The following is a 57,671-nucleotide window of genomic DNA, read 5'->3' as shown; positions in this document are numbered from 1 at the left end:
GATTTAGTTTTAGAGCAACTGCCAGAGGTAACTCAAAAGCAGGTGGTTTTAGAACCTGCAATGCGTAATACAGCACCTTGTATTTTATATGCTTCATTAAAAATTCAAAAAGAAAATCCAGATGCTGTGATGATTGTAGCACCCAGTGACCACTGGATTGAGGATGAAGCCACATTTTCTAAAAACGTGCAGTCTGCCTTTGAATTTTGCGAAGAAAATGATGCGTTAATGACCTTAGGTATACAACCAACATTTCCAAATACTGGTTATGGTTATATAGAATTTGATAAATCTTCTACAGATATCGTAAAGCCAGTAAACCAGTTTAGGGAAAAACCAGATTATGAAACGGCCAAGGAATTTATAGCTCAAGGTAATTTTCTATGGAATGCAGGCATTTTTATGTGGAGTGTAAAAAGTGCCATAAGTGCTTTTAAGAATAACCAACCAGACTTATATACATTATTTGAAAGTGGTATTGAAGTTTATAATACAACAGCAGAAAGCGACTTTATAAAAGAGAATTATCCCAAAGCTGAAAATATTTCGGTGGATTATGCTATTATGGAAAAATCAAATAATGTGTATGTAATTGCTGCAGAATTTGATTGGAACGATTTAGGAACTTGGGGAAGTTTATACGATAAATTAGATAAAAACGAATCTGGCAATGCTGTAGTAAATGCAAGAACATTAATAGAAGATGCCTCTGGAAATATGATACGTACAGCAAATAATAAAATAGTTGTAATAGATAGTTTAAACGATTTTATTATTGTAGATAAGGAAGAAGTTCTACTTATTTATCCTAAGGCAAAAGAGCAGGATATCAAGATAACACTTCAAAAAGTAAAAGATAAGTTTGGGGAAAATTACGGTTAAAGCTTAAACACATTGTATCCTAAATTATACTATATTCGTAAGTATGATGCAATTTAGTAACAATGGAAGAAAGTAAATTTAATTTTTCAGAAGAGGAGAAAGAAATCCAAAAGGATCAAAATGTTGAACAATCGAAGCAAGAAGTAAAAAAAGATGCTCAAGGTTTATTTACTAGTATTTCAAAATTCTTAAGTGAACTTTTAGATTTTAGGGATGATACTGATAGGGCAGCTACCATAGAGGCCATAAAAAATGATATCCCCTTTAAAGGTGCTACCGCTTGGATTTTGGTGTGCTCTATATTTGTTGCATCTATTGGTTTAAATGCTGATTCTACAGCTGTGGTTATTGGAGCTATGTTAATTTCTCCACTTATGGGACCAATCTTAGGGGTGGGACTTTCCATAGCTATAAATGATATAGATACTTTAAAAAAATCTATGATAAACTTAGCTACCATGATAGTTTTAAGTTTACTCGCTGCATTTTTATTCTTTAAATTTTTTCCAACGGCAGATATTATGACCAATGAGTTATTTGGTCGTACAAAACCAGATGTTAGAGATGTGCTTATTGCATTTTTTGGAGGAGCAGCTTTAATCATTGCCCGTACCAAAAAAGGTACTATTGCGTCTGTAATTTTTGGTGTAGCAATTGCTACAGCATTGATGCCTCCGCTATGTACAGCCGGTTATGGTTTGGCACATAATTGGGACTATTTTATTGGTGCGATGTACCTATTTACCATCAATACAATTTTTATAGCTCTCGCCACATTTTTGGTGCTGAAAATTTTACGTTTCCCAATGCTCAGGTATGCTAATTCTAAAAAGCGCAAGCGTATAGCAAGATTAGCTTCTGTGGTAGCTATTTTGGTTATGGCACCAGCAATATGGACGTTTGTTAAATTTATACAGCAAAGTGGTTTAGAGAGTGATTACAATAACTTTTTAAAAACTGAAGTAGAATCTAACAACGAACTATGGCTTCAAAAAGGAACTCCTGCATGGGAAGAGAAGTCAATTACACTTTATTTTAATGGAGAAGTACCAGAAGCAACTATTGCGGATTTAACCAATGAAATAAAGAATTATGAGAAGATTAGAGACTTTACGTTAAATATAAAAGGTAATAAAAATAGAAGTTTTGATAAGATATCTGAAGCGTATGATAGAGCCATAAGGGATTTAGATAGCAAAGATAATATCATCGCGGGTTTACAAAAACAAATAACAGAACTACAAGAAAATATTACTGTACTAAATCAGCAGATTGAAGCCAAAACTAATGGAGATAAACTGTCTTTTACAAATTTGTCTAGAGATGCAAAGGTAAGGTTTAAGGACTTGGAATATTTTGGATATTCAAGAAGGTTAGAGTCAAAAGACTTTATAAATATAGATACCGTTTCTGTTGTTAATTTAAAATGGAATAAAAACTTATCTGATAGCACTAAACTTAAAAAAGAAAAAGAATTAAGGGTCTGGTTAACAAAAGAATTGAAACAAGACAGTATTTTAATTTTAAGGTGATTTTTTTGCCTAAAACCTAATTATTCATTCTCTTCTATATACATCTTACGGACTTTCTTAAAGAGGTTTGAAGAGTATACAAAGTCAGTTACAGTTTCATTATCTGTCTTAAAAATAGTGTCTTTAGAGCCTTCCCATTCCTTTAAGCCATGTTTTAAGAATACAATTTTCTCTCCAATTTCCATAACAGAATTCATATCATGAGAATTAATTACTGTAGTGATTTGATATTCATCTGTAATTTCTTGTATTAAATTATCTATAACTATAGCAGTCTTAGGATCTAAGCCAGAGTTGGGCTCATCACAAAACAAATATTTAGGGTTGTTTACAATAGCTCGCGCTATAGCTACACGTTTTTGCATACCACCTGAAGCTTCACTGGGCATTTTACTGTGCGCATCAGGAAGGTTCACACGTTTTAAAACAATATCAGCACGATCTTCCATCTCACTTTTACTCATCTTTGTAAACATTCTTAGAGGGAACATCACATTCTCAGCAATCGTCATAGAATCAAATAAAGCACTACCTTGAAATACCATGCCTATTTCTGCTCTTAAATCACGCTTTTCACTTTCAGATAAATTAGTAAAAACTTTACCATCATAAGAAATCGTACCAGATTCGTAATTAAACAAACCTAATAAACATTTTAAAAATACCGTTTTACCAGAACCACTTTGCCCTATAATAAGATTAGTCTTTCCCTTATCAAAAGTTGTTGTAATACCTTTTAAAATATGGGCATCTCCAAACGATTTATGTAAATCTTTAACTTCAATCATTAGCCTAAAAGCATTCCGGTTATAACATAATTCAATAAAATAATCACAACACTCGTCCAAACAAATGCAGTTGTACTGGCCTTACCAACCTCAAGAGCACCACCTTTCATGTAATATCCATAAAAAGAGGGAATAGTAGCTAGAATAAAAGCAAATACAAAGGTTTTTATAAAAGCATAAATAACATGGAAGGTGTCAAAATCTGTTTGAATACCTAAGATATAATCTGCAAGAGTAGAATATCCTCCAAAAACACAAGCAGCCATACCACCTAAAATTCCTAAAAACATACCAACAGCAATAGCAAATGGATACAATAATAGTGCTACTGTTTTTGGAAATACTAAATAGTTTAGAGAGTTAATACCCATAACCTCTAAAGCATCTATTTGTTCTGTAACGCGCATGGTACCAATACTAGATGTAATAAAAGAACCTACCTTACCAGCCATAATTATTGAGGTAAACGTAGGAGCAAACTCTAAAATTACCGATTGCCTAGTGGCAAAACCTACCAGATACTTTGGAATTAAGGGATTATCAATATTTAAAGCGGTTTGTATGGTAATTACGCCACCAACAAAAAATGAAATAAAAGCTATGATACCTAAAGAACCAATAATAAGATCGTCAATGTCTTTTAATATTAATTGACGCATCACAGACCATTTAGTTGGTTTGCGAAACATCTCCCTAATCATTAAAAAATAAGCTCCAATGTTATGTAGGTATGACATATATAAAATTGTAGATGCTAAATTAAAAAAAACTTAGGGGTATTTAACCTTAATTTTAAATAATGCTATTTTAATATGCGTATTTTTGATTTAATAAATTCTTTAACGAGATGAAGTATTTAATTACGTTTTTATTAATCTTTTTTTCTGGTATATCAATTTCTGCTCAAGAGGAACGACCAAAGCTGGTTGTGGGTATTGTGGTTGACCAAATGCGTTATGATTATCTTACTCGTTTCAATAATAAATATGGAGAAGGAGGGTTTAAGCGTATGATAAATGAAGGTTTTAATTGTAAAAACAATCACTTTAATTACATACCAACGTATACTGGACCAGGACATGCTTCAATTTATACAGGAACCACGCCTAAGTATCATGGTATAATTAGTAATAATTGGTATGATAAAGAAATAAAAAAGATGGTGTACTGTGCTGGAGATACAACCTATAGTTCGGTAGGAACAAAAGCAACCTCTGGGCAAATGTCTCCACACCGTATATTAACCACAACTTTTTCTGATGAGAATAGGCTATTTACACAAATGCAAGGGAAAACTATTGGTATTTCTATAAAAGACAGAGGTGCTATTTTACCAGCTGGGCATTCAGCAAATGCCGCATATTGGTTTCAAGGTGGAAAACAAGGAGACTGGATATCTAGTACATTTTATATGAATACATTACCTAAATGGGTAGATGAGTTTAATAGTTCTAATAAAGCAGCATCTTATTTTAGGGATTGGAATACATTTTATGATATTGAAACGTATACTGAAAGTGGCCCTGATTTAAATAATTTTGAAGGGAAGTTTAAAGGAAAAGAAACAGCAACGTTTCCTTATGATTTACAAGCTTTAAAAAAGAAAAACGGAGGCTTTAATATTCTAAAAGTAACACCATTTGGTAATAGTTTAACGGCGGATTTTGCTTTGGCTGCAATAGAAGGTGAAAATCTTGGAAAAGATAGTATTACTGATATTTTAACTGTGAGTTTTTCCAGTACCGATTATGTAGGACATAAATTTGGTGTAAATTCAAAAGAAATAGAAGACACTTATATACGTTTAGATAAGGATTTAGAACGCTTTTTTACTGCATTAGATGAAAAGATAGGAAAAGGACAGTATGTGGTTTTTTTAACTGCAGATCATGGAGCGATAGATGTGCCTGCGTATTTGCAATCTGTTAAAATTCCAGCAGGATATTTAGATAACAATGCACGTAAAGCTCTATTTCAAGAGTTTTTAAAGGATAAATATGGCACTACAGATATTGTTGAAGATATAAGTAACAATCAAATTTTCTTGAATAGAGCTATGGTTAAAGCATTAGATTTAGATTTAGAAGATGTACAAAAAGCCATAGTAAATGAACAAATGACTTATTCTCATATTTCAAAAGCCTATACTGCTACCACTATGAGTTCTGTTGACTTTACTGAAGGTATTGAGGCATTGTTGCAAAAGGGTTATAATCAAAAACGCTCAGGCGATATAATTTTAGTGGATGATCCTGCATATATTTTATATGGGAAAACAGGATCGACACATGGCAGTGGTTTAAATTACGATACGCATGTACCTCTGTTATTTTTTGGAAAGGGGATTAAAAAAGGGCAAACCTATATAAAAACTGAGATTACAGATATTGCGCCAACAATTTCTGCGTTATTGGGAATAAGTTTTCCAAATTTTGCTATTGGACAGCCTTTAGAATTTATTTTAGATAATGAATAAACGCAGTTGGCTTTATCTTATAGCAGTTATTATTCTCCTTGGTGTTTATGGATACGAATATCTTTTAGCTGAAGAAGAAAAAGTAGAGGTTATTTCTGAAGGTAAAATGCCTAAAGATAATACTAACGAATATTTTTTACCATCAAGCACAACCAATCAAATTGTACACCATAATGGGTACTCCTTATCATATAATGAAAAGTATGAGCAAGCAGAATGGGTAGCTTACGAATTAAAAACATCTCACCTCTCTAATACAAATCATAAACGTCCTTATTTTGAAATAGATAAAGCAGTAAAAACAGGTGCTGCGAGTTGGCGTAATTATAAAAATTCTGGATATGACCGTGGACATTTATGTCCTGCTGGAGATAGACGATATACTAAAGAAGCGCATGATGAAACGTTTTTAACTAGTAATATTAGCCCACAAGAGCATCAATTTAATTCTGGAATTTGGAATAGGTTAGAGCAAAAAGTTAGGTATTGGGCAAAAAAGTACGACGGTGTCTTTGTTGTAACGGGAGGTGTTTTAAAAGGTGATATGAAAACTATTGGTAATGAAGATGTGGCTGTGCCAAACCAGTTTTATAAGGTTTTAATTGACAATAATACAGGAAAAACCAAGGTAATCGCATTTTTGATGCCACACAAAGATTCAAATAAGCCATTATATGAGTTTGTTGTTTCTGTGGATGCTATTGAAGCTCTAACCGGAATTGATTTTTTTCCAGAATTAGATGATGCTATTGAAAATAAATTAGAAGCATCAAGTAGTTACAAGGGATGGAGTTTTTAGTTAAAAGTTTGTAGCTTTAAGTTTGTTTAGAAGTTTTAGGCTTTCAATTTACCAATCATACCTTTCCATCGTAAATTTCTAATAAATTTACCTTCATCTTCTGATACTAAAAACTCAAGATTATTTTTTTTAGCTTCAAAATAACCACCCATATAATTTTTGAACAAACTGATTTTTCCTTTTTTAAAGCTAAGTTTTATAGCTGAAATCAATGAAATTAAAAGACCATAACGCATTTTGTACATAGCTTCGCCTTGAAGGTGCTTTGAAGCTTTGTTGTAACTGATACCTGTAGGCTTTAAGTGTTTTACATGCAATGTGTCGTCCGTTTTAATTGTCCAGTCATAATACTGGGCTAGTAGTTCATCTACGGTATCCCAACCCATGGATGGTTTTAGTTTTCCAATTTGTAAAAAGCAGTCTTTTCTATATGCCTTTAGCGCACCGCGAATGTGATCTTTTCTAGTTAGATTTTCTAATACCCAATTTCCATTTTTTTCTATATAGCAAAACCCAGAAGCCATACCTAGTTTTTCTTCTGCTTTAAAATGATAGGCGAGTTGCTCTAGGTAATTTTCAGGAAAAATGAGATCTGCATCAAACTTACATATAATATCATAATTATCATCTAAGGTTTCATAACCTTTGTAAAAAGCATTAATAATTTTAGCACCAGGTAGATGTCTATCTGAAGATGTAATGTTAACTAAAGATATAAAATCATGCTTTTGTGCATAGCCATCAACTACAGATTCTGTTTTGTCTGTAGAATTATCGTTGACAACAACAATGTGCTTTGGTTTTAATGTTTGTTGTGAAAGCGAATACAAAGTTAGGCCGATAGAATCTGATTCGTTATGGGCTGGTATGACGATGTAAAAATTCATAATAAGGCTAAAATTAAACTTATTAATGAATTCTACAGAACTTTTAACTAGTTTTTAGAGATAAATTCAGAAACTAAATCAATTTTCGATTTTGGTACAAAAAAGCAATTTCTAATGCCGTCATCTTCAATTCTTTTCAATGTATCAACCTTTACCAATCCTTGTTTTGTGTGGTTATAAAATAGGTAGTCCAGTTCTTTAAAAAAAGTATCTAATTCGTTCTCGATTGTATTAAACAACGTTTCGCAGATCACAATAGGTTCATGTTGTTTGATTATAGCACTCCCAGAGTTTAAAATATCTATCTCTGTACCCTCGGTATCTATCTTTATAAGGTCTATGTTTTTAATACCTTCATTTTTAACGAAATCTTTTAATGTAATAGCTTTAACGGTATTTTTAATAAAGTTTCTCGAGGTTGTTTTTGTACCAGCATTTCCTTCTCCTGCTAGGTTGTATTTTAAATATTTATATTTTACATTTTCTACTTCATAAAAATCTATGTTCCCAGAAGTGTTACTTATGGCAACATCTATATTTTTTATTTGTGCTTGAAGCTTATTCTTAGAGATATTCTGCTTTAAATAGTGCTTTGGTCCTAAGGCAGGCTCAAACGCATAGGCTTTTATATTGGGATTAGATGTTGCTGCTAGTAATGAGTAATAGCCAATATTAGAGCCAATATCAAGAAAAACATTTATATCCTTGGAGAGTTTTTCGAATATCTCTGAATATTCAAAATTTTTATAACCATTCCAGTATAGTAACTGTGTAAGATAGCTTGTTTGATTTGTTGCTATCTTAATGTATCCTGAGTCTGTTTTTAGTTTTAAAATGCCTGAAGGTGGTAGCTTTATTTTATTGGGGATATAATTACGTATAGTATAATTAATTCGCCTCAATAATTTGTTTATTGTTGAATTATAAATAATCTTGTAGATTAATTGCATATAATTATTAAGTAGAGAGCTGTTTTTAATGTTTATAAACCACAGCATTAATATGCATACCAGCACCAACACTAGCAAAAATTACAGCGTCTCCTTTGTGTAATTCGTGAGGAGGGAGCTGATTGTTTTTTACAAGATCAAACAAGGTAGGTACGGTAGCTACAGAGCTATTTCCTAATTTTTGGATACTCATGGGCATTACATGCTCTGGAATATCTGTTTTATAGAGTCTGTAGAATCGTTTTAAAATGGCTTCATCCATTTTTTCATTGGCTTGATGTATAAAAATTTTCTTTACATCTTTGATGTCTACACCACTTTTGTCCAAACAATCTTTCATGGCTTTTGGGACGTTTACCAGTGCAAATTCGTAAATTTTACGACCATCCATTTTAATGTAACGTGTATCTTTATCAAGTTCTGGATTGTTGGAATTTCCAAAGAATAGGAAATAGGCTTCATCATAAGTGAAACTAGCAGATTCGTGTGCTAAAATACCACCTTCTTCTTCAGTAGCTTCAACTATTGTAGCTCCTGCACCATCTGAGAAAATCATAGCATCTCTGTCATGCTTATCAACAACTCTAGAAAGGGTTTCTGTACCTATTACCAAACAACGTTTAGCCATGCCAGATTTTATAAAGGCTTGAGCTTGAATAACACCTTCAACCCAGCCAGGACAACCAAACAATAAATCGTAAGCGATACATTTTGGATTTTTAATACGTAAGCTGTGTTTAATTCTAGCGGCTAAAGATGGTAAAAAGTCGCCTTGTATTGTACCATATTTAACATCTCCAAAATTATGAGCTACTATGATGTAGTCTATAGTTTCAGGATCGATATTGGCATCTTCAATGGCTTTTTCGGCAGCAAAAAAACCTAAATCTGAAGAGTTTAGATGATTCTTAGCATAACGACGTTCAGAAATACCTGTTATGGACTTGAATTTTTCGACAATAACCTCATTTGGAGAAGCAATTACTGAGCCATCAGTATTTAAAAATTCATGATTATGAAAGTTCTCGTTCTTCTCTACAGTTGATGGAATATAGCTTCCTGTACCAGTAATTTTAATATTCATAAACAGAAAAATTGCTTTTGATTAATTAACCAAAAGCAATATAATTTGTTTTATCTAAGGTGTAATAATTTTTTAAAATAAATTACGATGTTCAAAAGCTATTTTATGCTTCAACATAATCTTCAATAGGAGCACAAGTGCATATTAAATTTCTATCGCCATAGGCATCATCTACTCGTCTTACAGAAGGCCAAAACTTATTAGATCTTATAAAATCTAATGGAAATGCAGCTTTTTCTCTAGAATAAGGTAAGTACCATTCATCAGAGGTAATCATCTCTAAAGTATGTGGTGCATTTTTAAGTACATTATTTGGTTCATCTTTTGAAACTACATCTATTTCTTCTTTAATAGATATCATAGCATCACAAAAGCGATCCATTTCTTCTTTGCTTTCACTTTCGGTAGGTTCTATCATCATGGTGCCTGCAACAGGGAATGATACTGTTGGTGCATGGAAACCATAATCCATTAATCGTTTTGCAATATCAGTTACTTCAATACCTTGAGCTTTAAATGGACGACAGTCAATAATCATTTCGTGAGCTGCTCTTCCTTTTTCTCCTGAATATAAAGTGTCATAATACCCATCTAACCTATGTTTAATATAGTTTGCGTTTAAAATGGCAACTTTTGTAGATTCAGTTAAACCTTCTGCTCCAAGCATTTTTATGTAGCCGTATGATATTAAGCAAGCCAAAGCAGAACCATAAGGTGCTGCCGAAATTGCTGTAATAGCATCTTTTCCTCCAGTTTTAATTATAGGATTTCCTGGTAAAAATGGCACTAATTGTTTAGCAACGCATATTGGCCCAACACCTGGACCACCGCCACCATGAGGAATAGCAAAGGTTTTGTGCAGATTTAGGTGGCAAACATCTGCACCAATATTTCCAGGATTAGTTAATCCTACTTGGGCATTCATGTTGGCACCATCCATATATACTTGTCCGCCATTGTCGTGTACAATTTTAGTAACCTCCTTTATAGCGGATTCGTAAACGCCATGCGTAGAAGGATAGGTTACCATTAATGCAGCTAGGTTGTCTTTATGTAATTCTGCTTTTTCACGCAAATCGTCAACATCAATATTACCTTCTTCAGTAGATTTGGTTACAACTACCTTCATACCTGCCATAACAGCACTGGCGGGGTTTGTTCCATGAGCTGAAGATGGAATTAAACATATATTTCTATGATGATCATTACGAGACTCGTGGTAAGCTTTAATTACCATAAGTCCAGCAAATTCTCCTTGAGCTCCAGAGTTTGGTTGTAGAGATGTAGCAGCAAAACCAGTAATTTCTGTAAGCTGGTCTTCCAGCTCTTTTAAAACCTCTAAATATCCTTTAGCTTGCTTTTTGGGCACAAAAGGATGTATATTGGCCCATTTAAAAATACTCAATGGTAACATTTCAGAGGCTGCATTAAGTTTCATAGTGCATGAGCCTAATGAAATCATGGAGTGGTTTAATGCTAAATCTTTACGTTCTAAAGATTTGATATAACGCATTAACTCTGTTTCAGAATGGTATTTATTAAATACATCTAAGGTCAAAAAATCTGACGTTCTAACTACCGAAGATTCAATGTTATTGGCTGGAGATACTTCTGAAATTTCAATAGTTTCTTTTCCTGCTGCTTCTGCAAAAATTGAAATCAAATAATTAATATCTCTTATTGAAGTAGTTTCATTTATGGAAACAGTTACCGTGTTTTTATCTGGATACCAAAGATTTACTTTTTTCTCAGAAGCTACTTGTTTTATTTTTTTCGATTTGGTTTTGATTTGTAATGTATCAAAAAATGATGAATTCACTTGCTTATAGCCCAATGCTTCTAATACTTCAGCAAGTTTAGACGCTTTATTATGTACTTTGTTGGCTATAAATTTAAGGCCTTTTGGTCCATGGAACACAGCATACATGCTAGCCATAACGGCCAGCAACACTTGTGCTGTACAAATGTTGGATGTGGCTTTGTCGCGTTTAATATGCTGTTCGCGAGTTTGAAGTGCCATGCGTAATGCCCGATTACCGTTTGTGTCTTTGGTAACTCCAATAATACGGCCGGGAATATCTCTTTTATAAGCTTCTTTAGTGGCAAAGTAAGCTGCATGTGGGCCACCATATCCCATGGGGATGCCAAAGCGTTGTGTAGTGCCAACAACTACATCGGCTCCAAATTTACCAGGAGCTTCAAGCTTTATAAGACTTAAAATGTCGGCAGCAACGGCAACTTTAATTTCCGCTGCATTTGCTTTTTCTATAAACGATTTTATATCGGTTATCAGGCCGTCTTTCCCAGGGTATTGTAAAATAGCTCCAAAAAAGTCAGAAGAAAAATCAAAATCTTCCTCTTTACCTATTACCAATTTTATACCTATAGGTGTGGCACGGGTTTGTAATAAAGATAATGTCTGGGGTAAGATGTTTTTAGATACAAAAAAATTAGTGATACCAGCTTTTTTTTGCGCTCTACTTCTAACCGCAAATAATAAACTCATAGCTTCGGCTGCAGCGGTACTTTCATCTAGAAGAGAGGCATTCGCTATTTCCATACCTGTTAAGTCAGTTACCATAGTTTGGAAATTTAAGAGAGCTTCTAGTCTTCCTTGTGCAATTTCAGCTTGATACGGAGTGTAAGCAGTGTACCAACCTGGGTTCTCAAGAATGTTTCTTTGTATTACTGCAGGCATAACAGTTGGGTGGTAACCTAAACCTATATAAGTTTTTCTAGCTTTATTTTTTTTAGAGAGTTCATGAATATGAAGTAGGTACTCATACTCTGTCATAGGGGCGTCTAAATTCAAAGGGGTTTTTAGACGAATATCTTGGGGAATAGTTTCAGAAATTAATTGGTCTACAGAATCTAAACCTAAAGCCTCTAACATTAATTTTTGATCTTCTTCACGAGGTCCAATATGGCGAAGCGCGAAAGCATTTGTGTTCATTTCTAGCTATGATTTATTACTTAATTTGCAAAAATACTGAATATTCGAAAGCTTGTATTGAAAGAAAACGAAAGTTTTTAACCATTCACTACATTTATTAACACTTTGTTTATTTTTACAATATGAAGGTTTTAAAGCAACTTTTTAATTTCTACATCAATAGCAGTATTCATGTGGCTATAGCGGTTTATGCTTTAACGTATGTAACACTTCTGGAGTTTAATTTGTACTACGATATAGATGTGCTTTATTTTGTGTTTTATGCTACAATTACGGGGTATAATTTTGTGAAGTATTTTGGACTCGCTAAATTCCATCATAGAAGTTTGGCAGGGTGGTTAAAAGCTATCCAGATTTTCTCTTTTTTCTGTTTTCTTTTAATGGTATACTACACCCTTAATTTGCGATTAGAAATAATGATTTATCTCAGTGCTTTTGGTTTAATCACTTTTTTTTACGCGATACCATTTTTACCAAAGCGTTTTTTTATTGATAAAAACCATAACCTGAGAAGTATTGGTGGTTTAAAAGTGTATGTGATTGCTCTTGTTTGGAGCGGTGTTACTGTTTTTTTACCTTTATTGAATAGCGTATATGAAATAAACACTGATGTTTATGTTACAGGTATACAACGCTTTTGCTTTGTTATTTTGTTAATACTTCCCTTTGAGATTCGCGATTTAAAGTTCGATAGTCTAAGGTTATCTACCATTCCGCAAAGGATTGGCGTAAGGTACACCAAGATAATTGGGACTATTATGGCACTATTTATTTTCATCTTGGAATTTTTTAAGGATGATATATCTAAAACCAAAGTTTTGGTTTTAGCTCTAGTGCAGTTAATAACTGTTTTGTTTTTAATATTTGCACAAAAAAACCAAAACAAATATTACAGTTCGTTTTGGGTAGAAAGTATTCCTGTTTTGTGGCTATTTATATTATTAGTGCTTAGATAATTCTTCTTGAAATTTAGATGCCATAGATTTACGCTCTTCAGGATGAAGAGAATCTGTCTTTGCAGATTCTAAAACTTCAGTAAGCTTTGTATTGCGCTTATAGTAAGCCTTAGTAATTCTACACCAAGATAATCTTATATTGAGCTTAACTTTTTCCCATGAGGATGCCTCATCATATTGTGCTTTATCACAAATATGTTTTGCCTCGTCACAGCTTATAAATAATAATCCTTTTTTCATAATTAAAACCAATTTTTTTCAAGGCAATCTGCCATGGCAGTTCTTGCTCTGTGGATGATAACCCATAAGTTAGACGCAGTAATATCTAGTTCATTACAGATTACTTCTGTTTCGTAATTTAAAATGGTTTTCATCTTAAAAACATCTGCTTGTTTTTGAGGTAATTTACCTAAGCAATTATGTATGGCATCGCCTAACTCATTATTTTGTAAAGTATCCTCGGCTGTTTTGTCGAAAGGATCTGCTACACGTTCTTCCAACCAATCTCCTTCACTTTCAGCATCGTTGTAATTAATTCTTACTTCTGCTTTGCCTTTATTAGAATTAATTTTTCGGTAATGATCTATTATTTTACGTTTCAAAATTGAAATTAGCCAAGTACGCTCACTAGCCTCTCCCTTAAAGTTTTTCATGGATTTTAGCCCTGCTAAAAATGTTTCTTGTACCAAATCTTGAGCAATCTCACGATCACTTACACGAGTAATGGTGTAATTAAAAAGGTAATCAGAATAGAGGTCTATCCATTTATTAGGGTCAATTTTATGATCAGGCATTAGCGTAGCTCTTTTTTTGAATCTCAAAAATAAGGTAAAATTTCCATTTTATCTAAGAATTTGATTTTGAAGCTTTTTTTTGCCTCTAACAGTAATTTTAGAACCTATTGCAAGAATGACAGATTTGGGCTTTTTTGAGCTTAAAAATTTAAAACTTTGCCCATATGTTTTTTTGAAATCAACATCAATATCATAACCTATTACTTGTAAATGCTTCCATTTTGGGTGTTCAACTTCATATTCTAGAGTTTTAGAACCATTTTTAGTGTAACCAAAATAGTGTTCAGTTATAAATTCATCCAATGTGTCTTCCATTATAATTTTAGGAATCTTTTCTGTTGTAACAGAAATAGACTGCCATTCATTATCGATTAACCATTGATATTGATAAAAATTTGATTTTTTATTTTCATTTATAGTATGTTTCATTTTCATTGTTTGGTAATGCTCTTTATAAATGGAATTTGCTATAATAGTAATAAGAGGTTTTGGTACAATTTCTTTTATAAAAACAACACCTCTTTTGTTGTTTTGTTTTACATAAAACCGAAGATTTACTTCTTCAAAATTAACATGGTTTTTAAGTTTTAAACCAAGCACTTTTGTGTTTTTAAACATGAATCCTACAAGGCTTATGTAGCATTTACCATTGTATAAATCTAAGGTGGTTCCGTTTGGTATATAGGGTAGTAATATTTCTGGATCTATGCTATAGTTAATTAGAATAAGATTTTTCCAGTAAGCTTTTAGAAATGTCATAATATTAAATTTTTAATGAAACACTCATAAAGACTATTGTTATATATGCCCAAAGGCCAGTGAATAGCATATGAATTATAGTTTCAAATCTTTTTCCTTTCCAAAGTTTAGGCGAGTAAACAAAAAGTTGAAACAATAATCTAATTCCCCAAAAAACACCTAAACCAAGGCATATAGTTTTTCCAAGAGATGTAGTAATTAGTTCTTTGGTTGAAAACAAACAAAGCAATCCCATTAAAAACACTATTAAGGCAATAAAAAATGTATGAACACCAACCATTTGCTTGTTAAATAGACTAAGTGATTGGAATTCTGTTTTCCAATTAAAATATTTTGGAAATGCAAGATGAATTAAGCTTAAGGTAACTAATAAACTTCCGATAATTTGTATGTGAATGTTCATAACTAAATGTTTTAATAGAATTTGAAAACAGACATAAAAGGCGTAAACTTATCTTCTGTAAATGAATTAAAACCAGCCTCTTTAAATACCTTTGTCCATGTTTTTTTTGAAAAGAAATGCGTAAATCCTACAGAAAACGCAAAGAAATTTTGTACGTCTCTTAGGTGTTCAACTAATATTACTTTTCCTTTGGTTTTACAGATACGTTTACATTCTTTTAAGAATTGAATCTTTTCTGTATTAGAACGTATTTCATGAGCGGCAGATAGTAAAAAAACAACATCAACTGATTTATCCTTCAAAGGAATTTTATTGGTGTCAATTTGTTTAGTATTTGGATAAAGTAAACTTACTTTTCTAGCTCTGATTATGGCAGCTTCTGTATGCCTTTCAGGATTATAAAAGTCGAAAACCTCAAGGGTCGAGTTAGGTAACTTATGCTTCAAAATATAACTTGTCTCATCAAATCCAGCATTAATATTTACAATGTGGTTGTTTTTTGAACTAGGAATGTCTAATTTCTCCAACCACTTAAAATCATAGTACCCTGAAAAGTCATATACGAATGCGGATATTATCAATGGCATTACTAAACCATATATAACAGCTGTAATAACAATATAGAATAGTATCGTATTCCAATTAATTATAAGTTTACTTGTAAAAATTAATATCAGAGCGATTAAGCCTATCACATAGAAATGCCTATTAAAGCTTAAAATATTAAGCACACCTTGAAATGGTTTTCGTTTTAGTTCCATAAGTCAATTTTTCCTTTTTTCCAGTGATATGGAATTTTATTAATAATAAATGCATTTGCCAAAACAATACCTTTTAAGTTTAGGTTGTTCAGGAAGTTAATATTGTAGTCTTCTATTTTGATAGGAGAAGGCTTCCAGTTTTGTCTAACGCCTTCAATAATTAAAACCTCTTTTGAGATATTATTGTAAGTAAAAGTAAAAGGCAGTGGTCCCGCAAAACGTCTTGCTTCTTTCCAATTTGAAAACGGGGATTTTGTAGGTAAAGGATCTTCTTGTTCTTCTAAGTTAAAACGTATTTTGAATTTTGATTTATTTGAAGTTACATCTTCATCACTAAAATTAATATCAGTAGAGGAGTAATTGTAATGTGTAAAGATATTACCCACAAAAGCCATTCTTTTTTTATCTGTTTCAGATTTCAAAATATATAATCCTCTAAGGCGTTTTCCTTCACTGGTTTTGTAACGAACAAAAATACGATACCCAATTAAAAAGAAATCGTTCCCAATAAATTTGGGAAAACCTTTAGGTCTTAAATCTTTGGTCTGTACCATAGCTACTGCTATAAAAGCCCATTTATTTTTGAATGTATCTAGTTCTAAGCATTCAGGGATTAAATGCTCTAGCTCATCTTTTGGGAAAGCAAACGTTAAAACTAGAGAACTTTCAAAATATGCCTCTACTGCAAATGGATGATTTTTAAGATTTGAAAGCATAGGATTTGGTTTGAGATAATTTGTTTAAGTGAAAAGTTTCAACGTAAATAGCTATAATTAATAATAATGCAAAAATGATGTTGAATCTACCCCAAAGTAATAATTGGGGAACAAGAATATATTCAAGAATATTCATTACTGCGATAATTATGATTTGCATTATGGCATTTAACTTTGGCTTAATCTTACTTAGAATCCAAAGAGACATTAGTATTTCAAGAATACCAATTGTTATAGTTAGTTCTTTAGAGAACTCAAAATGTGTTATTTCTGCAACTATATCCTGATGTCTTGGAGTAAGGTTTAAAACTTTACAGAATAAACCGTTAATTAACCACACTGAAAATATTATATAGTGTAATATGTTGTTTTTATTCATTTTGAAATTTGTAAGTAAGAATGACAAAATATACTGCAATCAGCATGGGAACAATAAATAGAAATGTTAGTGAGACCCAAGCGAGATTTAGTAAATAACTGTTTAATAAATAAAATAGGAACCAAGTGGGTAAAATGAATAAATAGGAGTTTAATAGTTTTTTGTTTTTTGGAGATAGCTCCTTTGAATCTTGATAAAGAAGTATAGCGAATACTATTTGTATTATTCCCAAAGGGATTTGTGCTAAAGCACCATATATAGGTAATACAAAATAAAATCCTATCACTAAAAACAGGCAGATTAAATTGAGGTAAAAGAGATTTTTCATTTTTTCATTTTTTAAAACTTTCAAAAAATATTGAAAGTTTAATTCAAATTTTTTATTTAAATAATTTCATTAATGATTTAGTAATCCAGTTTTGTTCTTGGTTTGCTATTTTGTTTAATAGGGAATCAGCGGTATCAGCTAAATCATGTAAAGCCTTTGTTTGTTTAATTAATTCTTTTGTTTTTGCAGTACCATCGTCTTTAATGGAGCTAACTTCTTTTAAAACTTTTATCACTGGTTTTATTTCTCTACGGCTACGTTCTTTTGCAATATGCCTCGCTAGTTCTTGTACATCTTTTTCAGTAGTAAAGAATTCTTTTCGTTCTCCTGGAACTAATTCTTTGGAAACAATACCCCAATCCATTAATTGGCGGAGATTCATGCTAGTGTTACCACGAGAAATTTTAAGTTCCTCCATGATCTCTTCCATGGATAATGGTTTTGTAGAAATGAATAACAATGATTGAATTTGTGCCATAGCTTTATTGATACCCCACATAGATCCTAAACTTCCCCAGGTACTAATAAATTTTTCTTTGGCTTCTTGATATTCCACAATCTGTAATTTTAAATTCTGTTACAAAGATACAAATAATTTCTAAACTTTCAATAATTATTGAAAGTTTATTGTTTTAAGGTAAAGTGCCCCATCGCTTTAAATGAACTGTCTTCATCAACAATGTTAGCTATAAACCAATAATCTGATACTTGCATTAGCTCTCCATTGAAAGTACCATCCCAACCTGGAGAAAGTTTTGATAGTGTTTTTAATAATTTACCATATCTATCAAAGATTTGTATGGTAACATCTGTAAATTTATCAGTACCAGTTAAGTGCCATGTATCGAAAAAACCATCATTGTTAGGAGAAAAAAACTTAGGAAAATCAATTACAGTTATTTCTCGTGTTATAGTTTCACAACCATTTGTGTCTATAATATTAATGGTGTGTTGTCCAATTCCAATAGGGTTAAACGTATTAGAAGATTGAGGTAAGTTGTCATCTAATTGAAATAAATAATCACTTGTTCCAGTAAAATTTACAGTAACGCTATTAGGGTCTGTAAAATTTTTGATGTCTATTGAAGTTATTTCGGCCGATTCAGATTTAGAGACATTAAAGTAAGAAGTACTTGTGCAATCAGTATTTGAGGTAACTTGAAGCCAGTATTCTCCTGTATCGCTAATTTCTATAGAAGGAGAAGTTTGTGTTGTTGACCATAAATACCTATCTGAATTATATCCAGTACTGGCATTAATTATAACAGAAGTATTATCGTTACATATTACCTGATCGTCTATATTTACTATGGGTTTTCTACCTAGATTAATTTTGAATTCATGCGTTTTATAACATTCTGTAATGTTATTTTTAACCCTAGCATACAAGTTACCATTATTTGTATCTGTATATTTTATATTACTTTTGTCTAGGCTCTTAATATTCTCTTCTGCATTAGCTAGGGAACTGTGGTATGTAATTGTTAAATTCGTTAAGTTATCAACCAGAATAGTATCAAATTCGAGTAGGTTGAAAGAATCATTATAAATAGAGCAAGTTTTATGGGAAACTATAGCGTTTGTTTCTGGGATAGAATTTATAGTTAAAATTATTTCTACAATTTTATAGGTGTTGTTTTCAAGATCGTTTATCCTTGAATAAATTTTTTGACCACCTTTTTCAGTATTTACCCAGTTGTCTGGTAAACTTTTATCTTCATTTTCTGCATCAGATATATTTTCATAAAAATTCACATTGAAACGAATAGCCTCGTGCAAGCCTGCTCCTCCCCACCAATTGCCATGAGGGAAAATATTGTTTAATATAGGAATTGTGGTAGAGTTATTTAAATCTATTTCGTAGATGTAACCTGGTGTTATGCCATATAATATCCCAAGTTCTGCAGCTAAACCATAAGTTTCTTCAGGTATAAAATCTAGTGTTGTATAAGATACATAATCATTATTTTCATCTATGGTTACTTCATATAATTTAAATCCAGAATTTATCCAAGAAATATATATTTTATCATTTATTTGTACAAAGTCTCCTCCTGCACTTCCAACTTGAAAATCATGCCAAACATAACTTTTAGGAATTTTATTTGGATTATATGCTTGTACAATGGAGTTATTTCCATAGCCAAAATATAAGTTTCCTTTCTTGTCGAATGATAAAGAGTTTAAATTACCGTTATCTAAGATGTTTATGGGTAAATCCATAGTTGTACAGGAACTAGTTCTAATACTAAAAATTTTATCGAAAAACACACCATAGTAGTTTTTGTGTTTATCTACAGCTACATCTGTTAGCCCTTTATTAAAATCGCATAGAACTTCAATGGAGGGCTTTCCGAAAGAGAAATTACTTATTTTTAAAAGTTTGCCAGAAGATGTTCCAATAATTATACTCTCAGTATCATCCTCTAAAACATAAGAGTTTATAATATCAACTCTAATCTTATTAATTTCAATATTTACGAAGCCATTATCACTACAAAATGAATACACAGGTGTATTACCTTTTTTACTTGATGAATAAATATTTCTTTTACCTGAGTAGAGGTTTTTATTTTTAAATATTTTATTTTTTGTATGAGAGTCTGAGTTTTGAGCTATTGAAAAACTAGGCCAGAGCAAACATAATAAAGCTAGAAAAAATATTTTTTTATACATTGTACGAACAAAGTAAGAAAATTATTTATTATTTCAACAACCCCGCACGTTTTAATAAAGCCTCTGGTTTTGGCTCTTGCCCTCTAAAACGTTTATAAAGTGTCATTGGGTTTTCTGTTCCCCCTTTAGAAAGTACATTATCATTAAATTTATCTGCAACCACCTTATTAAAAATACCTTCCTCTTTAAAATATTCAAATGCATCGGCATCTAAAACTTCTGCCCATTTATAACTGTAATATCCAGAAGAATAACCTCCTTGAAAGATATGGGCAAAAGCGGTACTCATACAATTTTCTTCAACATCAGGATAGAGTTTAGTATTTTTAAAGGCATCACTTTCATGTGCTTTAACATTTGTGATACCTGTAGGGTCTTGTCCGTGCCAACTCATATCCAATAATCCAAAGCTTAGTTGGCGCAGGGTTTGCATGCCTTCATGGAATGTTGCTGACGCTTTAATTTTTTCAACTAAATCCATCGGAATCAATGCTCCAGTTTCATAATGTGTTGCAAATAATTCAAGAGCCTCTTTTTCATAACACCAGTTTTCCATAACTTGACTTGGTAATTCTACAAAATCCCAAAACACACTGGTACCTGATAAACTTGGGTAGGTGGTGTTTGCCAGCATGCCATGTAGTGCATGTCCAAACTCATGAAATAAGGTAGTAACTTCGTTAAATGTTAATAATGAAGGTTTGGTTTTGGTTGGTTTCGTGAAGTTACAAACTATAGAAATGTGTGGTCTGCTATTTTCTCCGTTTTTTATGTATTGTGGTTTATAAACCGTCATCCACGCACCATTACGTTTCCCTGGTCTTGGAAAATAATCTGCATAAAATATAGCTATAAAATTACCTTTGCTATCAGTTACTTTATAGGTTAAAACATCTTCGTGATATTTATCAATGGTGTCAATTTCCTCAAAATGTAAATCGAATAACTTTTTAGCTATTTTGAAGGAACCATTAATAACGTTTTCTAGTTTAAAGTATGGCTTTAATTTTTCATCATCCAGACTAAATAACTTTTGTTTTAATTTTTCAGCATAGTAAGCCCCATCCCATTTTTGGAGTTGATCGATACCATCTAAATCTTTAGCAAAATTCTCAAGACTTGCAAATTCGCGCTCAGCAGCGGGTTTTGCTTTTTCTAGTAACTCATTTAAAAATTTCTGAACATTTTCGGGTGTTTCTGCCATACGCTCTTCTAGTACAAAATGCGCGTGTGTTTTATAGTCTAACAGATTAGCCCGCTTGTGTCTTAGTTTTACGATATCTAAAACAATACTCTGGTTGTCAAGATCATTATTTTTAAATCCTTTAGATCCGGCAACTAATGCTATTTTTTTACGTAAAGCCCTGTTATCAGCATAAGTAACAAAGGGGATGTAACTCGGGTAGTCTAAAGTAAATAGCCAGCCTTCTTTATTTTTAGATTCTGCCAACTGTTTTGCAGCTTCTTTGGCGCCATCGGGCAACCCAGACAAATCTGCTTCATCAGTTATTAGCATTTCAAAAGTATTGGTTTCGGCTAGTATATTTTCTCCAAATTTTAATTTTAGCTTGCTTAGTTGCTTACCAATATCGCGTAGTTCTTCTTTTTTATCTTTAGAGAGGTTAGCGCCGTTTCTTGAAAAGCTTTTATATTTTTTGTCTAGAAGTGTTTGTTGCTCTGTAGTTAAGTCCAAATCACTTTTAGAATTGTAAACAGCTTTTACACGTTTAAATAAATCTTCGTTTAAGGTAATATCGTTACTAAACTCTGAGAGTAAAGGTGAAACCTCTTGCGCTATTTTTTGAATGTTTTCATTGGTTTCAGCAGAATTCAAATTAAAAAATATACTTGAAATTCTATCTAGTTTTTCTCCAGAAAAATCTAAAGCTTCAATAGTATTCTCAAAACTTGGTAAAGCTTCATTATTTACAATGTTATCTATTTCAGCTTTGGCATCTGCAATGGCTTTTTTAAAAGCAGGAAGATAATCTTCATCTTTAATTTTAGAAAATGGAGCAGTGTTATATGGCGTATTAAAACCGTTCGTCGATGCGTATTCAATCATATTTAATAAAAAAATGTTAAAATCAGTAATTTATTATGCATGCATAATAAATTATCTATAATTAATTCATACTTTTACCTCGATTTTTCAGAGGAGTTAACTTTTAACTCGTAAGAATTATTGTTAATAGCTAATGAAACCTCGATTTTATATCGGGGTTTCTCTATTTTAGGTCTTTGGCAGATTGGTTAACCTTAACCTTTAAGCCTTCTTTGTAAGCTATTATTTTATCTAAAACACAAGTGTCATGAGCTCCAATGATTTGAGCAGCTAGTATTCCTGCATTTTTAGCACCATTTAAAGCTACGGTTGCTACAGGTACTCCTCCTGGCATTTGTAAAATAGATAGTACAGAGTCCCAACCATCAATAGAATTACTGCTTTTTACAGGAACTCCTATTACTGGAAGTGGCGATAAAGATGCTACCATGCCAGGTAAATGCGCCGCGCCGCCAGCTCCTGCAATAACAACAGCAAGACCTCTAGTGTGCGCATTTTTTCCGTAATCGAATAGCTTTTCTGGAGTACGATGTGCCGATACTATATCAACTTCTACTTCAATATCAAAACCTTTTAAGATATCAATCGCATCTTGCATGACAGGAAGATCACTTTTACTTCCCATTATTACACCCACTTTTTTCATATTATTCACTTATTACTTTTATTGATTTTTTTACGTCTTCTGCAATACGTCTTGCCTCGTTTAAATCTTCATTAACAATGGTAACATGTCCCATTTTTCTAAATGGGCGTGTTTGTTTTTTACCATAAATATGAGGCGTAACACCGTCCATGGTAAGTATATTTTCAATGTTTTCATACACTACATTTCCAGAGTGACCCTCTGAACCAACTAAATTTACCATAACACCACCAACTTTACTATCGGTTCTTCCTAAAGGTAAATCTAAAATAGAGCGTAAATGTTGTTCAAATTGAGAGGTATAACTGGCTTCTATGGTTTGATGACCAGAATTATGAGGTCTTGGAGCTACTTCGTTAATTAAAATAGTATCATTTTCCGTTTGAAACATTTCTACAGCTAACAACCCTACATGATTAAATGCTTTTGAAACGTCTAAGGCAACCTGTCTCGCTTTTTTAGCTACATCATCAGGTATTCTAGCAGGGCAAATAACATACTCCACTTGGTTAGCTTCAGGGTGGAATTCCATTTCAACTACAGGAAATGTTTTAATTTCTCCTGATGCATTTCTTGCTACAATAACAGCCAATTCGTTTTTAAAAGGGACTAATTCTTCGGCGATGCATTCTCCTTTTGGTAGGTTTTCCAAATCGGATAATTGTCTTACTACTTTTACACCATTACCATCATATCCAAATTGTGCCGCTTTCCATACAAAAGGCAAACTTAATCCGCCATTACTTATCGCATCTTCAATTTCAGATACATAGACAAACCTTGTAAAAGGAGAGGTAGGCAAATCATTATCCAAATAAAATAATTTTTGTGTAGCCTTGTTTTGTATAGTTCTCAGGGTTTTTGATGCAGGATATACTTTAACGCCCTCTTTTTCTAAAGCTTCCAGAGCATCAACATTAACGTTTTCAATTTCAATAGTTAAAACATCAACGTTTTTACCAAAGTTATATACCGTATCGTAATCCATTAAATCGCCCAAATGAAATTCATCACAAGCAATCTTAGAAGGGGCATTATCACTAGCATCTAACACAGAGGTGTAAATATCAAACTTTCTAGTGTTGTATAATAACATTTTACCAAGTTGCCCACCACCTAATATGCCTAGCTTGAAATTTGAAGAGAAATAGTTCATTAGTAACTCTTGATAGAATTAAAATTAAAGATGCACAAAAATACACTTAAATAACAAATTCTATAACCAAATCGTAAATCAAAACACCGTAAAACGTAAATCATTTAATTATCTTTGCATTTTTCAAACAGGAAAAAGTGATAAAACTTCACGATAAATATTTTAAGCCTTTTATTTCTGCAAAAGATATTGAAACTGCGGTAGATAAATTAGTGGCAGAAATTGCAAATGATTTTGGAGATGAAATTCCTGTTTTTGTGGGTATCTTGAATGGCTCTTTTATGTTTGCAAGCGATTTTGTGAAGAAATACCCCAAGCCTTGCGAAGTTACATTTATAAAACTGGCGTCTTACGAAGGTGTGAAATCTAGTGAAGATATACAGCGTTTAATTGGATTAACACAAGATTTAACGGGCAGAACTGTAATTATTTTAGAGGATATTATAGATACAGGAAAAACGTTGGAGGAAGTACATCGTATTTTTAAAAACGAAAAAGTAAATACATTAAAAATTGCCACCCTGTTTTATAAACCAGAGGCTTACAAAAAAGACTTTAAATTACATTATATAGGAATGGAAATCCCCAATAAATTTATAGTGGGCTATGGCTTAGACTATGATAATTTAGGAAGAGATTTACCAGAAGTTTACCAAATTAAAGAAACACAACACATGACCAACTTAGTATTATTTGGCCCTCCGGGAGCAGGTAAAGGCACGCAAGCTAATTTTTTAAAGGAAAAATATAACTTAGTACACATCTCTACCGGAGATGTTTTTAGATACAATATTAAAAATGAAACTGCTTTAGGAACGCTTGCAAAATCTTATATAGATAAAGGTGCTTTGGTGCCAGATCAAGTTACTATTGATATGTTGAATGCTGAAGTTGAAAAAAACGCGGATGCCAGCGGATTTCTTTTTGATGGTTTTCCTAGAACAACGGCACAAGCCAAAGCTCTAGATGAATTAATGGATACTAAAGACTCTCAAATAAATGCAATGATAGCTCTTGAGGTAGAAGATGAGGTTTTGGTACAGCGTTTACTAGAAAGAGGAAAAACAAGTGGAAGAGCTGATGATGCTGATGAAGGTGTTATTAGAAACCGCCTTAAAGTGTATTACGATGAAACTGCAATCGTGGCAGATTATTACACCGCTCAAAATAAGTTTATAGCCGTTGATGGTGTGGGAAGTATCGAGGAGATTACAGAACGCTTAAGCACAGTTATAGATAAACTTTAGTTTATTTGTTATTCTCGTGTAAGCGGGAATTCACATAAAAGCATCTACTTTTAATTAAATATGTTCCCGCTTTTGCGGTAATAAAAGAAACCATGACAGAAGGTAACTTTGTAGATTACGTAAAAATGTACGTTGCCTCTGGTAAAGGAGGGCAGGGTTCTGCACACCTACACCGCGAGAAATACATTACTAAAGGCGGGCCTGATGGAGGCGATGGTGGACGAGGAGGACATGTAGTTATTAGAGGGAATTCTAATCTTTGGACGCTACATCACTTAAAATTTAAAAAGCATATTCGTGCAGGCCATGGAGAACATGGTAGTAAGAGTAGAAGTACAGGAGCAGATGGCGAAGATGCTTATGTTGATGTGCCACTAGGAACCGTAGTGCGAGATACCGAAACCAATACTGTAATCTTTGAAATTACTGAACATGGCGAAGAACAAATTATTGTTGAAGGCGGAAAAGGAGGCTTAGGAAATTGGCATTTTAAATCGTCTACAAACCAAACGCCACGTTATGCACAACCTGGTTTACCCATGGAAGAGAAGTATATTACCATGGAACTAAAGGTCTTGGCAGATGTAGGACTTGTAGGTTTTCCAAATGCTGGAAAATCAACATTACTTTCAGTAATCACTTCTGCTAAACCCAAAATTGCCGATTACGAGTTTACTACCCTTAAACCTAATCTGGGTATTGTAGAATACAGAGATTTTAAAACCTTTGTAATGGCAGATATTCCAGGAATTATTGAAGGAGCAGCAGAAGGAAAAGGTTTAGGACATTACTTTTTACGACACATAGAACGTAATTCAGTGCTATTGTTTTTAATCCCTGCTGATGCTGATAATATTAAAAAGCAATACGATATTCTTTTAGACGAACTACGTCGTTACAACCCAGAAATGCTGGATAAAGAACGCTTAATAGCTATTTCTAAAAGCGATATGCTTGATGAAGAGTTAAAATCGGAACTAAATACTCAACTTGAAGGCGAACTCCCTATTCCATATTTGTTTATTTCATCTGTAGCGCAACAAGGTATTACCCAACTTAAAGATAAGCTTTGGGGTATTTTGAATGATTAAGGCGTCTGCCTGCCGGCAGGTTACCCTCCTTAGGTCAGGTCGGGCTTTCAGTAGTCGCCCTCTGGGGGAGCTTCAATCACGACATGGCGCGACCTCAATCCCTAACGCGTTTGTATTTGCTAAAAACGCTCATTAATCCAATCTGTAATTATTTTTAAGGCCTTTGGAGAAAAGGTTTCTTCAATAGATTTATATTCGTTTACATGTCCAGTTTCAGCAGTTTGGAATAAATGGTTTAGCCCTTCTAATTTCTTAATTGTAATATCGGTATTACCAGAATCAGTCAAGGCTTTTTCTATTTCTGGTAAGTTTACTTCGGGTAAAACTTGCACATCTTTACTACCATTTAAAACTAAAACAGGGCATACTATTCCTTTAAGATATTCTTGGGGATTAATGCGTATAAATTCTACTAACCATTTAGAATTTAATATTTTAAATTGTTGTTCCATTAAAATAGGAGTAATAGATGGGGATATTATAGACATAGGATTTTGAGCTTTAAAAGCATTTAAACCCTCGGTAATCTTGGTTTTAATGGTATCTATATTTTTATGCTGTTTAATGGCATTGTAAATAATAGAGGTTAATTTTTCATTTTCATCCAGTATTATTTTTTGGGAACCATTAAGTTCTAACATTTTTCGAGATTGTGTTTGTAGAATTTTGCCGCCATCTACACCAGGACCAGCCAATAATACAGTAAATGCAATGTTTGTATTGTTTGTAGCCACTATGGGGGCAATTAACCCGCCTTCACTATGTCCAATCAATCCAATTTTGTTTGTGTCTATATCTTTTCTTCTTCTTAAATAGTGAAAAGCAGCTTCAACATCCAGAGCAAAATCATAAGAAGTAGCGTTTTTAAACTTTCCTTCAGATTCAGCAACACCTCTGTCGTCGTACCTTAAAACAGCTATGCCATTTTTGGTTAAGTAATCTGATAATACTAAAAAAGGTTTGTGGTTAAATGGCTTTAGGTAAGCATCCCTGTTTTGTGGGCCAGAACCACTTATTAAAATAGCAACAGGAGGATTTTTTATGTGTTTTGGTATGGTTAAGGTTCCTGCTAGAGTGATACTGTCAGCTTTTGTGTTTGTAAACCTTATGTTTTCAGAAATATAATCTAATGGTAATTGAGGTTCTTGAGGTCTTTTATTCTGACTAAATATAAACGCTGAGCTTATAAAAAATGAAAAAATTAAAGAAAACCATAATTTTATGGAAAGATTAATGGGGGTCATGTATAAAAATGGAATAATTTTTGACTAATTTTAATCAAAAATAAGCATTATGAGACGACTCTTAGCTGTAATGATAGTATTTACCATAATATCATGTGCACCGATTTATGTGAATTATGATTATGATAAGGCTGTAGACTTTTCAAAATACAAAACCTATCAGTATTTTGGAGATATGGAAACAGGTTTAAGCGAACTAGATACAAAACGTTTATTGGATGCCATAGATGGCAAACTAAAGGCTAACGGATTTACAATTTCTGAAACTCCAGATTTTCTAATCGATATAAAAAGTGAAGAGTTTCGTAATGTACAACAAGAAACTGTAGGCGTTGGTGTTGGTGGCGGTGGAGGTAATGTAGGCGGTGGCATTTCTATAGGCTTACCTATAGGTCAATCTAAAATGACTAGACAACTAATTTTTGATTTTGTAGATGCTTCTAATAAACAGTTATTTTGGCAAGCCAAAAGCGAATCTAGTTATAACCCTAGAGCTACTCCTATTAAGCGAGAAGAACAATTTATAGCCATAGTAGAGAAAGTATTCAAGAAGTATCCTACATTATCTAATTAAATTTATAATAGTTAGATAAATCTAGTTTTTAATTATTTTTCTACTGGTAAGGAGTGTGTTATTTGAGTAAAAATTTGCAATATAAATTCCAGAATTAAAATTACTAATGTCTATTTCTTTTGGATCGTAGTTTGAAAGTGTTAAAGATTGTAGTTGTCTACCATCTAAACTAGTAATATTTACTTTTAGAGTTGTATCTGTCTTACTTTCAAATTTAAAATTGAGTGCTGAATTTACAGGGTTAGGATATAAAGAAATAGCGTAGTTATTTGCTTTTCCTTCTATTTCATCAATACTTAAAGATGAATAATTTATAGTCCATGTTACTGTATTCACATGAACTGTTATATTGTTGTCCACTCTAAGCATAGGACTTTCATCGGTTACAATAGTGGTTAAGGTATTGTTACCCTCCATTAAATCTGTTTCTAACAGAGATACCACATCTACATTATTGGCAATATTATTTCCGTTTAAACTCCAAATACTTTCTAAGGTATTAGGATTAGGTTTTATAAGTGTTAATTCAAAATCTAAAGGAAAAGTTGGATTCTCTATACTACTTGAATTATCAGGAGTAAAATTATCAACTGTAGATACCAAATCATGGATTTTTAAAATCATACCTTCTTTACATACAGCACAAAAATCTCGACCTAAATAGCGCATTTTACAGTCCTGATGAGGTCTATTCCAAGTTGCTGCTTCTCCAGAAGTTCCATAAGGGTAAATGTTTACACCATTACTATTCAACCAGTTTTTCCACTTTACTACAGTTGGATTGTTTTCTTGGGTAGCATTAATATCTTCTCTTAACCTACCATCTCCTGGGTAATATTCATCCAATAAATTAAAAAGTGAATGCCCTAGCTCATGAATTGCTATTTCATTAGCACTTGATGCCATTGAAGACATAGGGAACTCGCCACCACTGCCACCATACACTGTAGAGTTTACTAAAATTAGAGCTTGATCGTAAGCAGGGAAATTATCTGCTAATACCGAAATAATTTTTGATCGTGCTGTATTCGAACTAGGCCAATCAATACCATAAAATAACAACCTATGAAATCCAAAACCATCAAAAGTAGAATTAAAATAGGTATCAACTGTTTCTATAGGTGTTGCAGGTTCGGTAACATCGGTTGCTGTTGCAGGATGATCTGCACCGCTTTCATTTGATGGGACTTTAATAGCATAAACATTAAAATAATCGTTGTATTCTATAAAGGGAGATTGGCTAAACATTTCAGTTGTGAAACTGGTAGCATCTGTAATAAATTGATCTAATTCGCTAGTTTGATACCCATCTCCAAGTATTACCAGATTAATACGCTTATCATCGTTACCTTCATATTTAATAGTTTCCACATCAAAAGTTTGAGCAGGTATGAACGTAACACAAAAAAGATATATTAAAAAAGTAATAAGCTGTTTCATAACTCACTCACTTTGGTTAAGATTAGAGGGTGTTTATCATTACTATAATTTATCGCAATATATTTAGTTTCTGGATATAACTGTAGTCTCACTGTGAAAGCAGCACTATCTAATTCCATTTTAGCAATTTTAAAGTTTTTGGTTTCATCTACGTATTCTAAATGTTTTGATAATGGATTTTTAATCAATTGCTGAGAAAGGGTAGTAGATGATGCATCAAATTGAGAGCATACTAAATCATCAAAATTTCCGTAACTATTTATTTTTCGTTTTTGATTTTTGAGTGTGCCATCAACTTTTTTGGCATTAATAAAATCTATAGTTTTTTTACCATCACTATTTTTCTTTATCAAGTAGTTAAGAAAAATAATTTTAGGAGTTTTATCTAATTCATTTATAGTCTCAGAGGATGTTACAACTTTCTTAGCATTACAACCAATCAGCATAAATGAAAACACAAATAACATGAGTAGATGTATTAAAAAACTATTTTTAGGGCGTTTGTAAGTCATGTGTTTTATGAGTTAAAATACATTTATACAAGTGTAAAGATAAGAAATAAAAAAGGTCGTTTAAAAAGTGAACTTTAAACGACCTCTTGTAGATTTAAACCTTAGCCTAACTCAATAAGGCTTTATATTTATCTTTATATCCCATTAATGCTATAATATTTAGAACAAGTAAAACTATAGCACCAGCACTATTTGCAGGATCTAGCGTTAAATGAAATAACACAGCATTAACCGAAATACTCATTAAAATTAACGCAAGTAGTGCTCCAAATTTGTTAAAGATAAGCGCTAAACCAGCTATAATTTCAACAATTCCTACTAATACCATGACCTTGGCAGAAGTAAGTGCGGTAAAATAAGCTCCTGCCTCTACAGACATTTCTCCAAATGGAATAAAATTTAAAAATTTGTTTAACCCAAACACTAAAATAAATAGCCCAAGGAGTATTCTAAAGGCCATAAAAACTTTTGAATTCATAATCTTATTTTTATAGTTAGTAAATTGAAAGATAAGGTTTTATAAATTAATCTTTACTTAGTGTTTTGTCGTAAAGTTGCTGTTTGTCTAACAATCAAGAGACTTTTACCGCTTATGGCATCATTTTACCATTCATCATAATCTCACTTTATTTAGTGTATTTATAAGATACCTTTACATCATCAATCATCAATCAAAAAACGAATAATGTTATGATCAATTTAGTTAAAGTTTTAATTAGTCTAGTAGTTAATGTTTTAGATATGATAATACACCTAATATATTAAGACTATGAAAAAGACAAAAAGTATAAGTACTACAATAGTTTTTCTGGTATTACTATTAATTGTTAACTCTTGTAAAGAGCATGTAAAACACAATGAAAATAATAATGCAACACAACCAAATCCAATCCTAGACAGTATTACTAATGAGATTGAAAGTTTGTATGATAAAGCTGTTTTTAATGGATTCGCAGTATCTATTGTAGACTCTACAGGAATACTATATAATCGAGGTTTTGGGTATGCAGATGTACATAAAAAGAAAAAGTATACTGAGAATACTGTAATTAATATAGCGTCTATCTCTAAGGTGTTTATAGCAGCAGCGCTCTTAAAAGCAGAAGAAATGGGTTTTGTTACTTTGGATGATCCAATTAATAAATATCTGCCTTTTGAAGTTGTAAATCCTAATTATCCCGATATATCGATTACTATTAGGCAATTAGCAACTCACACGAGCTCTATTGTTGATACTGATATTTACATGCAAACATGTTATGTGAATAAAGACGATATTCCTATCAGTGAACAACTAAAGCGTTATGAGTTATACTACCAAAACCCATCTAAAAATTGGATGCCTTTGGCAGACTATATGAGGAAGGTTTTGAAAAAAGATGAAGCATTTTACAGCCTTTCTACCTTCCCTAAAAGAAAACCTGGAGCATTAAGAGAATACAGTAATATTGGAGCAGCACTATGTGCTCTAGTAGTAGAATATGCTTCGAATACACCGTTTAACGAATTTACAAAAGAACACATATTTCAACCCTTAAATATGAATTCTACAACTTGGTTTATTGAGGAAGCTGATAGCGAAAGCTATTCAAAATTATACTATGATGATGAAGAATTGCCGTATTACAAAATTCTCTCTTATCCTGATGGAGGTCTTATTACATCAAGTACAGATTTGAGTAAATTTCTAATAGAGTTAATTAATGGTTATTCTGGAAAAGGTAGCATTTTAAATGCCAGTAGCTACAAAACGTTTTTTAAATCTCAATTGGAACAAGATGCATTAGGCGGAAAAGATAATTTTAATGTTGGGTTATTTATAGATAAAGAATTAGCTTATAATGTCATTGGTCATACAGGTGGCGATCCAGGAACAAATACTATGATGTTTTTCAATACAGAAAATAAAACAGGAAGAATTTTTATTACTAATACAGATTCTAAAAAAGAAAATTCTATGGAAACAATGTGGAGTATATGGGATGCTCTAAAAATATAGAATAGCATTAATTTATATAGAATACGATATACCATTAAAACTCAAATACAAAGAAAATAATTGAATAGAAGAAGAATCGAAGTAAATATGTATATTGAGTTATTTAGAAAATATCACAATTATTTTTTGAAAATAAAAGCAGTACATGAAATTATCAGTAAATAAATATTATATCATATTTGCAGCCATAGGTTGGGTTTTACTATTTACAACCACATTGGCTATACCTAAAATTTTTATAAGATCTGAAGAGTTGGAATATAAATTCAAACTGTATTTCTGGGCAGAGAGTATGTTGTGTGGTGTATTTGCTTTTTTATGTAGCTATATTATATCGTTATTTATTGATTATAAGCTGAATATTGCCAATTTAAAACAAAACATTTTGAAACTTATTATCGTTTTTGTTGGAGTACAGTTGTTATATTCTTTAATAATCTGGCCAATTTTAGATGTAGCTGCTTTCCATATTAGAGGCACTAATACATCTGTTACATTTAAAGGTAAAATATATAATTTGTTTTATTTTATGACCTTGTTTTTTGTGTGGTTTTTTGTGTTTTTAACCATTAAAATATATCATCAATTAAAATCAGTTCAGTTAAAACAAATACAATTAGAGAGTAATTTAAGAGAATCTCAGCTTAACACACTAAAAGGGCAAATTAATCCGCATTTTATGTTTAACAGTTTAAATAATATTCGCGGTTTAATATTAGAAGATGTTAATAAAGCAAGAGTGCTGCTTACTAGTTTATCAGAAACATTGCGCTATTCGTTAACTAAAAGTGATTCAAATTCTATAGCTTTAGAAGATGAGTTAGATATGGTCGAGAATTACATTGCAGTTTCTAAAATACAGTTTGAAGACCGACTTACATTTATTATGAATATTGATGAATCATCTTTAAATATTAAAATTCCACCCATGATTATTCAGATGTTAATAGAAAATGCCATAAAACATGGAATTTCTAATCTTAAAGATGGTGGTAAAATTAGTCTAAGTTCAAAAGTAGCAGATAATCAATTAAAAGTAGAAGTATCCAATACGGGGCATTTAACGCAAACTAAAAAAGGCACTCAATTGGGTGTTCAAAATATTAAGAGGCGTCTTGAATTACTCTATGGAGAACGTGCTACATTTAACTTAGAAGAATTAAATAGTAATGTAGTTGCCACTATAAAAATTCCTTTGCAATGATACACTTAAAGGCCGTTATAGTTGAAGATTCACGTTTGGCTCGTAATGAATTAAAAGAGCTTATTAAAGCGCATAAAGAAATAGAAGTATTGGGCGAGGCAGCAAATGTAGACGAAGGTTATAAGTTAATTATAGAAACAAAGCCTAATCTAATATTTTTAGATATAAATATGCCTGAGAAAGATGGGTTTCAACTTTTGGAAATGCTAGATGAAGTACCAATTGTCATCTTTACAACAGCATTTGATGAGTATGCTATTAAATCTTTTGAATACAATGCGTTTGATTATTTGTTAAAACCTATAAATCAAAAACGATTCACTCAAAGTATTAATAAGGTCATTGAAAAAGCTACTGATAATTTATCGCCAGAAAGCGATAATACTTTAAGTTTAGATAAACAGATTTTTATTAAAGATGGCGAAAAATGCTGGTTAGTAAAAATTCAAGATATTTCTATGTTTGAAATCGTTGGAAACTATACGCGCGTATTTTTTGAAAACAATAAACCATTAATCTATAAATCGCTAACTCAGATAGAGGAGAAGTTGCCCAAAAATGTGTTTTTTAGAGCAAACAGACAGCAAATTATTAATATTAATGAGGTAAAAAAAGTAGTGTCTTGGTTCAATGGCAAACTAAAAGTAGAAATGAATTCTGGAGAAGAAATTGAAATCTCCAGAAGACAATCCTATATTTTTAAAGAGCAATTAAGTTTTTAATTCACTTTAATTTTAACGCCTTCACTGTGGCTGTTATATTCAGGAGCATACATGCTTTGTATTGTGGTAATACCGTTACTCATATTTCCAGCATTATTAACTCTTAAATCGTATTCAAATACATAAATGCCTTTTGGTAAATAGTCAAAAAAGAAGTTTGTAGATGCATCTTTAGTACTTTCATAATACCCCAAACCATCTTGCCATTTGTATTTAGAAAATACATTTACAGGTTCTAATCCAGAGGCTCGCATATCTTTCATGTGTAAGAACTCCATGTTTCTATCACTTTTTAATTCGATACGCACTCTAATTAAATCGCCTACTTTCAAACTGGTATTTTCAGTGATTTCTATAATTTCTTCGCCAGTATCTGTGTTCTTTTTTAAGAATAATTTCTTCTTTAATTGCAAAGGTGTCTCAGCGGAAGTAATTTTATCTAAATCCTCAAAATACTGCCAATATAAAGCCCCCCAGGCAATACCTGTTCCTTTTTTAGAAATACTTACATCTGCCATTTTGGGTTCAATTTCAGAGGAAGTCCAAGAGGTTTTAAAATAACCAGTTCCAGCTTCTACAGCAACATCTTCGAGTTTTGAAGGCTCAATGTTTTGTCCACCCAAAACCACATCAACCATATCGGTAACTGATAACCAATCGCTTCCCTGAAGCAATAAAGCATAAACAGCTTCAGTAGTGGCTTTTGTAGTTTTCCACCTGTTAGTCTGTTTGTTTTTAAGTAACCAGATTTTAAGATTATCAATAGTTTTGGTGTTTTCAGATTCAGGTTGAATGGTATTACCTGCTTCTGAAAACGTTTCAATCATCAATGCTTGAGTTTCAATAGGTGCTTGATGCCAATACCAAGAGTTGGTGTTGGTTTTCCAATACATACCTAATTCATCAGAAGTTATACTTGTTTCTTGCAGTGAATTCAAAATTTTAGCAGTTGTGCTATTATCATTATTTCTATGAGAGATCAAAGCCATCATGCCTTTAGCATATAACGAACGTTTTAGCCAATATTTCTGAATTTGGGTTTGATAATATGCCATAATTTTTTCAACTTCTTTTGACGTTTTTAGTTCAGGGAAGAAGCTACGCATGTATAGGTAATGTAATTGCGTATAACTTAAATGATCTTTATTTAAATCTACTTTAGCATTGTACTTTCTAATGTCTTTATATTCTTTTATAAATTGAGTGTCTAAGTAGCTAATAGCTTTGGATATCATTACCCTTTCGTTACTATTCTGCATGACACCAAGTTTATTAAGGTGTCCAAATCCAGCAATAATGTGTTGTGTAATGTATCGGTTTTCGTAGCCGCCTTTAAACCAAGACCAACCACCTGAAACCATTTGATTAGATTTTAATTTGTTGATGGCCGATTGCAACTCATTATTCATTTTATTTAAATCAAATAATAACGCAATACGTTTTTTCTGCTCAGTTTCACTTTGTGCATCACGCAGCCACGGTGTTTCTTGTATTAAAATGGATTTTAACTCTTGATTTTTTTCAAGATTTGAAATAAGTGCATCTTGAGATGCCCACTGATTAAATACTTCTTGTATTCTAGAGTTTGAGTTTGCAATATGACTTGCTAAAGCATTAGCATAATATCTAGAAAATGTTTGCTCATTACACTCATAAGGATATTCCATTAAGTATGGTAGTGCTTGCACTGCATACCATGCAGGATTTGAAGTTATCTCTAATGTTAACTTATGATGTTTTAGTGTCGTTGAGGAATTCGTCTTTAGTTTATCCAAACTAAAAGTTCTTGTTTCGTTACTTTTTACCCACATTGGTAAGGTTTCAGTAACTAACATTCTATTGCTTAAAACAGGTAATGCATTTTGTTCGCCATCACTAAAATCTCCAGTAGTTGCTAGAATTTTATATTGAATAGCCTGAACATTATCTGGGATTGATAAATTCCAAGATACTTGGGTGTTACTTTTTGCATTAACCAAAAAAGAAGTCCCTTCTAACTCGCCAGAAGGTAGAGAATTGAGCAACTTATGAGTAATATCTTCTCCAGAAATAGCATCAATTAAAACTAATTTGGCTTTACCACTTAAAGATTTATCTGTTAAGTTTGAAATTTTACTGCTTATGGTAATATTATCGCCCTCACGTAAAAAACGCGGTGCATTAGGAATTACCATGAGCTCTTTTTGAGTTACAGCGGTTAAAGTTGTTGTTGCACTTTCTAAAGATTTAGTGTGTGATAACAATTGCAATTTCCATTGGGTTAACGCCTCTGGTGTTGAAAAACTAAAACTGATGTTGCCATCTTCGTCTGTTTTTAATTGAGGGAAGAAAAAGGCAGTTTCTTGCAAGTTTTTGCGAATTTTTATGTTTTCGAAATTTGGTTTTTCGCCTTTAACTTCTGGAGAGTTGGGTGCCGGAGGCAAGCTTTTAGGTTCTTTAGTTTCGTATCGAGCTTCAGCTTCATAACCAACTTCAGTTATTTTATCTAGCATTACTTTATTTGATGCTATTGATAGAGTTGATTCTTCAAGTTCAATTTGATCTTCTACGATTTGAATTCCAGCAACTCCTCTTACCATTACCTTTGAATTTCTAGGACGAAAATTATGATTTCCGAAATACAACCCAAACCAATTCAATTTATCATAGCCTTGCGGTTTAAGACGATGTGAAAACCGCTCTTGGTAGACTCTAAAATGTTCCGTTCCAAAGCTTGAGTAGGCATCCATGTTTAAATTGCTGTAATAACTATGATGTTGAATGGGATTAAAACCCCATTGGTGTGTTTTAAATTGGTCTAAAGACGCATCATACATACTCGCCAGTAGTTCAGCACTCACTTTATCGCCTTTAGGTCCTTTGATTTTAAAGCGCCAGGTTTCGTTTGTTCCAGGTTGTAGTTTATCTCTAAAAGTAAGAGTTTCAATCTCTAAATCTGTTTTAGGATAAGGGACAGCAATAACTTCTGTACCTTCATGAAAACTATTAAATGAAGCAAAACTATAGTTAACCGCAAACCCGCCTAAGTCCTCAGATGTTACAGGCACACTAATTACTCTTTTATTATTATTTAAAGTAATGATTTCTTTTTTGATGATATTCCTGTTTTTTTCTACAGTGATAGTTACTGCCATATTTTTAGCAGAAGAACCAATAGTTATCAAGACAGTGTCATTAATATTATATATTAGTTTATCAGTTGATATTGTAAATAGTTGTTGGTCTGGTACGCTTTCATCTTTAGTGTTATAAAGCACAGTTTTCATTTCATCCTTTACCAATTGTCCAAATTTGTCTTTAGTTTCAAGAGTGATGAGGTATGCTCCAGACTCCCATTTTCTAAGTTTACCAAGAGGTATATGTTTTGATTTTTCGGTATTAAAAGTCTTTTCAAAAACTAAAGCGCCTTTTTCCCAATTAGCAGGATTATGTTCATTGGTATAAGCGTCATGGGGAAACAGTGTTTTAAATCTTTCTTTAGATAATTCTTGATAGTCTGGTGCTGGCCAAGGTCGAGGTCTTAATGTAAATTTCGGCGAAACCAGTTTGTGTATTTTTATAACACCTTTTGCTGGAGCATATTCTCCGTTTAAGTTTTTAGAATCGATATTGATGTTATGGTCTTTTAGCCTTTTATCTAAGCGTTCTGCAATAGTAATGTTAGCAATTAGGGCATGATAACCAACATTTACTATAGTTGTATCACTTCTGGTCTCACCATTAATGTCAGTTACATCAGCAATAACTTCATATTTAAAAATAGGTAAACTACTTTTGTCTACACTTTCGTCTGGGAGCGCCTTAAATATAACTTCAAAATTTCCAGAATCATCAGTAATAGTTTCTCCGTGAGCAATTTCTTGAGGCTCGCTGTTTGCATAAGGGCGATACCAAAAATACCAACGTGGATATTGCACTTTTCTATGTACACGATACACTACTTTTGCATTTGTAATATTACTGCCAGCATAAGCTAGAGCCTTGCCTTTTACCGTAATAGAGTCATTAATTTTAAAGGTTTCGGCAACAGGATTAAAAGAGGTTTCAAATTTTGGGCGTTTGTATTCTTCAACAGAGAAATAGAGACGATTTCTACCGAAATATCCTTTACTTGAACTTAAATCTATCCAATATTTACCATTTAAACCAGTATTAGGTAATATTAACTCCCCAGAAACAGAACCAAAATCATTAGTAACAAGTTTAACTGTTGTAACAGATTCGCCATTAGTATTGTAAAGCGTTACTTCTACATCATGATTTGCAATAACGTTAGATGTTCCATCTTCAGTTTTCATAGTAATAGCCTTAAAATACACTATTTGACTAGGTCTGTAGATACTTCTATCAGTAAATAGAAATGCGTTGTATTGTGTTGTTTGTTTTTGATTTTTGTAGCGTTGATTCACATAATAATTTCCAAAATAAGCTAATTCGTTCCCGTTTTTCACTTTAAGGTTTATATTTCTATACCAGCCACTACCTAACTTTTTTAGCTGTATTTGTCCAAGCTGATCTGAAGTATAATTTTCAAATTGGGTTTTTCTATCGTGACGTTTGTAATAAGACATTTCAATTTTAGCACCAACAATAGGACGCCCATTATTTCTATCTATAACTTGAAATATTTTATGGTCGTCCGTTTCATTTTCAACCAAAGCCATATTAGTTACTTGTAGTTGTGCAAAAGCAAAATTATTTTCGTTTTCTGCTTGTGTTCTTGTTACAATTAAATATCTACCATTAGCTAGTTTTGGTACTACAATTTCTGTGGTATGGGTTTGAAAATCGCCTTCGTTTTTTAGGTTGCTTTCCCAAGATGTAAATACTTTTAATTTTTTAATGAACGCCCACTGTTCGTCTTGCCTGTATGTTTTGTTAAAGGTTTTAATTTGACGTTCGGAAAGTTGATACGCTTTAAAAGTAACAGTGTCTAAATTCTTGTAACGTACCAAAATACGAGAATGCTCTTCTATGGGTAAAAAAGATTCTGCTGTAATTTGTAATGATTCATGACAAATTCTCGATTTTAAAACCTTGCATTTTTCAGCAGCACGACTTTCAGGAAACTTGGTGGTAACTGTATCACAAATATCAGCAGCTTCTTTAGCTTTCCAGCGATACGCTTCCTGCTTTTTGGGAATATACTGTTTACTTTTTTCAAAATGGAGTGAAGCAATTTCAAAATCATATAAACCAGAAACTTCATGTGCTTGTAAATGTTGTTTTTCAGCTTTTAAAGCGGCTAAAAAAGCATCGTCTTTGGTGTTAAAAGTGGCGTGTTGTTTTACAAATTTTAAACGCTCAACATTTACATCAGCTAAAGCAAAAGGAGATGTGTTATTTAAATGAAAACGAATTAAAGCTTTATAAATTTCTAAAGCATTTAGTTGTAAAGATGTAGTGTCTTTTGTTTCAATATTTAAAACCGAAAATGATGTTGCATCTGCTAAATATTCAGGTGTGTCAATCTCAAATTTGTAAGCAGGCTTAGTAATGTGCGTTTCATTGGTTTTATAAAAATCTAAGGCGTTTTGTGCTAGAAAGTCAAAAAGCGTAGGTCTAAATTGTTTAGAATTTTTTTGCTCATTTAGTAATACACTGTATTTTTCAATGGGCTCCATCTGGAGTAATAATCCACTCTTTAAGGAATTTTGAAAGTGTAAATGTACTTCGTTAAATAGCGTTTGTAAATCCCATGTTCTAAAATCTTCAGAGTTAACTTTAGTAGAAGTTTGAGTGCGGTTGTAAAATTTCCATCTATTTTGCTGGAAATATTGCCAGTATAAATTGGCTAAAATACTTTCTAAAATATTTTTTGTTGGAAATTCGCTTTTAGCAATTTCAGCTTTAAAATTGTTAATGATATTAAGTTGCGCATCTTCTTCTAAAACTAAGGCATATTTACTTTTGTAAAGCATAGTTTTTATAACTTGAGGATGATTTTCATCTTTTATAGCTTTTAATGCTATTGCTTCAACTTTTTTTAAAGCAGACTTTGATAACCCTTCTTTTTCAAGTTTTTCAACAGTTTTCCATAAATCCTCATAATTATTATTTTGAGCATGGAAGATGTTTGAAAATAGTAGAATCATAAAGAGTAATATAGTTTGTTTCGCTAGTGCTATGTTCATTTCAATTTAATTTTATATCTAAACTACGTTCAAAAGCTATTCCAAAAAAACAATAAATGGGTAAGTCCTTTCGTTCGATGAGGGAAGTTAATCATTTTATGAGTAAAACAGACTTAAAAAGTACTAGCGACATATTAAATCTTAAGATTATCTTAATCGGAAAATTAAATCATTTAAAACATTTATTTTTGCGATAATGTACCCTAAAAGCATGAAATACGTTACACTTCTTTTGTTATTGCCAATAATTGTATTTTCTCAGGAATCGCTAGATGAGGTAGAGCAGCTTTTAGAAAAAAAGAACTTTAAAAAAGCAGAGTCAACCGTATTAACATATTTGGAAACGCATCCAGAAGATACAAAAGCGTTAGAACTTTTAGGAGATACTTACGGGCACCAAGAAAAATGGGATTTAGCAATAGATACCTATGAAAAATTGGTAGAAGCAAATCCTAACATAGCCAATTACCACTATAAATATGGTGGTGTTTTAGGGATGAAAGCATTACAAAATAAATTTAAAGCCATAGGTTTTATTGGGGATATAAAATCATCTTTTTTAAAAGCGGCAGAACTTGATAAAAATCACATAGATGCGCGTTGGGCATTAGTAGAATTATATATGCAGCTACCGGGTATTTTTGGAGGAAGTAAAAGTAAATCCTTAAAATATGCAGAGGAATTAGAAACGCTTTCTAAAGTAGATGGATACCTAGCAAAGGGATATATTTATGAGTATGATGATGAGCCAGAATTGGCAGAAGATTATTATAAGAAAGCCATTAAAGAAGGAGGTTCTTTAACATGTTACAAAAAGCTTACAACTTTTTATGAAAATAAAAATGAGCCACAAAAAGCATTGAAAACTATAGAAGAAGCACAAAAAAAGCACCAACGCAATGCATTGCATTATCAAATAGGTAAAGTAGCAGCAGAATATAATATTGAATTGGAAAAAGGCGAAAAATGCCTACAGGCTTATATTAATAATTATTCTGCAAAAGATGGCGTTCCCAAAGCTTGGGCGCATTACCGCTTGGCGCAAATACATACTTATAAAAACAACAAATCTCAGGCTTTGACGTATATAGATTTAGCGTTAAAAGAATTACCAAGAATTAAACCATTTAAAACCCAAAAGGAAAAGATATTACAGCTTTAGCATTTGGGCAGGTCTTTTGTTTTGTCATTCCTGCGACATGTGCTGAACTTGTTTCAGTAAGGCAGGAATCCATTAAAACAATAAGCGTATCTAAAGTTAAACTGTTTTCTTTTTGAATAAAACAAAAGGATGCCGCTGCAATCCTTAACACACAAAGAAACATCCATCTTTTTATGTGCAATTCTAACTTTTATACATTAAACTTTTTGAACTTTAAACTGATAGTTTGATATTTGTTACATGAACGTACATTTTATAGCCATTGGTGGTGCTGCAATGCACAATTTAGCCTTAGCCTTGCATAACAAAGGATACAACGTCACAGGAAGCGATGATACTATTTTCGAACCCTCAAAATCCAGATTAGAGACAAAAGGTTTATTGCCAGAAGCATTTGGTTGGTATCCCGAAAAAATCACTTCAAATTTAGATGCCATTGTTTTGGGAATGCATGCTAAGGAAAATAACCCAGAACTATTAAAGGCTCAAGAATTAGGTGTAAAAATTTACAGTTATCCAGAGTTTTTGTACGAACAATCTAAACATAAAACCCGAGTAGTAATTGGTGGAAGTCATGGTAAAACCACCATTACCTCGATGATTCTGCACGTTATGCATTACCACGATAGAGATGTCGACTACATGGTAGGCGCACAGTTAGAAGGTTTTGATGTAATGGTAAAGCTTACCGAGGATAACGATTTTATAGTTTTAGAAGGTGATGAATATTTAAGCTCTCCTATTGATAGACGACCAAAATTTCACTTATACAAACCAAATATTGCGCTTTTAAGTGGTATAGCTTGGGACCATATAAACGTATTTCCAACTTACGAAAATTATGTGGAGCAGTTTAGCATTTTTGTAGATTCGATAGTGTCAGGTGGCAGTATAAATTATAACGAAGAAGACCCAGAAGTAAAACGTGTGGTAGAGGCAAGCGCAAACACTATTAGGAAATTGCCTTATCAAACCCCAACATATACCGTTGAAAACGGACAAACACTTTTAGAAACACCAGAAGGCGATTTACCAATTGAAGTATTTGGAAAACACAACCTGAACAATTTAGCTGGAGCCAAATGGATTTGCCAACACATGGGTATTGATGAAGATGATTTTTACGAAGCCATATCAACTTTTAAAGGGGCTAGCAAGCGCCTTGAAAAAATAGCAGAAAGCGCAAAAAATGTGGCTTATAAAGATTTTGCACATTCCCCAAGTAAAGTAGAAGCTACTACAAAAGCAGTAAAAGAACAATACCAAAACAGAACTTTGGTAGCTTGTTTAGAATTACATACCTACAGTAGTTTAAATGCTGAATTTTTAAAAGAATACAAAGGCGCATTGGATGCTGCAGATGTAGCTGTTGTGTTTTATTCCCCACATGCTGTAGAAATAAAGAAATTGGAAGAAGTCACACATGAGCAAATTGCTAAAGCTTTTCAACGAGACGATTTAATTATTTATACCCATCCAGACGATTTTAAAAACTTTTTGTTCTCGCAAAACTTTGATGATAAAGCGTTATTGCTAATGAGCTCTGGTAATTATGGAGGTTTGGATTTTGAGGCTGTTAAAGGGCTGATTAATTAACTATCTTGGTTTGTTACCTTAACTCGTTTTAGTATCTCATGATTTGTGTTTTTGTTGTGGATTCCGCATCAAGTGCGGGATGACAAGAGACCTTGATTTTGATGGGTAGTGATTTATTTTGGTTAATTTTGTTTACTGGTGTGTATGATTTGTTGCGTGGGTTTAGCACTAGTTTAATAAATAAAACTGACATAATTCAGCGCGAAGATTTTCCGATTAGGAAATTCAGAAGAAATGAATTATACACGATGTTACCACACGTAATTTTCGTTTATTTCCTTTTCCAATTGTTCAGTTTTTGAGGGGTAACTTGCGTGTTCTTTTACAACCTTTCCATTCTCGTCCACTAGTATGTATCTAGGGTAAGCAAATCCGTTTTTTCCAAACCTGCTTTGAATGTCTTCATATAGCTTTTCATTTGTAAATATATGTTTTCCTTCCAATTCATAAAACTCTATCATTTCCTTCCAAACATTTTGCTTACTGTGCTTTCCTTCACAGATATAAAGGCTTTCAATTTTTTTTGATTTGAGTAAATCAGCATATTTATCTTTATGCATAAATTCCCTTTTGCATGGTTTGCACCAAGTACCCCAAATATCTACAAAGACTTTCTTGCCTTTAAAAGTTTCAATAAGTTCGTCGAAACTGTTTATGCTTTCATAATTAATAATAAATTCTATCTTTTCATTGCCTGATGATTTTTCTATCTTTTTATGAAAATCGATTATTGGCTGTATATATGAACTCAAGTAATTAGAATAACTGTTATTCGGATATTCTTGCCTAAAATTTTTAAACAAGGTTATTAACTCTTTGGAGTTTTCTTTATTTGAAATGCTATTACTCAAAATATATGTGGCGTAATAATATTCTAATGCTTTTCCTTTTAGGTATTTTTTGGCTTCTCTAATGTTGTAGGAATGAATTTTTCCCTCCTCATAGATTTTCTGCATTTCTTTAGGGTCTAAAACACCTGAAACATGCTGATTGATATTGATGTAATTTCTCATCAAAGTGAATGACCATGGAGAGCGGATATCAAAAGATTCAGTAGGTCTAGTTTGCTGAAATATTTTTTTCGAAAGACCTATGATTTGAGAGTTTTGATTTTCGGTACTACCTGACTGGATATCATATCTAGTTCTAGCAATTGAAGTTTCCAATGCTGAATAATAGTATTCTCTGTCCAATTTTGCTAAATCATAAAAGTCCTTGGTAATTAATTTTTTTTCTAATTGTTCTTGGAACTGAAATATTTCGCCTTCCTCGAGTTTACTAATTTTGGATGAAATGGATGTTAAAACGGAATCTTGTAATAACTTATTAGAAGTATTAAGCGCATAAAAGTCAGGTAGAGGAAATGAATTGTATAAAGTAAGAGCTTTATTACTAGTTCCAGTTATTTTGAATTTTTCATTTTTTGAATCTAAATGGAAATCAATGTCATATTTCTCTCTCGGCTCTATGAGCATAAGTACTGAAATTTTTTTTGGTATGTAAAGGGTTATGAATGAAGCTAAATTAGATTTTATGGCGATTTTAAAATTACCCAAAGAATCAGGAGTAACTGACTTTTTAGCACCGTAGAACCAAGTTCCATTAACAGGAATTGTATATTCAATTTTTTCAGGAATGTCTCCTATTGTCTTTCCACTGATTATTATTTCATTATTCTTCTTTGAACAACCGATAAGTCCAATGATATATATTATTACTATTATTTTTTCTAGTTTCATGGTTTGTCTTATGTGTGGTAACGTAGTCACGAATATCCGTCGGTAAACGAAGGTAGTTGAAAGTTTTTACAAAGCCAAGGTCTTTATTTATGCTCAAAGCCCCTCATAAATCCACTTAGCTAAAGCTATAATTAAGAATACATTTTTGGTCTTTTTTTATGTCTTTTAATAGATAAACTTCTCTAATTGCTTTCGTTTTCGCTCAGGCAAAACATCTAAAGAAATAGCTGTTTTTAAAAGTTGTTGGTCTTTGTGTTTTGAAAATATTAAATTGTATAATTCTGCTACACTAAGACTTTTATCTAAACGGCTAATTAATTTTAAGTTATCATCGGCTTGTACCAAGCCTTCTTCTAAAACACATACATAAGTGCCAGGAAAACCATGTGCTATAAATTGTTTTAAAACCTCTTGAGTTCCAAATTTTACTCCAAACTTAAAACAAGGTTCTCTAGGCTGGGTAACTTGTACCAAAGCATTACCAATTTTATAAATATCGCCTACCCTAATTTGCGTTTCATTTAAACCATTTACGGTAAGGTTTTCTCCAAACATCCCCCAATTCCAGGCAAGGTTGGGGTATAGCTTTTTCCAATAAGGGTAATGATCTGTAGAAAATAAATAGCACGCTTTGTAATGTCCACCATGTACTTTAGTATCAGCTACATAATCTTCTTTAACACCACCCTGTCCTAAGTAAATAGGCTTAGGTGTTGGCGTTTTAAATATTCCGGTAGTAACTTCTTTATTTTGCCATAGTATGGTACGAACTTCAGCTATATTGGTGGATTGTATGTGCATTTGTTATGTCTTGAAAGGTAGTCTAAAAGTACAGTTTTCAAATCAAATTTCCTTACCTGTAAATTAACTTTTTCATAAGAAAAAACTAAAACTTTAAACTTGAAATTTTCGAGTTATTAGGTATTAAATATTTTAAAAATGTTGGTTTTTTCGGATAATTATATAAGATAAATTCTTAAAAATACGACAAAACGTTTGAAAAACACGATAAAATACATATATTTACAATATAAAATGCCAACCCATGAAAACAAATCAGTTATCTCTAACCGAAGATAATTGGCAAATGCGTATTGAAAATATACGAATTGATGCCAATTTATTTCTATTATTTGTGTCTCCTGAGTTTAGTCAACGAGATGAAGTTTTAGAAGCCCTAAATTCAAAATTTCCTCAAGCTATAATTACCGGATGCTCTACTGCCGGAGAAATAAGCGATGTTACAGTTAAGGACAACACAATTTCTTTAACAGCAATTGCATTAGAAAAAACAACACTAAAAAAAGTTGCGTTTAAAATTGAAGATAAAAACTGTAGCGAAAAAGCTGGTACGGATATAGCTAAGGATTTATTAGCAAAAGATTTAAAACATGTATTAGTATTAAGTGATGGTTTAAATGTAAATGGTGCTGAGTTAGTTACAGGATTAAAAAGTAAAGCACCAAATGTTACAATTACTGGAGGTCTTGCAGCGGATGGTGCATCGTTTGATAAAACATTTGTTATTGATGGAGACAAAGCTGTAGATAAAACTATAATTGGCTTAGGCTTTTACGGGGACAGTTTAAAAGTAGGATGTAGCTCTAAAGGCGGTTGGGATAGTTTTGGAATTGAACGCTTAGTAACAAAGTCTGATAAAAATGTACTCTATGAACTTGATGGAAAGCCAGCTTTAGAAATTTATAAATCGTTTTTAGGTAAAGAAGCTAATAACCTTCCAAGTTCTGGTTTGTTGTTTCCTTTAAGCTTAAGAACAACAGTGACGAATGCTCCAGTGGTAAGAACCATTTTAGCAGTTTCAGAAGAAGATCAGAGTTTAACCTTTGCTGGAAATATTCCTGAAGGGGCGTATGTTAGACTTATGAAAGCTAACATTGATAGACTTATTTTAGGAGCAGAAGATTCAGCAATTTTAGCCAATAAAGAGCTTAAAGAAGACTCTGAGTTGGCAATTTTAATTAGCTGTGTTGGAAGAAGGTTAGTACTGAAACAGCTGGTTGAAGAAGAAATAGAAGTAGTACGGGATGTGGTTGGAGAAAACCCAAAAATAACAGGATTCTATTCTTATGGAGAAATTGCACCATTTGGAGAGTTCTCTCCCTGTGAGCTTCATAATCAAACAATGACTATAACAACTTTAGCGGAATGTTAAATAGGGAACATCATAGATTGTTAAGACGTCAGCTTAAGCGGGTAGATAAGGATTTGTCAGAAAATCCTAAGTTTACAGAGTTTCTTGATTTTGTTAATGAGTCTTATAGAGGTTTTGATAAAGATGTACTTCATATAGAAAATATATTAGAACTAAGTTCGAAAGAATTATATACCCTAAATCAAAAACTAATTAGAGAAAGGGATATAACTAAGAGTAGATTAAAAAATTTAGTTGATAATATTGGTGGTATCATTTTCGAAACAGATGTAGAAGGTAATTTTACGTTTTTAAATAATGCATGGGCTGTATATTCAGGCTATAGTATTGAAGAATCTTTAGGTAAAAATTATAAAGATTTCTTAGTAAAAGAGCATATTGAGAGTAGTATTGATGTAGATAAGCTTTTTTCAAGAGAAAATAAGTATATCAAATTTATTTTTCACCATAAAAATAAAGACGATTTAAGGTGGTTTGAATTAAAATCTAAAGCTTTAAATGATGAGCATAACAATACTACTGGATTTATAGGTACCATAACAGATATTACAAATTTAAAGGAAACTCAAATTGAGTTGCAAAAGGCAAGTAAATCTAAAGACGAATTTTTGTCTACAATGTCGCATGAGATAAGAACACCTTTAAATGCTGTTACTGGATTGGCAAACATTCTTTTAATGGAAGATTATCTACCTGAACAAGCAGATCACCTAAAAGCCTTAAAATATTCTGGAGAGCACTTGCTGGGATTAATTAATGACTTATTAGACTTTGATAAAATAAAGTCAGGTAAATTAAAATTAGTTGAGAAAGATTTTAGTTTAACTTATTTACTTGAGAATTTAAAGTCTCACTTTAGTATAAGAACAGAGAAAAAAGGTATAGTGTTTAATGTTGTTAAGGCTAACGATATTCCTCATAACATCATTGGAGACAAGTTAAAACTAACACAGGTTATAAAAAACCTTTTAAGTAATTCGTTAAAGTTTACAGAAAAAGGAAGTATTATATTAAGTGTTAAGAATCTTGGGATTTTTCGTAATAAAGTACAGTTAGAATTTAAAGTAAAAGATACAGGAATTGGTATCTCAAAAGATAAGCAAGAATCAATATTTGAGAGTTTTATGCAAGCCACTTCTGATACATCCATAAAATATGGAGGAACGGGACTAGGATTATCCATTAGTAAAAAGTTATTAGAGCTACAAAATAGCGATTTACTCGTTGAAAGTGAAGAAGGTAAAGGGTCTACATTCTCTTTTAAAGTGGCGTATAAGGTAAGTAATAGGTTAAATACGTTTGAACCAGACATGATTAAGATGCAACCTACATACAAGCCATTAGATATTAATATTTTGGTTGCTGAAGATAATAAAATGAATGTGTTAATTTTAAAACGTTTTTTCTTGAAATGGCAGATAAACTATGTAATTGCAGATAATGGAGAGCAAGTACTAGACTATTTTAAATCTCCTGATTTTAGTTTTGATTTAGTACTTATGGATTTGCAAATGCCTATTCTAGATGGTTACAAAACCACACGTATCATTAGAAATATGGAAGATACCACTAAAGCGAATGTGCCTATAATAGCATTAACAGCTTTTGCACAAACCGATATTAAAGAAAAGACGCATCGCTATGGTATGAATGGTTTTATGAGTAAACCTTTTAATCCAGAAAAATTATATGAAACATTAAAATCGTATAGTAAAACAAATTTTAAAAAGCATATAGGATAATTTAATTCTGCATTTTTAATAGAAATTAAATTAAAAAAAATGTAGCTTTAACCAATGCAAGAAAAACCTACATCTTTTTCAATAAAAAATTGGAATCAAGACGATCAACCTCGAGAAAAATTACTACATAAAGGTAAATCTGTTTTAAGCGATGCTGAATTAGTAGCCATTTTAATAGGCTCAGGAAATAGAGACGAAAGTGCTGTAACACTATGTAAACGTATTTTAGCAAGTGTTGATAATAATTTAAGCGCATTAGGTAAACTTAGTTTAAAACAACTCATGGAATTTAAAGGAATTGGAGAAGCTAAAGCTATAACTATTGCAGCAGCCTTGGAGTTAGGGAGACGGCGCAGAGGAGAAGAGGCATTAGAAAAGAAAAAAATCACATCAAGTACATCAGTTTTTGAGTTGATGCAACCCATAATTGGAGAATTAGAACATGAAGAGTTTTGGATTATTTATTTGAACAACTCTAATAAAGTCATACAAAAAAATCAAATCAGTAAAGGCGGTATAACGGGTACTTTGGTAGATGTACGCTTGGTATTGAAAAATGCCTTAGAGGTGGGAGCTACAGGATTAATTTTATCGCATAATCATCCTTCAGGAACATTAAAACCTAGTGAAGCTGATAAGAGTATTACACAAAAATTAAAATCTGCTGCTTTAGGTTTAGACATACGAGTTTTAGACCATTTAATAATCACTGAAAAAGCATATTTTAGTTTTGCTGATGAAAATATGTTATAAAAATTGTTACTGAGAACTTTTAGATGCTATTAGTCTATACCCATAAAATATCACCACGATTAAAATATGTATTCAAACATATATGTACGCGTGTGTTGGGGGTTAAGGTAGATTTTACTACTAAAATAGAAGAATTCATTGCTCACGATAGTTTAAAAATGTCTTACACAAAACAGCAATTAGGTAGTGAGCTTTTTATCAAAAGTAATGAGATTTTATTTGAACAAGGACTTTCGGATATAGAAATAAATGTTCAAAAATGGGAGAATACCAAATGCTTTTTTTTTAATGGAGATAAAAGTGCTATACCATTTGACATTTTTGCAGCTTCCTTCTATATGTTGTCTCGATACGAAGAATATTTACCACATAGAAAAGACCAATACGGTAGATTTCTGGCAACCGAAAGTTTAGGGCATAAGTATGGTTTTTTGCAACAGCCCGTTGTAGATATATGGGCCTATAAATTTAAAGCAGCATTACAAGAACAATTTCCAGACTTTAAGTATCCAAAAAGAGTATATAGAATTAAGCCAATTATAGATGTGCCAAGTCCTTATAACTACAAACTAAAAGGAGTTATGAGAACTTTAGGAGGTACGGTAAAGGATTTCTTTAGATTTCGATTTAAGGATTTATATGTAAGATACGCAGTACTCTTTGGTTTAAAACATGACCCGTTTGATACGTTTAAGTATATCATAAACAAACAAAAACAAACGCAGTTTAAGTTTTTGATATTCTTCTTTATTGGTTCTTATTCTACTTTCGATAAAGGCATTAATATAAATAAACGCAAGTATGTTTCACTTATAAAACATCTTGCTGATTATTGTAAGGTAGGGTTAAAAGCTTCTTATTTTTCAGTAAAGAACATTCAAATATTGAAAAAAGAAAAACGGCAAATGGAAGAGGTAATAAATATGGACTTAAGTGTATCTAGATTTTCGTTTTCTAAATTAAACTTACCTGAGTCCTACAGGAATTTAGTGCAACTAGAAGTAAATGAAGATTATACAATGGGTTATGTAGATAAAATAGGGTTTAGAGCAGGTTCTTGTACGCCATTTTTATTTTATGATTTAGACTATGAAGTGCAGACACCATTGAAAGTATGCCCATTTCATCTTATGGATTCTACACTATTAAAGACCACTTCATTATTAGATAAAAAGAAAGTATTGAATTTGATTATTAACGAAGTTAAACAAGTAAATGGAGAGTTTGTACCTGTGTTTCACAACCACACATTTACCAGTGCTGGAAGATGGAGAGGATTTAAAGAATTGTTTAATGTTATCTTAGACTCCGCTGATGAAAAAGTTCAATAATATTACCGATATTTTTTTTGACTTAGATCATACACTTTGGGATTTCGAAAAAAATTCTGCGCTAACATTTAAAAAGATTTTTGAGATAAATAATGTTGAAGTTGATTTAAATGATTTTCTAGAACACTATATCCCTGTAAACTTTAAATATTGGAAACTATATAGAGAAGAGCGTATAAAAAAAGACGAATTAAGGTTAGCGCGTTTAAATGAAACATTTCAGTTATTACAGTTATCTATAGAAGAAAAGGTAATTCGTCAATTATCTGAAGACTATATAAAACACCTATCAACGTTTAATTTTTTAATAGAAGATACCATAAACATACTGGAGTATCTAAAACCTAATTACAGGTTGCATATTATTACTAATGGGTTTAGTGAAGTACAGCATAAAAAGATGGATAGGTCAAAAATCATACACTATTTTGAGACGATTACAAACTCAGAAATTGCAGGCGTAAAGAAGCCAAATCCTAAAATATTCAATTTCGCATTGAATTTAGCTAAGACAGAATCTGGGCGTAGTATAATGATTGGGGATAATTTGGAAGCTGATATTGAAGGCGCTTTAAACATAGGAATGAACACTGTTTTTTTTAATCCAAATAGCACCCCTTTTAACAGAGAAATAAAAGTAATTTCGAAATTAATTGAACTAAAACAGCTTTTATAAAGCAATACTTAACCAGAACAAAACGTTTTTTATATTGATGATGAAAACTAAACTAAAATATTTATGTTTAATATTAATTGTACTGTTACTCCACAATTGTACAAAGCCTGTTGATTTTGATCAGGCAAGTGATTTGGTAATACAACCAGTTATAGAATCTAGTTTAATATTTTATACCGCATCGGTAGGCGATTTTTTTATAGGAGGAAATGAGGAAGCTGAAGCTGACGATTTTGTTGAAATAGATCTGTTTAACGGCAGTTTTGTTCAAGACAATCTTGTAAAAATTGAATTTGTGTTTGAGATTGAAAATTCTATTAATAGAGCATATGAGTTACGTCTCGAATTTTTTGATTCCAATGATGAGTCAAAAGGGCAATTTAATGTAAACACAGAAGCCTCTCCCAATAATCAAAATTTAATATCAACACATACCGAGGTTTTTGAGGGAGATGCACTAGAGCGTATAAAACAATCAAGTATTATTGTATTTACACTCGTTATGCAGGCAGGAGAAGCAATTAATCAGAATTCTCCCGGAGAGATTAGTGTACAATCTAAAGGTGTATTTCATTTTAATATCGATTAATGAGCTTTAAAACGTTTTCCTTAGCTATACTCATACTGTTTATAACAAATTTCTGCTTTTCACAGAATAAACAGATGCTTTATGGGTTTTCCGAAATTCCTCAATCGCTTCTATTAAACCCTGGAGCAAAAGTAAATAATAAAGGATATTTTGGGTTGCCATTTTTATCTCATATTCACGTAAATGCAGGATCTTCAGGGATTTCTGTGTATGATCTTTTTGCTGAAGATGGGAGAGATTTTAATTTAAAATTGCGAAATGTTGTTAATAAATTAAAACCAACAGATTTCTTTACAACAACACAGCAATTGGAAATAATTTCTGGAGGTTTCGCAAAAGGACCTTCTTATAATAAAAATGAATATTTCAGTTTTGGCCTGTATCAAGAGTTAGATATAATAAGTTACTTTCCTAAGGATTACGCAATTTTGGGGTTAGAGGGCAACCAAACAAATATAGGTAGACCTTTTAAGCTAGACCATTTAAGCTTTAATGCTGATGTACTAACAGTGCTTCATTTTGGTTATAATAAGCGAGTGGATGACAAATTTACTTATGGTATACGAGGGAAAATTTACTCTAGTGTTTTTAATGTGAATTCTACCAGAAATAGAGGTAGGTTCATTACTGTTCAAGGAGAAAATAATATTTATGAGCACATTTTTAATTTAGATTTGGAAGCAAGAACTTCAGGAATAGGAAGCTTAACAAATGATGATAATGATGATTTCGATGAAGATTTAAAGCGGATAAGGAAACGCTTATTATTTGGACAGAATTTAGGGCTAGGTTTCGATATAGGACTTACAAATCAAATCAATGATCAATGGTATTTTGATGCTAGTTTGCTAGATATTGGTTTTATCAGACATTCAAAAGATACCGAAAACTACGTACTGCAAGATGATTTTGTGTTTGAAGGAATAGATCCGTTGTTTCCAGAGTCAAACGATGGACAAACAGCAGATGAATATTGGAGCGAAATAGAGGAAGAATTCGAAGATCTTTTTCAGATTGATACAACACAAGCGAAGTATACGGTATGGAGACCTGTAAAACTTAACGCGTCTCTAAATTACGCTTTTGGTAAGAAAAAAATTGAAGATTGTGATTGTTCAGCTGAAGATAGTGGATACTTAAATAGGGTAGGAGCGCAACTTTATGCTATAAAAAGGCCAAGAGGTATACAGGCGGCGCTAACCACTTATTATTATCGACGCATTTTTAATGGTTTGAGTGCTAAAGCAACTTACACTATAGATTCGTACAGTTTTAGTAATTTAGGTTTGGGGATTTCAGCCAATATTTTAGGCTTAAACTTATATGTGATGGCAGACAATTTTTTAGCATATCAAAATGTATATGATGCGCAAAGTGTATCTTTACAACTAGGACTTAATTATATTTTTAGAAATGAAAACTAAATTATTCACTTTATTTATTGTTTTTTTTATAGCATTTAACACATTTGCACAAACAAATCTTAATCAATACAAGTATGTAATTGTACCTAAAAAATTTGATTTCCTTAAGAGTGAAAATCGATATCGATTAAATGAATTAAGTCAGTTTTTATTTGGCAAATATAACTTTACTGCCATTATGGAGGGTAGTGATTACCCAGAAGATCTGTTTTCTAATAGGTGTTTGGCATTGAGGTCAGATGTAGTGAAAGAATCTGGAATGTTTACAACAAGATTACAGGTAGTATTAAAAGACTGCAATGATAAAGTTGTTTATACTTCAGAAATGGGAGAAAGTAGAGAAAAGGAATATAAAGTAGCTTACAATAAAGCATTGCGTGAAGCATTTAATTCTTTTGAAAGTTTAAATTATAAATACACCCCAAATGAGAATCTTCTGTCTTCTATTCAAAAAGAAAATAAGGAAGAAGTAAAAACTCAAACACAAGAGGAAATAAAAAAGTTAAAAGAAGAGATAGAATCCTTAAAAAAAGAAACAGCAAAAGCAGAAGAAAAAGTAGTTGAAGTAAAGGATATGTCTCAGGTAATGCTCAATCAAAAAAAGGATGTTGCATCATCTAATGCTACCTCAAAAAAGACATCATCTGGTGTACTATATGCGCAACCAATTGATAACGGATTTCAGTTAGTGGATAGCTCTCCTAAAGTAATATATAAAATTAAAAACACTGGATTAAAAAATGTGTACCTAGTAGAAGATACATCGGCTATAGTTTATAAAAATGGAGATAATTGGGTTTTAGAGAATCATACTCAAAACGCTATAATATTAGAAGAATTGAATATTAAGTTTTAGCATCAAAACGTACAACTAATATCCATATTTATCTTTCCAACGTTTTTTTAAGAATTCACGTTGGGCATTTTCTCTAGCATTATTACTAGGTTCATATAGTGTAGTTCCTTTAATTGCTTCAGGTAGAAACTCTTGGTTTGCAAAATTACCATCGTAGTTGTGTGCATATTTGTAGTCTTTACCATAACCTAATTCTTTCATAAGCTTAGTTGGGGCATTTCGTATTTCTAAAGGTACTGATAAATTACCAGTGTCTTTAACCAATTGCTGTGCATCTCCAATAGCTTTGTAAGCCGCATTACTCTTAGGTGAACATGCCAAATATGTTGCACATTGGCTTAAAATAATTCTAGATTCAGGATATCCAATAGTAGAAACTGCCTGGAATGTATTGTTGGCAATAACTAAAGCTGTAGGATTTGCATTTCCTATATCTTCACTAGCAGAAATTAAAAGCCTGCGAGCTATAAATTTAACATCCTCTCCACCTTCAATCATTCGTGCTAGCCAATACACCGCTCCGTTTGGATCACTACCACGAATAGACTTTATAAAGGCCGAAATAATATCATAATGTTGCTCTCCAGTCTTATCGTATCGTATTGTGTTATTCTGTACTTTTTCTAAAACAAAATCGTCGGTAATAGTTACAAGATCAGTATCACTAGAATTAATAAGTAACTCAAAAACATTTAATAATTTTCTAGCATCTCCACCAGAAAGTCTTAGTAATGCATTGGTTTCTTTAAGTTTAACTTTCCTTTGTGAAATTATCTCATCTGTTTCAATAGCACGATATAAAAGCGTTTCTAAATCGTTTTTAGAAAAAGCATTTAAAATATATACCTGGCAACGTGATAATAAAGCAGGAATCACTTCAAAACTCGGGTTCTCTGTAGTAGCACCAATTAAAGTAATCCATCCTTTTTCTACAGCTTGTAATAACGAATCTTGTTGAGACTTACTAAACCTATGAATTTCATCAATAAACAAAATGGGATTTTTAGTAGTAAATAATCCGCCACTTTGTTTAGCTTTCTCAATAACTTCCCTAATGTCTTTTACACCAGAGTTTATAGCGCTTAGTGTATAGAAAGGCCTTCCAGATTCAGTTGCAATAATATTAGCTAGCGTAGTTTTTCCAGTACCAGGAGGTCCCCAAAACACCATAGAAGCAATCAATCCATGTTTTAATTGTTGGGTTAAAGCACCATTATTACCAACCAAATGTGTCTGACTCACATAGTCATTCAAACGCTTTGGACGTAATCGTTCTGCTAATGGCACATTTACATTCATAACCGTAAAATTAAACCAATTTATTTAAGTTTTGGGCGTGCCCCCGATAAAAATCGGGGTCGGGCTTTACGCTATATCTTTTTCTCGTACCTCAAAAAAGGATGCCGCTGCAATCCCTCACGCGCTTATCTGCCATTTTAGCACTAAAACCTAATGTGGTTAACTATTTGCTATATGTATTTCAATGAAAGAACATCAACATTTTAGATACAGTACAAGTGTTATAGCATTTCCTATTTTGTTTGTACTTGTTATTTGGTTTGTGTTTTGGTTTGAAGTACGCTTTGGATATAAATTTTCAAAATTTGGAGTATACCCGCAAACACTGTCAGGTCTAAAAGGGGTAATACTAAGTCCATTTATACATGGAGATATTCAACACCTATATCATAATACCATCCCCCTTTTTGTACTATCTACGGCATTGTTTTATTTCTATAAACCTATAGCTTGGAAAGTTATGTTTTTTGGAATATTAGTATCTGGATTTTTAACATGGTGTATAGGCAGACCTTCTTATCATATTGGAGCAAGTGGATTAATTTATGTGCTAGTCAGTTTTACCTTTTTTAAAGGCGTATTTGCTAAACACTTTAGATTAATAGCCTTATCCTTACTTGTTGTTTTCCTTTACGGAAGCATGATATGGCATACGCTACCAATTGAAGAAGGTATTTCTTGGGAAGGCCACCTTTCGGGTTTAATCACAGGATTAGTATTTGCCGTATTATTTAAAAATAAAATAGCTAAACCCAAAAAATATAAATGGGAACAAGATGATTTTAACGAAGAAGAAGATCCTTTTTTAAAACACTTTGATGAAAATGGTAACTTTATTGAATCTAAGGAAACAGAAGAGTTGCAAGATGATAATGTAATGATACATTATACTTTTAAGAAAAAAGAAGAATAAGAGTTATTGACGCTGTCTCACAGCTTCATATAAAAACGCACCACATGCAACAGAAACATTTAATGATTCAATATCTCCCAAAAGAGGAAGCTTTGCCTTTTCATCAACAACTTTAAGTGTAGATGGATTTATACCTCTGCCTTCTGATCCCATAATGATGGCACAAGGTTGTTTAAAAGAAACGCTGTATAATAGATTATCTGTTTTTTCAGTTGCAGCAATAACTTTTATTCCAGATGCCTGCATGTAAAACACAGCATCTTTTATATGATCTACTTTACAAATAGGTATTTTAAAAACTGCTCCAGCACTTGTTTTTATTGTATCACCATTTACAGGAGCTCCACCTTTTTTTTGTATAATAATACCATCAACGCCTGTACATTCCGCAGTTCTTATTATTGCGCCAAAATTACGGACATCACTTAACTGGTCTAGTAGTAAAAACAAAGGAGTTTTTCCAGATTCAATAACATTTAAGACCAATGTTTCTAAATCATAAAAATCAATAGGAGAAATTTGTGCAACAGCTCCTTGATGATTTTTTTTAGTGAGTCTGTTTAGCTTTTCAGGTGGGACATAAGAAGTGTTTATAGAATTTTTTCTAAGTACTTGCTCTAACTCTGTGTACAGTTCTCCTCTAAGCCCTTTTTGTAAAAAAACTTTATCTATTGTTTCTCCTGAATTTACAGCTTCAATTATAGCTCTTATTCCGAATATTTGGGTTTGATTTTGCATTTAAGGCAAAAGTATAAAAGAAAAAACCTCATTTTTAATAAAATGAGGTTTTTTTATTCTGATTATAAATTGATTCACACAACTTAAGGAATAGTAATGGCTACACTAGTACCAGCCCCATAGCTTCCATCTGAAGAAAATATAACCTCATCATTAAAAGTAAGGGAAAAAGGTCCTGCACCATCTTCAAAGCCATCAAATATAACGAACGTATAAGATCCAGAGGCCAAACAAATATTTCTTGTAATACCACCTTCTAATCCATCATAAGCACCAAATCCTGCTGGAGTTAAGCTTTCAAAAACAGTATTTCCTCCAGCGTCTACTATTCTCCAATAAATTTCTTCTGGCCAGTTATCAAAAATTATATCTAAAATAAGCTCAGGGTTAGGACAAACTTGCTTTAAGTTAATCTGCATAGTAGCACCAATTTGTAAGCCTTCTTGAGACACAAAATCTAAAGCTAAAATATCCTCGCCAGATGGATTAACATTAGGCCCTACAATATCAAGGTTAAAAGTTC

At 32.2% G+C, this 57,671-nt stretch carries 50 protein-coding genes (1 of these 50 running past the window's edge); 22 read left to right on the top strand and 28 right to left on the bottom strand.

What is annotated here, in order from left to right; all coding sequences use genetic code 11:
- Positions 1-882, top strand: partial view of a mannose-1-phosphate guanylyltransferase gene (locus EYD46_RS17285; protein ID WP_130938433.1) — the 3' portion only. It extends 198 nt beyond the left edge of the window; 882 of the gene's 1,080 nt are visible here — the last part of the coding sequence; its start codon lies off the left edge, out of view; its stop codon occupies positions 880-882.
- A gap of 62 nt (positions 883-944) precedes the next feature.
- Positions 945-2,414 carry a DUF389 domain-containing protein gene (locus tag EYD46_RS17280; RefSeq protein WP_130938432.1) on the top strand — a complete coding sequence of 490 codons (1,470 nt, stop codon included), beginning with the start codon at positions 945-947 and terminating at the stop codon, positions 2,412-2,414.
- Between the two features lie 20 nt (positions 2,415-2,434).
- Here EYD46_RS17280 and EYD46_RS17275 read toward each other — a convergent pair whose 3' ends face one another.
- Complete coding sequence (locus tag EYD46_RS17275) at positions 2,435-3,202, bottom strand: ABC transporter ATP-binding protein (protein ID WP_130938431.1); 768 nt, start codon at positions 3,200-3,202, stop codon at positions 2,435-2,437.
- Positions 3,202-3,939 carry an MlaE family ABC transporter permease gene (locus EYD46_RS17270; protein WP_165454411.1) on the bottom strand — a complete coding sequence of 246 codons (738 nt, stop codon included), beginning with the start codon at positions 3,937-3,939 and terminating at the stop codon, positions 3,202-3,204. The genes EYD46_RS17275 and EYD46_RS17270 overlap by 1 nt, the downstream gene beginning before the upstream one ends.
- 110 nt (positions 3,940-4,049) lie before the next feature.
- Here EYD46_RS17270 and pafA point away from each other — a divergent pair, with 110 nt between their 5' ends.
- Positions 4,050-5,678, top strand: a complete 1,629-nt coding sequence (gene pafA, locus EYD46_RS17265; protein WP_130938429.1) for an alkaline phosphatase PafA — start codon at positions 4,050-4,052, stop codon at positions 5,676-5,678.
- Positions 5,671-6,477, top strand: coding sequence for a DNA/RNA non-specific endonuclease (locus EYD46_RS17260; protein ID WP_130938428.1), 807 nt, complete (start codon positions 5,671-5,673; stop codon positions 6,475-6,477). Before pafA ends, EYD46_RS17260 begins: the two co-directional genes overlap by 8 nt.
- A gap of 35 nt (positions 6,478-6,512) precedes the next feature.
- Here the strand turns inward: EYD46_RS17260 and EYD46_RS17255 are convergent, their stop codons facing one another.
- The 4 genes from EYD46_RS17255 to gcvP form a co-directional block, all read right to left on the bottom strand.
- On the bottom strand, positions 6,513-7,364 hold the full coding sequence (locus tag EYD46_RS17255; RefSeq protein ID WP_130938427.1) for a glycosyltransferase: 852 nt from the start codon (positions 7,362-7,364) through the stop codon (positions 6,513-6,515).
- A 47-nt stretch (positions 7,365-7,411) separates the two neighbouring features.
- Positions 7,412-8,314, bottom strand: coding sequence for an FkbM family methyltransferase (locus tag EYD46_RS17250; protein ID WP_165454410.1), 903 nt, complete (start codon positions 8,312-8,314; stop codon positions 7,412-7,414).
- Between the two features lie 25 nt (positions 8,315-8,339).
- Entirely contained in the window at positions 8,340-9,398 is a 1,059-nt protein-coding gene (locus tag EYD46_RS17245) for a 3-oxoacyl-ACP synthase III family protein (RefSeq protein ID WP_130938425.1), read from the bottom strand.
- 103 nt (positions 9,399-9,501) lie between these two features.
- On the bottom strand, positions 9,502-12,351 hold the full coding sequence (gcvP, locus tag EYD46_RS17240; protein WP_130938424.1) for an aminomethyl-transferring glycine dehydrogenase: 2,850 nt from the start codon (positions 12,349-12,351) through the stop codon (positions 9,502-9,504).
- A gap of 122 nt (positions 12,352-12,473) precedes the next feature.
- Between gcvP and EYD46_RS17235 the strand changes: the two genes are divergently transcribed.
- Positions 12,474-13,307, top strand: a complete 834-nt coding sequence (locus EYD46_RS17235) for a UbiA prenyltransferase family protein (protein ID WP_130938423.1) — start codon at positions 12,474-12,476, stop codon at positions 13,305-13,307.
- Here the strand turns inward: EYD46_RS17235 and EYD46_RS17230 are convergent.
- The 12 genes from EYD46_RS17230 to EYD46_RS17175 form a co-directional block, all read right to left on the bottom strand.
- On the bottom strand, positions 13,293-13,547 hold the full coding sequence (locus EYD46_RS17230; RefSeq protein WP_130938422.1) for a hypothetical protein: 255 nt from the start codon (positions 13,545-13,547) through the stop codon (positions 13,293-13,295). The two genes, EYD46_RS17235 and EYD46_RS17230, sit on opposite strands and share 15 nt — an antisense overlap.
- Before the next feature lie 2 nt (positions 13,548-13,549).
- Entirely contained in the window at positions 13,550-14,101 is a 552-nt protein-coding gene (locus EYD46_RS17225; RefSeq protein ID WP_130938421.1) for a sigma-70 family RNA polymerase sigma factor, read from the bottom strand.
- A 48-nt stretch (positions 14,102-14,149) separates the two neighbouring features.
- Positions 14,150-14,860: a YqjF family protein gene (locus EYD46_RS17220; protein WP_130938420.1), complete on the bottom strand. Its 711-nt coding sequence runs from the start codon at positions 14,858-14,860 to the stop codon at positions 14,150-14,152.
- Positions 14,861-14,864: 4 nt separating this feature from the next.
- Positions 14,865-15,263 carry a hypothetical protein gene (locus EYD46_RS17215; protein WP_130938419.1) on the bottom strand — a complete coding sequence of 133 codons (399 nt, stop codon included), beginning with the start codon at positions 15,261-15,263 and terminating at the stop codon, positions 14,865-14,867.
- An 11-nt stretch (positions 15,264-15,274) separates the two neighbouring features.
- A complete protein-coding gene (locus EYD46_RS17210; protein WP_130938418.1) occupies positions 15,275-16,024 on the bottom strand; it encodes a class I SAM-dependent methyltransferase in 750 nt (249 codons plus the stop codon).
- Positions 16,015-16,740 carry a DUF2071 domain-containing protein gene (locus tag EYD46_RS17205; protein ID WP_130938417.1) on the bottom strand — a complete coding sequence of 242 codons (726 nt, stop codon included), beginning with the start codon at positions 16,738-16,740 and terminating at the stop codon, positions 16,015-16,017. The genes EYD46_RS17210 and EYD46_RS17205 overlap by 10 nt, the downstream gene beginning before the upstream one ends.
- Positions 16,724-17,119: a DoxX-like family protein gene (locus EYD46_RS17200; RefSeq protein ID WP_130938416.1), complete on the bottom strand. Its 396-nt coding sequence runs from the start codon at positions 17,117-17,119 to the stop codon at positions 16,724-16,726. Before EYD46_RS17200 ends, EYD46_RS17205 begins: the two co-directional genes overlap by 17 nt.
- Positions 17,120-17,499: 380 nt before the next feature.
- The gene (locus tag EYD46_RS17195; RefSeq protein WP_130938415.1) at positions 17,500-18,003 is read right to left on the bottom strand and encodes a GbsR/MarR family transcriptional regulator; all 504 of its coding nucleotides are present in this window, start codon (positions 18,001-18,003) and stop codon (positions 17,500-17,502) included.
- A gap of 68 nt (positions 18,004-18,071) precedes the next feature.
- Positions 18,072-20,123 carry a T9SS type B sorting domain-containing protein gene (locus EYD46_RS17190; protein WP_130938414.1) on the bottom strand — a complete coding sequence of 684 codons (2,052 nt, stop codon included), beginning with the start codon at positions 20,121-20,123 and terminating at the stop codon, positions 18,072-18,074.
- A 28-nt stretch (positions 20,124-20,151) separates the two neighbouring features.
- A complete protein-coding gene (locus tag EYD46_RS17185; protein WP_130938413.1) occupies positions 20,152-22,188 on the bottom strand; it encodes a M3 family metallopeptidase in 2,037 nt (678 codons plus the stop codon).
- A gap of 163 nt (positions 22,189-22,351) precedes the next feature.
- On the bottom strand, positions 22,352-22,834 hold the full coding sequence (gene purE / locus EYD46_RS17180; protein ID WP_130938412.1) for a 5-(carboxyamino)imidazole ribonucleotide mutase: 483 nt from the start codon (positions 22,832-22,834) through the stop codon (positions 22,352-22,354).
- Position 22,835: 1 nt separating this feature from the next.
- Entirely contained in the window at positions 22,836-23,990 is a 1,155-nt protein-coding gene (locus EYD46_RS17175) for a 5-(carboxyamino)imidazole ribonucleotide synthase (RefSeq protein ID WP_130938411.1), read from the bottom strand.
- A gap of 137 nt (positions 23,991-24,127) precedes the next feature.
- Between EYD46_RS17175 and EYD46_RS17170 the strand changes: the two genes are divergently transcribed.
- Both EYD46_RS17170 and obgE read left to right on the top strand, forming a co-directional pair.
- A complete protein-coding gene (locus tag EYD46_RS17170) occupies positions 24,128-25,237 on the top strand; it encodes an adenylate kinase (protein ID WP_130938410.1) in 1,110 nt (369 codons plus the stop codon).
- 92 nt (positions 25,238-25,329) lie between these two features.
- Positions 25,330-26,328, top strand: a complete 999-nt coding sequence (gene obgE, locus EYD46_RS17165) for a GTPase ObgE (protein WP_130938409.1) — start codon at positions 25,330-25,332, stop codon at positions 26,326-26,328.
- Between the two features lie 119 nt (positions 26,329-26,447).
- Here the strand turns inward: obgE and EYD46_RS17160 are convergent, their stop codons facing one another.
- Complete coding sequence (locus EYD46_RS17160) at positions 26,448-27,572, bottom strand: alpha/beta hydrolase family protein (protein WP_130938408.1); 1,125 nt, start codon at positions 27,570-27,572, stop codon at positions 26,448-26,450.
- 49 nt (positions 27,573-27,621) lie between these two features.
- Between EYD46_RS17160 and EYD46_RS17155 the strand changes: the two genes are divergently transcribed.
- Positions 27,622-28,146 (top strand): DUF4136 domain-containing protein, encoded by a 525-nt coding sequence (locus EYD46_RS17155; RefSeq protein ID WP_130938407.1) that lies wholly within the window; start codon positions 27,622-27,624, stop codon positions 28,144-28,146.
- 21 nt (positions 28,147-28,167) lie between these two features.
- Here the strand turns inward: EYD46_RS17155 and EYD46_RS17150 are convergent, their stop codons facing one another.
- From EYD46_RS17150 to EYD46_RS17140, 3 genes are all read right to left on the bottom strand, one after another.
- Positions 28,168-29,586, bottom strand: coding sequence for a T9SS type A sorting domain-containing protein (locus EYD46_RS17150; protein WP_130938406.1), 1,419 nt, complete (start codon positions 29,584-29,586; stop codon positions 28,168-28,170).
- Complete coding sequence (locus tag EYD46_RS17145) at positions 29,583-30,098, bottom strand: hypothetical protein (protein WP_130938405.1); 516 nt, start codon at positions 30,096-30,098, stop codon at positions 29,583-29,585. Before EYD46_RS17145 ends, EYD46_RS17150 begins: the two co-directional genes overlap by 4 nt.
- Before the next feature lie 106 nt (positions 30,099-30,204).
- Positions 30,205-30,576 carry a DoxX family membrane protein gene (locus tag EYD46_RS17140; protein WP_130938404.1) on the bottom strand — a complete coding sequence of 124 codons (372 nt, stop codon included), beginning with the start codon at positions 30,574-30,576 and terminating at the stop codon, positions 30,205-30,207.
- A 291-nt stretch (positions 30,577-30,867) separates the two neighbouring features.
- Here EYD46_RS17140 and EYD46_RS17135 point away from each other — a divergent pair, with 291 nt between their 5' ends.
- From EYD46_RS17135 to EYD46_RS17125, 3 genes are all read left to right on the top strand, one after another.
- Positions 30,868-32,097 carry a serine hydrolase domain-containing protein gene (locus tag EYD46_RS17135; RefSeq protein ID WP_130938403.1) on the top strand — a complete coding sequence of 410 codons (1,230 nt, stop codon included), beginning with the start codon at positions 30,868-30,870 and terminating at the stop codon, positions 32,095-32,097.
- A gap of 145 nt (positions 32,098-32,242) precedes the next feature.
- Positions 32,243-33,301, top strand: a complete 1,059-nt coding sequence (locus tag EYD46_RS17130; protein WP_130938402.1) for a sensor histidine kinase — start codon at positions 32,243-32,245, stop codon at positions 33,299-33,301.
- The gene (locus EYD46_RS17125) at positions 33,298-34,023 is read left to right on the top strand and encodes a LytR/AlgR family response regulator transcription factor (protein ID WP_130938401.1); all 726 of its coding nucleotides are present in this window, start codon (positions 33,298-33,300) and stop codon (positions 34,021-34,023) included. Before EYD46_RS17130 ends, EYD46_RS17125 begins: the two co-directional genes overlap by 4 nt.
- Here the strand turns inward: EYD46_RS17125 and EYD46_RS17120 are convergent.
- The gene (locus EYD46_RS17120; protein WP_229731378.1) at positions 34,020-40,157 is read right to left on the bottom strand and encodes an alpha-2-macroglobulin family protein; all 6,138 of its coding nucleotides are present in this window, start codon (positions 40,155-40,157) and stop codon (positions 34,020-34,022) included. The two genes, EYD46_RS17125 and EYD46_RS17120, sit on opposite strands and share 4 nt — an antisense overlap.
- A 211-nt stretch (positions 40,158-40,368) precedes the next feature.
- On the opposite strand from EYD46_RS17120, the gene EYD46_RS17115 reads away from it, so the two are divergent.
- Positions 40,369-41,319, top strand: coding sequence for a tetratricopeptide repeat protein (locus tag EYD46_RS17115; protein ID WP_130938400.1), 951 nt, complete (start codon positions 40,369-40,371; stop codon positions 41,317-41,319).
- A 240-nt stretch (positions 41,320-41,559) separates the two neighbouring features.
- A complete protein-coding gene (locus EYD46_RS17110) occupies positions 41,560-42,915 on the top strand; it encodes a UDP-N-acetylmuramate--L-alanine ligase (protein ID WP_130938399.1) in 1,356 nt (451 codons plus the stop codon).
- A gap of 251 nt (positions 42,916-43,166) precedes the next feature.
- Here EYD46_RS17110 and EYD46_RS17105 read toward each other — a convergent pair whose 3' ends face one another.
- Positions 43,167-44,654 carry a TlpA family protein disulfide reductase gene (locus EYD46_RS17105; RefSeq protein WP_130938398.1) on the bottom strand — a complete coding sequence of 496 codons (1,488 nt, stop codon included), beginning with the start codon at positions 44,652-44,654 and terminating at the stop codon, positions 43,167-43,169.
- A 165-nt stretch (positions 44,655-44,819) separates the two neighbouring features.
- On the bottom strand, positions 44,820-45,455 hold the full coding sequence (locus EYD46_RS17100; protein WP_130938397.1) for an MOSC domain-containing protein: 636 nt from the start codon (positions 45,453-45,455) through the stop codon (positions 44,820-44,822).
- A 244-nt stretch (positions 45,456-45,699) separates the two neighbouring features.
- Between EYD46_RS17100 and EYD46_RS17095 the strand changes: the two genes are divergently transcribed.
- The 8 genes from EYD46_RS17095 to EYD46_RS17060 all read left to right on the top strand — a co-directional run bounded on the left by EYD46_RS17095 (position 45,700) and on the right by EYD46_RS17060 (position 54,198).
- The gene (locus tag EYD46_RS17095) at positions 45,700-46,827 is read left to right on the top strand and encodes an FIST signal transduction protein (RefSeq protein WP_130938396.1); all 1,128 of its coding nucleotides are present in this window, start codon (positions 45,700-45,702) and stop codon (positions 46,825-46,827) included.
- On the top strand, positions 46,821-48,569 hold the full coding sequence (locus EYD46_RS17090; protein ID WP_130938395.1) for a PAS domain-containing hybrid sensor histidine kinase/response regulator: 1,749 nt from the start codon (positions 46,821-46,823) through the stop codon (positions 48,567-48,569). The genes EYD46_RS17095 and EYD46_RS17090 overlap by 7 nt, the downstream gene beginning before the upstream one ends.
- 54 nt (positions 48,570-48,623) lie before the next feature.
- On the top strand, positions 48,624-49,322 hold the full coding sequence (radC, locus tag EYD46_RS17085; RefSeq protein WP_130938394.1) for a RadC family protein: 699 nt from the start codon (positions 48,624-48,626) through the stop codon (positions 49,320-49,322).
- Positions 49,323-49,345: 23 nt separating this feature from the next.
- A complete protein-coding gene (locus EYD46_RS17080) occupies positions 49,346-50,653 on the top strand; it encodes a polysaccharide deacetylase family protein (RefSeq protein WP_130938393.1) in 1,308 nt (435 codons plus the stop codon).
- A complete protein-coding gene (locus EYD46_RS17075) occupies positions 50,637-51,329 on the top strand; it encodes a YjjG family noncanonical pyrimidine nucleotidase (RefSeq protein ID WP_130938392.1) in 693 nt (230 codons plus the stop codon). Before EYD46_RS17080 ends, EYD46_RS17075 begins: the two co-directional genes overlap by 17 nt.
- 37 nt (positions 51,330-51,366) lie before the next feature.
- Positions 51,367-51,918, top strand: a complete 552-nt coding sequence (locus tag EYD46_RS17070) for a hypothetical protein (protein ID WP_130938391.1) — start codon at positions 51,367-51,369, stop codon at positions 51,916-51,918.
- A gap of 74 nt (positions 51,919-51,992) precedes the next feature.
- A complete protein-coding gene (locus tag EYD46_RS17065) occupies positions 51,993-53,342 on the top strand; it encodes a DUF5723 family protein (RefSeq protein ID WP_229731379.1) in 1,350 nt (449 codons plus the stop codon).
- Complete coding sequence (locus tag EYD46_RS17060; RefSeq protein ID WP_130938389.1) at positions 53,332-54,198, top strand: hypothetical protein; 867 nt, start codon at positions 53,332-53,334, stop codon at positions 54,196-54,198. The genes EYD46_RS17065 and EYD46_RS17060 overlap by 11 nt, the downstream gene beginning before the upstream one ends.
- 15 nt (positions 54,199-54,213) lie before the next feature.
- Here the strand turns inward: EYD46_RS17060 and EYD46_RS17055 are convergent, their stop codons facing one another.
- Entirely contained in the window at positions 54,214-55,497 is a 1,284-nt protein-coding gene (locus tag EYD46_RS17055) for a replication-associated recombination protein A (protein WP_130938388.1), read from the bottom strand.
- A gap of 184 nt (positions 55,498-55,681) precedes the next feature.
- On the opposite strand from EYD46_RS17055, the gene EYD46_RS17050 reads away from it, so the two are divergent.
- Positions 55,682-56,410, top strand: a complete 729-nt coding sequence (locus EYD46_RS17050; protein ID WP_130938387.1) for a rhomboid family intramembrane serine protease — start codon at positions 55,682-55,684, stop codon at positions 56,408-56,410.
- Positions 56,411-56,413: 3 nt separating this feature from the next.
- On the opposite strand, the gene rlmB is transcribed toward EYD46_RS17050, so the two are convergent.
- Positions 56,414-57,148, bottom strand: coding sequence for a 23S rRNA (guanosine(2251)-2'-O)-methyltransferase RlmB (gene rlmB / locus EYD46_RS17045; protein ID WP_130938386.1), 735 nt, complete (start codon positions 57,146-57,148; stop codon positions 56,414-56,416).
- An 83-nt stretch (positions 57,149-57,231) separates the two neighbouring features.
- Positions 57,232-57,671 (bottom strand): hypothetical protein (locus EYD46_RS17835; protein ID WP_394365776.1); only part of this gene is annotated, 440 nt, incomplete at its 5' end.

This window comes from Hyunsoonleella pacifica, assembly GCF_004310335.1.
Taxonomy (GTDB): Bacteria; Bacteroidota; Bacteroidia; order Flavobacteriales; family Flavobacteriaceae; genus Jejuia; species Jejuia pacifica.
Note: the sequence above shows the minus strand (reverse complement) of the source record. Positions and strands in the feature narration are given on the sequence as shown.

Excerpts from the sequence above, each read along its gene's own strand:
- EYD46_RS17255 (WP_130938427.1), bottom strand. The coding sequence starts at position 7,364 with ATGAATTTTTACATCGTCATACCAGCCCATAACGAATCAGATTCTATC.
- EYD46_RS17060 (WP_130938389.1), top strand. The coding sequence starts at position 53,332 with ATGAAAACTAAATTATTCACTTTATTTATTGTTTTTTTTATAGCATTT.
- EYD46_RS17075 (WP_130938392.1), top strand. The coding sequence starts at position 50,637 with ATGAAAAAGTTCAATAATATTACCGATATTTTTTTTGACTTAGATCAT.
- EYD46_RS17235 (WP_130938423.1), top strand. The coding sequence starts at position 12,474 with ATGAAGGTTTTAAAGCAACTTTTTAATTTCTACATCAATAGCAGTATT.
- EYD46_RS17095 (WP_130938396.1), top strand. The coding sequence starts at position 45,700 with ATGAAAACAAATCAGTTATCTCTAACCGAAGATAATTGGCAAATGCGT.
- EYD46_RS17175 (WP_130938411.1), bottom strand. The coding sequence starts at position 23,990 with ATGAACTATTTCTCTTCAAATTTCAAGCTAGGCATATTAGGTGGTGGG.
- EYD46_RS17220 (WP_130938420.1), bottom strand. The coding sequence starts at position 14,860 with ATGACATTTCTAAAAGCTTACTGGAAAAATCTTATTCTAATTAACTAT.
- radC (WP_130938394.1), top strand. The coding sequence starts at position 48,624 with ATGCAAGAAAAACCTACATCTTTTTCAATAAAAAATTGGAATCAAGAC.
- EYD46_RS17125 (WP_130938401.1), top strand. The coding sequence starts at position 33,298 with ATGATACACTTAAAGGCCGTTATAGTTGAAGATTCACGTTTGGCTCGT.
- EYD46_RS17225 (WP_130938421.1), bottom strand. The coding sequence starts at position 14,101 with ATGCCTGATCATAAAATTGACCCTAATAAATGGATAGACCTCTATTCT.
- EYD46_RS17260 (WP_130938428.1), top strand. The coding sequence starts at position 5,671 with ATGAATAAACGCAGTTGGCTTTATCTTATAGCAGTTATTATTCTCCTT.
- EYD46_RS17150 (WP_130938406.1), bottom strand. The coding sequence starts at position 29,586 with ATGAAACAGCTTATTACTTTTTTAATATATCTTTTTTGTGTTACGTTC.
- EYD46_RS17065 (WP_229731379.1), top strand. The coding sequence starts at position 51,993 with ATGCTTTATGGGTTTTCCGAAATTCCTCAATCGCTTCTATTAAACCCT.
- EYD46_RS17230 (WP_130938422.1), bottom strand. The coding sequence starts at position 13,547 with ATGAAAAAAGGATTATTATTTATAAGCTGTGACGAGGCAAAACATATT.
- EYD46_RS17110 (WP_130938399.1), top strand. The coding sequence starts at position 41,560 with ATGAACGTACATTTTATAGCCATTGGTGGTGCTGCAATGCACAATTTA.
- EYD46_RS17205 (WP_130938417.1), bottom strand. The coding sequence starts at position 16,740 with ATGCTTTCAAATCTTAAAAATCATCCATTTGCAGTAGAGGCATATTTT.
- EYD46_RS17130 (WP_130938402.1), top strand. The coding sequence starts at position 32,243 with ATGAAATTATCAGTAAATAAATATTATATCATATTTGCAGCCATAGGT.
- obgE (WP_130938409.1), top strand. The coding sequence starts at position 25,330 with ATGACAGAAGGTAACTTTGTAGATTACGTAAAAATGTACGTTGCCTCT.
- EYD46_RS17210 (WP_130938418.1), bottom strand. The coding sequence starts at position 16,024 with ATGGAACTAAAACGAAAACCATTTCAAGGTGTGCTTAATATTTTAAGC.
- EYD46_RS17100 (WP_130938397.1), bottom strand. The coding sequence starts at position 45,455 with ATGCACATACAATCCACCAATATAGCTGAAGTTCGTACCATACTATGG.
- EYD46_RS17155 (WP_130938407.1), top strand. The coding sequence starts at position 27,622 with ATGAGACGACTCTTAGCTGTAATGATAGTATTTACCATAATATCATGT.
- rlmB (WP_130938386.1), bottom strand. The coding sequence starts at position 57,148 with ATGCAAAATCAAACCCAAATATTCGGAATAAGAGCTATAATTGAAGCT.
- EYD46_RS17145 (WP_130938405.1), bottom strand. The coding sequence starts at position 30,098 with ATGACTTACAAACGCCCTAAAAATAGTTTTTTAATACATCTACTCATG.
- EYD46_RS17080 (WP_130938393.1), top strand. The coding sequence starts at position 49,346 with ATGCTATTAGTCTATACCCATAAAATATCACCACGATTAAAATATGTA.
- EYD46_RS17280 (WP_130938432.1), top strand. The coding sequence starts at position 945 with ATGGAAGAAAGTAAATTTAATTTTTCAGAAGAGGAGAAAGAAATCCAA.
- EYD46_RS17120 (WP_229731378.1), bottom strand. The coding sequence starts at position 40,157 with ATGAACATAGCACTAGCGAAACAAACTATATTACTCTTTATGATTCTA.
- EYD46_RS17245 (WP_130938425.1), bottom strand. The coding sequence starts at position 9,398 with ATGAATATTAAAATTACTGGTACAGGAAGCTATATTCCATCAACTGTA.
- EYD46_RS17250 (WP_165454410.1), bottom strand. The coding sequence starts at position 8,314 with ATGCAATTAATCTACAAGATTATTTATAATTCAACAATAAACAAATTA.
- EYD46_RS17190 (WP_130938414.1), bottom strand. The coding sequence starts at position 20,123 with ATGTATAAAAAAATATTTTTTCTAGCTTTATTATGTTTGCTCTGGCCT.
- EYD46_RS17200 (WP_130938416.1), bottom strand. The coding sequence starts at position 17,119 with ATGAATAAAAACAACATATTACACTATATAATATTTTCAGTGTGGTTA.
- EYD46_RS17160 (WP_130938408.1), bottom strand. The coding sequence starts at position 27,572 with ATGACCCCCATTAATCTTTCCATAAAATTATGGTTTTCTTTAATTTTT.
- EYD46_RS17140 (WP_130938404.1), bottom strand. The coding sequence starts at position 30,576 with ATGAATTCAAAAGTTTTTATGGCCTTTAGAATACTCCTTGGGCTATTT.
- EYD46_RS17115 (WP_130938400.1), top strand. The coding sequence starts at position 40,369 with ATGAAATACGTTACACTTCTTTTGTTATTGCCAATAATTGTATTTTCT.
- EYD46_RS17275 (WP_130938431.1), bottom strand. The coding sequence starts at position 3,202 with ATGATTGAAGTTAAAGATTTACATAAATCGTTTGGAGATGCCCATATT.
- EYD46_RS17070 (WP_130938391.1), top strand. The coding sequence starts at position 51,367 with ATGATGAAAACTAAACTAAAATATTTATGTTTAATATTAATTGTACTG.
- gcvP (WP_130938424.1), bottom strand. The coding sequence starts at position 12,351 with ATGAACACAAATGCTTTCGCGCTTCGCCATATTGGACCTCGTGAAGAA.
- EYD46_RS17105 (WP_130938398.1), bottom strand. The coding sequence starts at position 44,654 with ATGAAACTAGAAAAAATAATAGTAATAATATATATCATTGGACTTATC.
- pafA (WP_130938429.1), top strand. The coding sequence starts at position 4,050 with ATGAAGTATTTAATTACGTTTTTATTAATCTTTTTTTCTGGTATATCA.
- EYD46_RS17215 (WP_130938419.1), bottom strand. The coding sequence starts at position 15,263 with ATGAACATTCACATACAAATTATCGGAAGTTTATTAGTTACCTTAAGC.
- EYD46_RS17135 (WP_130938403.1), top strand. The coding sequence starts at position 30,868 with ATGAAAAAGACAAAAAGTATAAGTACTACAATAGTTTTTCTGGTATTA.
- EYD46_RS17090 (WP_130938395.1), top strand. The coding sequence starts at position 46,821 with ATGTTAAATAGGGAACATCATAGATTGTTAAGACGTCAGCTTAAGCGG.
- EYD46_RS17050 (WP_130938387.1), top strand. The coding sequence starts at position 55,682 with ATGAAAGAACATCAACATTTTAGATACAGTACAAGTGTTATAGCATTT.
- EYD46_RS17185 (WP_130938413.1), bottom strand. The coding sequence starts at position 22,188 with ATGATTGAATACGCATCGACGAACGGTTTTAATACGCCATATAACACT.
- EYD46_RS17055 (WP_130938388.1), bottom strand. The coding sequence starts at position 55,497 with ATGAATGTAAATGTGCCATTAGCAGAACGATTACGTCCAAAGCGTTTG.
- purE (WP_130938412.1), bottom strand. The coding sequence starts at position 22,834 with ATGAAAAAAGTGGGTGTAATAATGGGAAGTAAAAGTGATCTTCCTGTC.
- EYD46_RS17270 (WP_165454411.1), bottom strand. The coding sequence starts at position 3,939 with ATGTCATACCTACATAACATTGGAGCTTATTTTTTAATGATTAGGGAG.